Below are 41424 nucleotides of genomic sequence, written 5' to 3' on the forward strand. Positions count from 1 at the left end.
GGTAAGGGCGTCCAGCGGAGAATACACAATTTCGACGCGTGCCCCCTGGGCTTGGGCGTGCTTGAGGCTGCGGCCGCCTGGGCCGGGAACCCGCAGCAGGTCGCCAAACGTAGCTATAATAACATTATCGCGCCCTGCAAGATCAAGAAAGGCGGCCACTTCCGCGTCATGCGTAACACAGACGGGACAGCCCGGGCCGGAAAGATGGGCTACCGTATCGGGCAGCAGGGAGCGCAGGCCGCTTTGAAAAATGGCAACCGTATGCGTGCCGCACACTTCCATAAAGCGCATGGAGCGCCCGTCCAGCGCCCTGTTGAGGCGGTCCAGCAGGCTGCGGCAGAGCTGGGGATCCTGAAAGGCTTGTTCCAGTTGCATGATGCTCCCTTTATTACGGTGTGCGTTAGGCTTTAAACAGTGTCGTTTCGAGGGGCTTTCCAATCGTTTTTGAGGCAAGTTTCATCTTTTATTCTGGTTGCGTGTCAAAAGAGCACGCAATCAGAATAAACATTTCATTTTTCATGCTATAACAAGGAAGTCCATCTCGAAACGGCACTCTCAAAACGGCATTGTCTAGGGCAGAGGGGCCAGCATATCCAGCCCCGTACCCACGGGCAGGCCACACATCAGGTTGGCATTGGCCAGAGCCTGTCCGGAAGCGCCGCGGCACAGGTTGTCAATGGCTGACAAAATGGTGAGCCTGCCTGTACGCGGGTCTACCACAAGACCAAGGTCGCAGAACATGCTGCCGCGCACATAGCGTGTTTCGGGCAACGATCCCTTGGGCAGCACACGTATCCAGGGGCTGTGCGCCCATGTGGCCATGAAGGCCTCGCGTACCTGGTCCAGTGTGGCGGCAGGATTTTTCAGCCTTGTATAAATGGTGGATAAAATGCCCCGGTTGAGCGGCAAAATATGGGTGTTGAAAGAAAGGCGCACGTCGTGCCCGGCCAGGAGAGATATTTCCTGCTCGATTTCCGGCGTGTGTCTGTGCGTGGGCAGGCCGTACGCGCGGAAATTATCCGACACTTCGCAAAAGAGTGTTCCCACGGCGGCTTTGCGGCCTGCACCTGTGGCTCCGGACTTGGCGTCCACCACAATGTCGTCCGTTTCAACAAGACCATTCTTTATTGCCGCATACAGGCCCAGAATCACCGATGTGGGATAGCAGCCGGGGTTGGCAATAAGGCTGGCGCGTGAAACTTCCGCAGCATAGAGTTCCGGCAGGCCATAGACGGCTCTGGGCAGGATGTCTTTGTGCGTGTGTTCGTGTCTGTACCATTCGGTGTAGACTTCGGGGTCACGCAGGCGAAAATCGGCGGAAAGGTCCACAACTTTGGTTCCGGCCTTCAGCAGGGGCGCAGCCATATCCATAGCAGTGCCCGCGGGCACGGCAAGAAAAACCACGTCGCATTCTTTGGCTGCCTGTTCTGGATCAAAGACGCTTATGACAACATCCGAACCGGGCATGTGCTCCAGAAATGGGTAGTATTCGCCAAGGCGTTTGCCAGCCTCGGCCCGCGAACAGGCCATGCTGAGACGCATAGACGGGTGGCTGACCAGAAGCCGCGCCAGTTCCATGCCCGCATACCCCGTAATACCCACCAGACCCGCTTTGAATGTCTTCATGCCCCAATCCTTCTTGCTCGCCGTCAAGGCATCTGAAAATTGTACACAACGCCTGCCACATGTTGAGCAGGCGCGCCTTTGGGTTACATATTCGCTGCCAGCGCCCATGAGACGCCTGCGCGAAATTTACGCTGGTTTCTGATCCTTGCCGGACAGGCATTCACAGTTGGGCCCGCATTTCATGACGAATTTCATGCGCAGCTCAAACAGGATGCTTTCAAGCAACTTGCGCTCCTGATCGTCAAGGCAGTTCTGTGTTTTCATGTGCAGCATCTCAAGCACGTCAATGCTGTGCTTGGCCAGAGGCAGGCTGGTTTCCATACTTCCGGTTTCCGGGTTGGGAACTTCGCCCAAGTGTACCAGAGCGGAAGAAGCAAGAGAAAGAATAAACGTAGAAAACGTCACTTCAGGCATAGGCCCGGATGAGCATCCGCAGGAATTCTGGCTCATGGTGACCTCGTGGCGCGTAGCGCCTGGCTTGTCAGGCACGGCAGGCCGCGCCAGGTAAGTGGTAAGGGCAAGTTACAGAGCATCCCACACCTGAAATGCTTTGGGCATTTGTCCTCAAATCGTTGCCGCAAACCAGGCGCAAGCTGTCTTGCCCAACGTTAAGCAACGTATTTTGCAGCGCTGCTCCAGAGCAGATTGACGTTGAAAAGTTGTACATTTCAACAGGTCATTTCTTCTGAAAATACAATTTCAGAAGAATCCACTCTTGCTACTATGCGCTACACTTTTGTGCAGCACCAGAGCATGCAAACTTTTTAAAGTTAAATGCCCTAACTGTTGTATACCAGAGGCAGAGGCTCGCCCGGTTCCCCCGCAAGAGCGGCGCGGTAGGCGGCCAAACCCTGTTCAAGATAATCACGCGAGCCGCAATATCCACCCACGGCACAGAGGCAGTCATTAAGCGCATAAATACCTGCTACGACGTCAGCCCAGTCTACCCAACCCATGTGCCCAACGCGCGCCATGCGGCCCTTGAAGTGATCCTGCCCGCCAGCCATAGATACGCCGTGCTTTTCCTGCGCCATGCGCAGAACTTCAACGCCGTCAACGCCGTCAGGCAGCATCACGCTGGTGATGCCCCAGGCAAAGTCTTTCTTGGCAAAAAGTTCCAGCCCCATAGCTGTAAGACTGGCGCGGGTCAGCATGGTCAGCGCCCATTGTTTGGCATAAAGGGTCCTGAGGCCGTTCTCAAGCAGCATGTCCAGGCTTTCCTTGAGTCCAAGAATAAGCCCCACAGGAGAAGTAAAGAGCGTCTGCCCTTTGTGAACGTACTCCCGTTCCTTGATCAGGTTGAAATAGAAACAGCCCGGCGTCTGCTTTTCGGCGCATGCCCATGCCCTTTCGGACAGAGCCAGCAGGGCAAGGCCAGGGGGCAGCATAAGGCCTTTTTGCGAACCGGTGAGCAGACAGTCCACGCCCCAGGCATCCATAGGGCAAGGGGAAAGTCCCACTGCTGATATGCCGTCCACCAGCAACAAGGTTTCGGTGTTGCGCGTGATGCGGGCCACTTCTTCCACAGGATGCAGTACGCCCGTAGATGTTTCAGAAAGCTGGATAAGCACACCCGCGATGGACGGATCAGCCTTCAGGGCTGCTTCCACAGCTTGCGGTGAGACAGCCTCGCCCCAGGGCACAACGATGGATTCTACCTCAAGACCGTGGGAAAGAGCAATTTCACGCCAACGCTGGCCGAACTTGCCGCCCTCAATAACCAGTACTTTCTGGCCGGGAGCAAAGAGATTGTATACAGCCGCCGTCATTGCGCCCGTGCCGGAACAGGAAAGGGGCAACACCGTGCTGGTCGTGCCAAAAAGTGTTTTCAGGCTTACCTGTACCTGCGCCATGATCTCTTTGAACTCGCCCTTGCGGTGATGGATCATGTCCCTGGCCAGAACCAGACGCACACGCTCCGGCAGAGGCGTGGGGCCGGGGGTGAGCAGGCGAAACTTGTTGAGCATGTGGCTGTTCCTCGTGGTTTATGCGCCGGATGATGCGTGGTCCTGCGCTCCGTAGTCTACGGTTGCCGTTCCATTCATCTGGGCATGACATCAAAATATTGCAGGCATGCAGTTTGCGCCCGTGAGCCTCCGGCGTCAAGTTTTTACGGGCGTATACGTCGGTTTTGCGGCGTCTGGCATGCAGGCTTCAAAAGATGCTTAAAACTCGTTTATCACCTTGCGGCGGCGTTTTTCAGCCGCCGCAAGGTGTGGCACTACATCCTACTGCTGCGTGTTTATGGCCCGCACAGTTTCAAATGGCAGCCGCAGGCTTTCCATCTGTTCCGTGAGGCTGCGGTCTCCCTGCTTTGCAGTGAAGGTAAGCAACATGCCGGGATTGTCCAGCATGGCAATAAGGTCAAGCACAAGAACCGTGCGCCCTGGCGTGCTTTGAATATCAAGGTTGCCCGGTTTGGCCGCAAAAGCTTGCAGACTCTGGCGAATGGCCTTGTTTTGCGGGGTGTCCTTGATGCCGGGCAAAGCGGCAAGGGATTCAAGCGTGGCCACAGCCTGGGGCACGCTGGGAGAAATGTTCAGCCCCAGCCATGCGGTAGCGCCTTCATCCTTGTAGTTCAGGTTAAAGTCACTGAAGCTTTGCGTAAGAAGGTCTTCTGCCATACGAGCGCCGGGCTTTTCACTCATGTTCAGGGAGCAGTCAAGTTGTCCCATACCTACAGATTGTACCGTGGCTTTTTTGTGGTTGATGGTGCCCTTGGTTTGGGACTCAAAAGCCATATCCATGTTGAGCGGAGGCAGGGTCAGCTCCAGCAGCGCATACAAAAGGCTGGAGGGAGCGGTCAGGCCAGTAATGCTGCTGCGGGTGTGCGAAGGCGCATTGGAAAGCCATTCAAACTGGGCATCCTTGACCTGCACGGAGCTTGTTTCCACGGCAAAGCTCATGTCTGTAGCCTGGAACTTGCGCAGCAAAGGCGGTTCTGCGTTCAACATGGCTTCCACAAGCGGCATCAGCTGCTGCTGGGCTTCCTGTGATTCAGGATCTTCACTGAGGATCACAAGCTGGCGCATGAGATTTTCTTCAGGCAGAAAGATGCCTTCCTGGCGAATATGTCCGACAGCCAAACCCTGTGCGCCGCCAACCCGGATGGCAAGGTCATCTATGGCAAGGCTTGCAATGGCGTGTTCCTGCCAGCCAGCCATGTGCATTTCTTTGAAGCTTACCTTGATTGAACCGTTGGCGTCGATAATATCTGCACTGACAAAGTAGGCGCGGGTATTGTCCGCCCCCATGCTGTACGTTGCGGTAACCATGTCGATGGGCTCGTTTCTGTCAAGAGCCTGGGCCACCACAAAAGGCTTGGCGCGAATAACGTCGATTTCTTCCCGCTGCACAGTGACCCTGCTGTTGGGAGTGGTCATAGCGACATTACGTACAACCACATTTTCGGCTATATCCACAAGGTTATTGCCGTCAAGAACCAGGCCGCGCAGGGGGGTGAGGGCCAGCAACATGCGCACTGGCAACCGGAATGAAGCTTCGGAAACGAGCCATGTCTCAGGGCCCCTTGCCTGTTCGCCGCGTAGCGACAGGCCCCGGATGGAAACCTCACGCGTGAAAGGCGAAAAATCCACCTGGTCTGCGGTGGCTGTGTAGGCCTTGCCCTGCGGGTCAATGGACATATTGCCAAGCCCGCTAAGAAGCTGTTCTTTTATGGATGAGCGCAGTCCGAAACCCAGCGCTGTCAGACCAACAGCAATAATAACTGCCAGTAGGATCAGTGTTTTCAGCAGTTTTTTCATTACAGGTTTTTTCCTTCGTTGGTTGATATGGCGTGCGGTGTGCCGCATGTCTTGTACTGGGCAAGTATGCCAGAAATGGCCCACTGCGGGCAGGTCATCCTCAATCTACCCGGTGGTGGCAGCCCAGGCTGGTGTGGTTACGCATGGCTGCCTGAGTAATGACATAGGCGGTCTGCGAACCGTGGAAAAGGTCCACCAGGCGGCGAGAAATGCGTGTATGTTTATAAAAATCGTGGATATGCCGCACGAGGTCGCGCATGTCTTCAAAGGCCCTGCGCAGGCGGGCCTCAGTGCGTGAGATGCCTACGTAGTTCCACATGGTGTTGCGGATATTGGCCCAGTCCTGTGCAACCAGGGCCGGGTCATCGCGGCGCTCGTCACCTTCATGCAGCCAGTCAGGGATGGAGGCTATGAGATTCTGGGGCAGTCCGTCTTCGGAATTAAGGCGTAGGGCAAGGTCTTTGCCGCAGCTGACGCCCCACACCAAGGCTTCCAGCAGGGACGTGCTGGCAAGGCGGTTGGCCCCGTGCAGCCCCGTGCAGGCGCATTCGCCAATGGCATAAAGCCCGCGCATGGACGTGCGTCCGTGTACGTCTGTAAGGACACCGCCGCAAAAGTAATGAGCGGCAGGCACTACGGGGATGGGCTCCCGGCGTATATCAATGCCTGCTTCAAGGCATTTCTGGAAAACAGTGGGAAAGCGCGTGGGCAGATCCTGCTGCACTCCGCTTACGTCCAGAAAAAGGCAGGGCGCGCCATTGTGCAGCATTTCGTCCATCATGGCCTGTGAAACCACGTCTCGCGGGGCCAGGTCGGCGCGCGGGTCGTAGTCTTTCATGAAGGCCTGCCCCTTGTGGTTGAGCAGGCGCGCGCCCTCGCCGCGCATAGCTTCGGTAATGAGGGAGCGGCGGGTGCTGCGTTCCTCATACAGGGCGGTGGGGTGAAACTGCATGAATTCAAGGTTGGCCAGGGATACGCCAGCGCGAAAGGCCATCGACACGCCTGTGCCCACGCAGCCCGGAGCATTGGTGGAATGCAGAAACACCTGCCCCACGCCGCCAGTAGCCAGCACTGTCCAGTCGGCCAGAATCGTTTCCGGTTCACCGCTTTCTTCGTTGAGCACGTATGCACCAAGGCAGCGGTTGTCCACTTCGTAGCGGAGTTGCGAACCCTTGGCGTGGTGATGGCTGGTAAGGAGGTCAATTGCGGCGCGCCGGTGCAGGCGCGTGATGCGTGGGTGTTCCAGAACCTGGGCAGTCAGGCCGTCCATCATGGCCCGCCCCGAGTAGTCACGGCAATGCAGGATGCGCGGGGCAGAGTGCCCGCCTTCGCGGGTAAGATTGAAACTGCCGTCATCATTGCGGTCAAAGGGCACTTTGGCGCGCTCTATGAGCACGTTGTCAACGCACTTTGGCCCCTGATCACACAGAAAGCGCACTGCTTTGCCATAGTTGTAGTTGTGGCCTGCTACAAATATATCTTTTTCAAGGGCCTGAGCATCATCGTTCGGCTCGGCCTCGTGTGCGCCAGAGCCATTAGTACCTTCATTGGCGGCAGGGTCGGCACGGTAAATGATGCCTCCTTGCGCCAGTTCGGAATTGCCGTCAGCCAGTTGGCTTCCGGCATTGATAAGAAGCACTTCATAACCGGCGTCGGCCAGAGTCAGGGCGGCGGTGCATCCGGCAATGCCCGAACCGATAATCAATACGGGCACATGACGGCGACTGACATTCACAGTGCTAACCTCACTGGCCGCATACTTCCAGCATGCGGGTTAACGAGAGACGGGCGGGGGGGCAGAGTTCCTCCTCGATCGCCAGAGGGGTGGCTTTTTGCGAAACAATTTCAGTAAGTATAGTCCAAAGTTTCTTTTCCGTCACCTTGGCCATGTTGCCGCAAATGGCGTGTCCCAATGGGATGATGCGGCATTGGTCCTTGAAGCGGTCGGCAAGGCGATGCACAAGGTGGTTCTCTGTCCCCACAATAAGGGTGGAACCCGGAGCTTCGGCGGCCACGCGCGCCGCGTCCTTGATGAGGAAGGATGTGGAACCTGCTCCGTCACAGACGGAAATGACTTCTTCACGGCATTCTGGATGGGCAATGACGCGGCAGCCGGGATGGGCGGCGCGCATTTCGCGTACATCATCCGGATCGAAGCGGGCATGGATGGCGCAGCAGCCCGGCCAGAGCAGCAGTTTTTTGTCCAGAGGCTGGCTTTCAGGATCAACCAGACCCTTGGAGCCAATGCGCAGCACGTGGCGGTCTTGGGGAGGAATGCCCAGAGCCGTCGCCGTGTTGTTGCCGAGGTGCCTGTCTGGCAGAAAAAGCACGCCGTCACCCTGCTTCATGGCCCATTGCAGCATGACGCCCGCATTGGCCGAGGTACAGACGGCTCCGCCGTATTCTCCCACCACAGCCTTGAGGGCCAGATCCGTATTGACGTAGGCTAAAGGAATAACCTTGCGCCCACGCTCGTAAAGCTGTTCCAGCACCTTGCGGGCCAGAGGTGCGGGCGTCATTTGCGACATAAGGCAGTCTGCATCCATACTTGGCAGATAGACGGCCTGCCCCGGCTTGGCCAGCAGGGCGGCAGACTCACCCATAAAGTAAACACCGCAGAATACGATGTAGTCTGCGTTTACCTGCGGCACACGGCGAGCCAGTTCAAGCGAATCTCCTGCGATGTCGCAGTGCTGCACCACGGCATCATTCTGGTAGTGGTGCCCCATAATGCAGAGTTTGTCGCCTAATTGTCGCTTGATGGCCTGAATTTCGGCACTGATATTTTGCATGGTCTTGTTCCCTGTACTGAAAAGATACTGACGCTGGCGGTCTCAGGCCGGCAGCAGGGTCATGCTGAAGTCTGCCGCAACGGCAGAGTGGGTAAGCCGCCCCACAGAAATGAAATCAGGCCTGCGTGGAGCGGTAAGAGCGAGTTCACGGATGTTTTCCAGCCGTACGCCGCCGCTTACTTCGGTTTCAAAGCCTGCTGGCACCAGAGCCAGAGCCTGGCTCAGAAGCGGCCCGTCCATATTGTCCATCATGATGCGGTCGGCACCTGCGGCAATGGCTTCACGCACATGATCAAGGGTGCGGCATTCCACTTCAATGGGCGGGCAGGGGGTGTAGCGGGCGCGCAAGGCCGCCACGGCAGCGGTGATGGAACCTGCGGCGTCGATGTGGTTGTCTTTGAGCATGAGCATTTCCGCAAGGTTTTTGCGGTGATTGCAGGCTCCGCCTGCCTGTACGGCGTATTTTTCGGGCCAGCGCATACCGGGGGTGGTTTTACGCGTGTCGAGCAGGCGCACTCCCGTGCCTTCCAGTTCGCGCACATAGCATGCCGTGAGGTTGGCTATGCCCGAAAGGTGGGTTATAAAATTGAGGATAACGCGCTCGGCTTTGAGCATGGCCACGGCGGGCGCTGCGATGCGGGCCACCTCTGTCATGGCAGGCACTTGAGCGGCTTCGGCGGCCAGAGCCTGCCACTTGAAGGGCGAGCCCAAAGCCCGGAACACCGGGCCAATAACGGGAAGACCCACCACCAGAGTGTCCTGTTTGGCGCGTATGGCGGCATTCAGGTACGCGTCGGGAGTAAAAAGGCCCAAGGCGGTCAGTTCTGGGCCGTCTTCTTCCAGGGCGAGATCGATGCATTTTTGAAGAAGCCGCTGTCCTTCCGGTGAAAAAAAAGCGGCCCAGGGCGTATACATTGCGCTTGTCCCCATTTCTTACGCATGCTAAGTGAAAGGGCGCCCGCCGTGGCCAGACGCCACGTGCGGCGTGATGGCCCTCACACGGCGGATTGCGCCGTTGTGCGGGTTATTTGAAGTAGATAGAATGCCCAGTGCGTCGCGTCAAGCCGCGTGAACCTAGAGAGCATTTTCACATATGCGCCTTACCGTCTGAAAGGCGCAATTTCCGGCATTATTGCTCCTTCGGGATGTATTTTTTTGGATGAAAGGCGCGCTATGGCAGATTACAAAGACAAGCAGCACACTGGAGCCGAAGAGGGCATGAAGCGGGAAGAAACCCGTGGAATTCAGCCTGCTGTTTCACTAACGGACCCGCATTCGAGCGCGTCCGCAAAGTCCGCGACCGTGAATTCCGCCCCTGGCAAGAATGAACGGGCCGGAGCTGCAAGCACGGGCAGCGGTTACACTGAAGATTACGCCGACGCCGGTTCTGATGCCGATGCGGCGCCTTCCGTGTCCGATGCTGCAAAAGCCGGAACTTCTTCGGTTCATCCCGCTTCCAATCCTCCTGATTCCATTGACGAGGAATATGATCCCGAATTTTTGGATCAGGAGTTCATTCACCCGGCCGACATGGCCGACCATCTTGAAAATATGAGCCTTGAAAGGCAGGTGAGCACCCTTGTTCGCATGCCCAAGGAAGATGCCGCAGAGGCGCTGGCAGAACTTGACGGAAATATGGCCGTCGACGTGCTGGAAAATCTGGATACGGACGTTGCCGCCCAGATTATTGCCGAGATGTCCCCTGACGACGCCGCCGACGTGCTGGATGAGCTGGACGAGGACCACCGCGATGCCCTGCTGGAAAAACTGACCCGCGAAGATTCCGACGAATTGCGCAGCCTGCTCAATTTCGATCCGGATTCCGCTGGCGGTGTCATGAACACCGAGCTCATCCTGCTGGAAGGCAACCAGACCGTGGATGAGGCCATTGCGCATATTCGCGCGGAAATGTCTGAAAAAGAAAGCCCTTATTACGGCTACGTGGTGGATTCGCACGACGTGCTTGTGGGCGTGCTTTCCTTGCGCGACCTCATGCTGGCCCGCCCCGGTACCATTGTGGGCGACGCGGTCTCCGGGCAAAGCGTTATCAGCGTTACCTACGATACCGACAGGCGCGAAGTGGCCAGCCTGCTTTCACACTATAACTTCATGGCCATGCCTGTTGTGGATAATGACGGGCATATCATGGGTGTTATCACCTATGACGATATTATGGACATCATGCACGAAGAGGCCAGCGCTGACATGCTGGGCATGGTGGGCGCCGACCCGGAAGAAAGCGTGGACACGCCCTGGAAAGAAAGCGTGCGCAAGCGCCTGCCCTGGCTCTTTGTAAACATGTTCAACTCGGCCCTGTCAGCCTCGGTCGTGTATATGTTCGAAGGCAGCATAGCCGAAATGGCCGTGCTGGCCGTACTTATGCCTATGGTGGCCAATCAGGCGGGCAATACGGGGCAGCAGGCCCTGGCCGTTATGATTCGTCAGTTGGCCACAGACCGCTTTGACCAGAAAAAAGCCTGGATGGCCGTTGTGCGCGAAGGCAAGATTGGCCTTGTCACCGGTGTTGTTATGGCTTTTACTGCTTTTATCGGCGCGTGGATGTTTACGGGTGTAGCTGCCATTGGTGCTGTAATGGGCGGAGCGCTTATGTGCGATATGCTGCTGGGGGCCATTTCTGGCGGTTCAATACCCCTTATTTTTCGAGCTCTTGGGCGTGACCCCGCGCATGCTTCCAGTATTTTTCTCACTACAATCACAGACGGCGCGGGCTTTTTCATTTTTCTCGGGCTGGCATCACTCTTTTTGTTGTAGCTCTGCACAACCTGAATCGTCCGGTTCAGACCGCCTGCCTCTGTGGAGGCAAGCGGTAGTTACGAAGCCGGGAGACTGGACAGGCATATGGCACAGGCGCAAAATGAAATTTGCCGCATTTTGCTGGTAGATGACCACAAACTGCTGATGGAAGGCGTGCGCAGCCTGCTGGCTCCTTACGCCCATTTGCGGGTAGTGGGTATGGCGCTTTCAGGCGGAGAAGCCGTGGCCCTGGCCGCATCTTTGGGCCCGCACCTTGTGGTGCTGGACTTGGGCATGCCCGGCATGAACGGTGTCGAAACGGCTCGCGCCGTGCTGGAAGTACGCCCCGGAACACGTATTCTTATTTACACCGGGCATGAGGATCAGCGCTGGCTGCCGGAACTTCTCGATATCGGCATCATGGGCCATGTGCGCAAGTCTGAACAACCGGGCGTGCTTTTGCGCGCCATTGAAAGTGTGCGACAGGGTGAAATATTTCTGAGTTTTTCCGATCCGGGGGGCCGTCTGGCAGCGCTGTTGCGGGAACGCCGTCAGGCTGCGGATGATTCTGGCGGCGAGGGAGCTGGCGACCTGAGTGCTCTTTCGCCTCGGGAAAAGGAAATATTCCGCCTTCTGGCTGACGGGCAGAGCATCAAGGCCATTGCTGGCGATTTGCACATAAGCCCCAAAACTGTTGAAACCCACAAGTATAACCTGCTCACCAAGCTACAGGCCGGATCTGTGGGGGATCTGGTCAAGATTGCCATCCGCCACGGCCTGCTCAAGGTCTGACGTATTTTTAGCTGGACTACTCTAGGCAGTGCCGACTCAAGAGCCTTTCCAGTCCTTTCTCCGCTAAACTTCTCCCTTTATTCCGGTTGAGTTCATACCCTGCATAGAAGTCCAGTTCTCAGTGAAATAACAAGGCAATTCATGTCGTGACGGCACTACCCGGAATCCGCAAGGCGTTGTAGCGAACAGGCCGATTTACCCTGACTTGGTTTCTACCTTCAATAAAGGCAAAAGGCGTAGTTGTCGTCAAACTATCCTCTCCGTTATTCCTTCATTTTCCTGTCTTTCAGGCACGCCTGCAATCATTGTTATCTTCCTGGGGAAAATCCTTAGAACTTTCTTTCACAAATCAGGATTCTCCCGATGGTGTGGGTGAGCTGCCCAGCCTAGTCTTGCCCTAACCGAAAAAACAAATGCGTCGGTCAAGGGCGCAAGGGGGAGACAATGGCCTGTGTTTTTCGTGAATACCTCAAAAGAGGCGCAAGGGACTATGCGGCAAAGCTCGTGCTGTTGCCCGTCATGCTTTTTCTGCTTTTAGCCGCACCAATGGCGGCCTTGGCCCAAGATGGGGATCAGGCCCAACCCGTTGCGCAGAGTTCGGCTCCCGCTTCCAGTTCCGCTGATGCCGTGGCCTCTGCCACAGCTGCTCCGGCGGATGCGGCAGCTCTACAGACCGCGCAGTCCACTGCACAGACTTCCGTTCAGACTGCCGACATGGCCCCGGTGGATAATCATCCCTGGTGGTTCTGGCCCCTTGCCTTGCTAGGGTTCTGTTTCATTCTTGGCATAATCGCCGTTATGGCCGGGGTAGGCGGCGGCGTGCTTTTCGTGCCGCTGGTCAGCGGCTTCTTCCCCTTCCATCTCGACTTCGTGCGTGGTGCTGGTCTGCTGGTTGCTTTGGCAGGCGCATTGGCTGCCGGTCCCGGTTTGCTGCGCCGTAATTTCGCCAACCTGCGCCTGGCTCTCCCCGTGGCGCTGATAGCTTCTGCCTGCGCCATTGTGGGTGCCATGCTGGGGTTGGCCCTGCCCACGCACATCATTCAGACCTGCCTTGGCGGTACCATTCTAGCCATCGCCGTGCTCCTGCTGCTTTCCAAAAACTCCGTCCGTCCTGTGGTGAACAAGCAGGATGCCATTAGTATGGCCCTGGGCATGGATGGCGTATTTCTTGAGCCCAGCACTGGTGAAGTGGTGGAATGGAAAACCCACCGCACGCTGGCGGGCCTTTTGCTCTTTATTGTAATAGGCATTATGGCGGGCATGTTCGGCCTTGGAGCCGGATGGGCCAACGTGCCGGTGCTTAATCTGCTCATGGGCGCCCCGCTCAAGGTAAGCGTGGGCACATCCAAATTCCTTCTTTCCATTACGGATACTTCCGCTGCCTGGGTTTATCTTAACCAGGGCTGCGTTATTCCCCTTATGGCAATTCCCTCCATTGTGGGGCTCATGCTCGGTTCCGTGGTCGGTGTGCGCCTGCTTGCCGTGGCCAAGCCCAAATTCATCCGCTACATGGTGATTTTTGTGCTTCTTTTCTCCGGCGTCAAAGCCCTCATGAAGGGCCTGGGCTGGTAGTTTTCGCCCGGACTGGACTTTTTGGGAGGATAGTATGAATACTATGGATGTTAAGAACGAAATCAAGGCTTCACCGGCGCAGCTGCGTTATGCTGATACGCTGTTCTACGGTTCACTCATCGGTTTTGTGACTATGCTGATCACGTATGCGCTCTATGTGTTTGGCGTACTTGAACCGCAGATTCCCCTTGATGAGATGCCACGCCTGTGGACGCACAGCGCTGCCGCCTACCGTGCTGCCGGAAATATTCCTCAGGGCTGGGGCTGGCTTGCTCTCGTGGGCAAGGGCGATATATGCAACTTTTTGGGCATAGCCTTTCTTGCGGCTCTGACGATCTTCTGCTTTGTGCAGCTTGCCTGGAGCTTGGCCCGGCGCAAGCAATGGCTCATGATGTGTATTGCCATTGCTGAAGTGCTGGTTCTGAGTCTGGCTGCGTCCGGCGTTCTGGTAGCTGGAGCGCACTAGCCTGTTCGCCAAGGTCTGCGCTGCGGAAACGCACGTCTGAAGCACCTCAGTGCGCTTTGTGGCGCAGACCTCGGAGGAAACATGTTTGCCGTCATAAAAAACACGTTCGCTCACCTGCTGGAAGTGCCCGAGGCCGTATCCCCGGCCCGGTACCGCTCTCTCCGGCGGCTTATGACCATGCTTATGGTGGTGGTGTCTGTAACGCCGCTGCTTTTGCTCTCGGGCATAAGCCATGTGCAGTATACCAGAACTCTGGAACGCGAGATGGAAAGCCCCATCTATGCGTTGGCCCGCAAGTCGCAAGCGGCGCTGGAGCTTTATCTGGGCGAACGTGAATCCACAGTAAGCTTTATCGCTCATGCCTATACATTCAAAGATCTGGCGGATGAGCGCACTCTTAACAGGGTGTTTCTGTCACTGAGAAGTGAATTTCAGGGCTTTGTGGATATGGGGCTGGTAAACTCCGAGGGCATGCAGATTTCCTACATAGGGCCGTACAAGCTCAAGGGCGTGGATTATGCGGGCAAGCCCTGGCTGCGTGAAACAGAGATCAAGAGCCGTTATCTGAGCAATGTTTTTCTGGGGTATCGCGGCTATCCGCATATGGTCATAGCCGTTCACAGAATGGAAGAAAGCGGTCTTTCGTGGACCTTGCGGGTGGCGGTCGATACTCTGCGCCTGCAACAGGTGCTTTCGGCTGTGGGGCCGGAACAGGATACCGACGTTTTTCTTGTAGACAGAGAGGGAGTCTTGCAGACAGACTCCCACCTTTACGGCAAAGCTCTGGAACCCTGCCCTCTGCCAGTACCACAGGCTACCGCTGAAACCGTTGTGCGCACCGTGACCGAACCGTCCGGGCGTAAGCTTATGGTTGCCTCATGCGGGCTGGCTGGTACGGATTTTACGCTGCTGGCGGTCAAACCTGTGGCTGATGCCTTCCGTCCCTGGACGGCTTTGCGCACCGAGTTGCTGCTTGTTCTTTGCGGTGGTGTGGCTCTTATCGTTCTGGTGTCGCAACTGCTCATGAAGCAACTCGTCAATAGGCTGCAGGCCAGTGACGAGCGCCGTGTGGCAGTTTTCGCCCAGATGGAACACAACCAAAAGCTTTCTTCCATTGGCAGACTGGCGGCCGGGGTGGCCCACGAGGTAAACAACCCGTTGGCGGTTATTTATGAAAAGGCAGGCCTGGCGCGAGATCTCATCAACATGGGCAAGGTGTGCGAAGAGAGCAAGGACAAGGAAAGGCTTAATTCGCTGCTGGAAGGCATTGAAAGTACAGTGGAAAGGGCGCGCGGCATTACTCATCGGCTGCTGGGCTTCGCCCGGCGTATGGAGGCCAACAGGCAGAGTCTGCACATTGAAGAAGTCATTACTGAAACGCTGTCTTTTCTTGAGCGTGAAGCCAAAAACAGGGGCGTAAAGCTGGAGATGGATCTGGCCGCCAACCTGCCCGAAATTGTCTCAGACCGTGGCCAATTGCAGCAGATTTTTTTGAATATAGTAGGTAACGCTCTGGATGCTGTGACGGGTTGCCCGCTTCCCAGCGACACCAAGGACGTACAGCAACGCTTTGTGAAGGTGCAGTGTGTTACGGCGGGAGAATGCGCGCTTGAAGTGACCGTGCGCGATAATGGCAAAGGCATGCCTCAGGAAGTGTTGCGACATATCTTTGAGCCGTTCTATTCTACCAAAAAAGATAAGGGCACGGGACTTGGCATGTTTATCACCTACGGCATTGTGCGTCGGCTTGGCGGAGAAATCTTCGTTGAGAGCGAAGAAGGCCGTGGCAGCACAGTACGTGTAACCCTGCCCCTGACCCCGCCTGACGGCTCTGTGGAGGTATAGAAATGGCGCTGCGCATACTTCTTGCTGATGATGAAAAAGATTTTGTGGAAACACTGGCGGAAAGACTTGAGCTGCGCGGACACAGCGTGCGTGTGGTTTTTGATGGTATTGCCGCCCTGAATGCCGCCGCTGAAGAAACGCCCGACGTGGTGGTGCTTGATCTGCTTATGCCCGGTCTGCCTGGCGATGAAGTGTTGCGCCGTCTAAAAAACGTCCAACCCGGTCTGCCCATCATACTGCTGACCGGGCATGAAGTTGTGGACGATACGGGAGTTTCGCCAGCTTGCCAGGCCTATGCATGTCTTACCAAACCGCTGAGTTTCAATGTGTTTCTTGAAACTTTGGAAACCGCTGTTCGTGAAGGCCGCGAGGCCGTGTCCCGCGCAGGAGGCCGTTCATGAATACCAGTCAATGCACGGCACGCCTTTTGGCCTCGGCAGTACACGATATGCGCAACGTGCTTGCGGTGATTCGCGAATCTGCCGGGCTTGCGCAAGATCTGGCCGCGCTGGCAGACGCTTCTGGCAGCGGAAAAACCGGAGGCGGCAACAGTGATGCAGCCGCTGGCCAGCAAAGGCTTGGATCAGCTCTGGCTGAAGTGCAGCGTTCAGTGGGGCAGGGAGCAGCCTTGGCGGAAGCTATGGACTACCTTGCCCAATCTGGCGGCGCGGAAAGCGGCGAGCATGGCGGCCCCTGCGATCTTGTTCGCGTTAACCGCAGTTTTTGCCTGTTGGCCGCGCGGCAGGCCCGCGCGGCCCAGATAAACCTTGTAAGCGGCGAAAGCGCAGAACCTGTTTGGGCGGCGGTGCCCCCGATGGATGTACTGCGCGCCCTGCTTGAAATTTTCGACCTTTGTGCCTCGGTGGGCGGTCAGGTGCAACTGCGCTTCACCGCCGGGCGACGGCAGAAGGAAGAAGGCATTGTGGTGGAAGTGCTGGAAGGGGCCAATCGAGAGCTGGCCCTGGCTGCTATGACAGGCAGCCCCATGCTCAGCGGTATGCGCCCCGGCTGGCGGGCAGCGCTCATGCCGTGGCGTGAACAGGGACCGCGCTTCTTTCTTTCACTTTCCGCCTGCGATTCAGATGCAGCATAACCTGCTCCGGCATGTGCCTGGGCCTTCAAGGAGAACTCCATGACCAAGGAAGACATCAAGATCCTGCTGGTGGACGATGAAAAACAATTCGTGGACACACTGGCCGAGCGTCTTGCCATGCGCGGTTTTGCCGCCAGAGTGGCTTACGATGGGCCTGAAGCTCTGAGCGCTGTTGAACAGCCCACGGACGTTATCGTACTTGACCTGCGCATGCCCGGCATGGACGGTTTTGAAGTGCTGCGCAATGTGAAGAAAAGTAATCCGCAGGTGCAGGTCATCATCCTGACCGGGCATGGCGGCGACGCTGAAGAGCAGACTGCCTACCGCATGGGCGCGTACAATTTCCTGCGCAAACCTATGGACATTGACGAACTGCTCAGCAGCATCCGTATGGCTTACCGGGACAAGCTGGAAAACGCTATGGTGGCAGTGTCATTGGCTGAAGGCGGCGACTTTGATTCCGCCCGCGATGTGCTGAACGAAAAGGATCTTCTTCAGGATCACGAAAAGTAGGCAAATAGCGGCGGCCTGATGGGGCTGCTTTATCGGAGCGTCCATGCGCGTGTTAATTGTTGATGACGAACTGGCTTTTGCCGGGCCTTTGGCCCAGCGCCTGGGTCTGCGTGGCATGGAAACGCGCACGGCCCACGATGCCAGCGAAGCTTTGAATATCTTGCATGCGTGGCCTGCTGAACTTGTCTTTCTTGACGTGGGCCTGCCCGGCATGGATGGTGTGGCCCTGCTCAAAGTCATACGCGAAAAGCATCCGCAAACTGATGTGGTCATGCTTTCCGGCGCGGCAGATATGGGCAAGGCCGTGCAGGCCATGCGGCGAGGGGCTTTCAACTGGCTTTCCAAACCTGTGGATATAGAGCAGGTGCTGGAGGAGTGCCGCAAGGCGCGTGAGCGGGCAGCCGTAAGGCAGGAAGCTGCCCGCCTGGCAGAAGCCGCGCGCTGGCGTAGTCTGGGACGCGTTGCGGAAGGTGTCGCCCACGAAGTGAATAATCCGTTGAATATCGTGGTGCAAGCCGCAGGTCTAATACGGGACTGTCTGGAAGAGCCAGAGGCTGAGGCTCTGCCGGATATCGATGAACTGCGCGGAGCCGTTAATACCATCCGTACCCAAAGCCTGCGCGTGCGCGAAATTACCCGCAAACTGCTCATGGTTGGGCATGGGCTGGATGCGCGTACTGGCCCTCTGGACGTTGCGGCGATCATTGAGGAAGTTATAGATCTGCTGCGGCACAGATCTGAGGCAGCAGGACTGCATTATCAGGTGGATCTTTCAGGTGCTCGCCTGCCAGAAGGAGACGCTACGGCAGATGATCTGGTTGTTGAAGACTCTTGGCGACCTTGGGGATCAGCACCAGAGTTGCGGCAGATATTCCTTCATCTGTTTGAAAATGCTCTGGATGCCATGCCTGAGGGTGGATTTGTACAGGTGACTGCCAGGGTAAGGCGTGACGGCCAGGGCAGGAGCTGGTACGATATGCTTGTGGCTGACAGCGGCCCTGGTATTGCGCCGGACATAATGCCCCACATTTTTGAGCCATTTTTTAGTTCGCGTGCCCTTCAAAGCGGATGCGGCGGTCATGTCCAATACCATGACGGTCACAACGGCAGCACCATGCGCCCCGGTTCTGCCACACAATCCCACATGGGCCGCTATGCGGGTCTCGGTCTTGCCGTGGCCCGCTCGCTGGCGCACGCGCGCGGTGGTGAACTCTCCGCCGCTAATCGCCAGGAAGGCGGAGCTGTATTCTGTCTCAGCCTTCCTCTGGCACAAATGCCCTCAACCACCGGTCAGGTTGTGGGCGACCTTCCCCCGGGCGGCGGCCTTTGATGGCCGCCCCCGGCGGCGTTTTAACGATACGCCAATAAACAAAGATCCCGGCTTTCACCGGGATCTTTGCGTAATATCAGGGATTCAAAATGCTGGCTGAAGGGCAGTGCAGGGGGGCTATTTAACTGCCGAAGCTGTTTTCAAGGCGGTGCTCAGTTAGCAAACAACGTTACTCAGCACTTTCAGCAAGGCTGTTAAGCCATTGTGCCATGCGCGCGGTCTGTTCCAGGTGCCACAGCGAGGCGATAAGCGGAGAAAGCGTTCCCCCGTCAGGGTCATACATGGCCGCTGAACCATGCTTGCGCAAGGCTTCCCAGGCAGTGACAGCCTCATGCAGAGACTTGCTTCTTTCTTCTCCCAGCACAGGAGTCAGCGCAACCTGCCTGAAAGAAATGATTTTTTCCAGCCGTCCCTGTTCGGCATTGATACAATCCTGCATTTCTGTGGTCACTCCGGCCGCGCTGTCCATACATATCTGGTATTCAGTGCTGTACAGGCTTTCAGCCTGAACTGGAGAAATCTCGTCTTGCTCTTTGTCCGGTGCCGTGTCTGCCTTTACGGCGGCGGACGTATCACTGGCAGGAGCTTCCTGACCATGAGCGGTAGTAGAAGTTCCGGCGGTGGCGGCAACAGAGTGAACGCTATTGCGGTTTTCCGCGCTGATAGCGGGCAAAGCAAAAGACAGCAGAGCCAGAATGGTAAAAACAGGCAAAGTTACGCGAAAAAAAGCCAAACAATTTCGCAGCATTCTGCACTCCTTAGTGGAAATAACAATGATGCCTTCATTGTACGCGCACGGCCAGAGGGGCGCAAGGGGCTCAAAGGCATAACCTGATTTAATCAGAAGGATATGTTTCTGCGCAAGCTCTTAGCGGTATTCTCTTCCTGACCAGAGCACTCTGCCGATAACCCTGAACTGGTCGGCTATATCGCCGCGTAAATCAAGACTGACGGGTGGGTAGGCCGGATTGACGCTGTGCAGTATGATTTTTCCAGGCACCTTGTCTATACGCTTGATATAAATGGCGTCCTCAAAACCAACCGCATACAGGCGGCCAGGGCTGATTTCCGTCTGTCCCTTGTCCAGCAGCACCAGGTCATTATCAAAGATTTCAGGCACCATGCTGTCCCCGGATACGCGCATCAAAACCATGCGCCTGGGGTTGCCTTTGCGGCGTAAAAAATCTCCCCTGAAGGCGTAGCTGTCATCACTGCGCTCGCTGACTTCAAGGCTGCCCGTGCCCGCAGAAAGACGGGCTTCAGCCAGGGGAACATGAATAAGATCTGTTTCGCAGTCGGCGGGGGTAGCTGGCAATTCACCGTCTGCCGCTTCAGGAAGACGCATGGGGCCGCTGCCGAAAAACAGCCAGTGGGCGTTTGCCCCGGTTTCTGCCGAGCAGGTCTGAATCCAGGCTGGCGGCACTTCTCCGCGTTTGCGCGCGCCGCTGATGGATTGCGGTGTGATACCGAGGGCGCGTGCCAACTCTGCATCGGTGGAGGCGTTCAAAGCCAGCATAAGCCTTTGCAAGGTTGTTTCAAACTCACTTTTATCAGTCATAACTGTCTCACAAGCCGCGTCAACCGTGCCTTCAAACTGGGCATGCCGCGCGGCGGGCTTGGGTCAGCCACATAAAGGCGGGCTGAAAAGTTTTTTGCGGTGGGTACAGCGACTGTCCTGCATGGCTGTAATGCCTGCGAAAACAGATGTATTAGATTCAGGTTAACAATCTTGTTGGTGGCTGGCAAGGTTTTTATCAACTAAAAGTTTACACGTGCTTTTGATTGTAATATATAAAGGGTAAATGACAGATTTTAATTGTTATTATTTCAGTCGGCTAAGTGGTTTTATATGTTTTTACTTATGATTTCGTCTGCGCTCTATCAACCGAAGAATCATGTTGGATATAAGAACGCCACCGCAAGCCAGTATGGTATCAAGCAGCCGCCAACTCAGCAAAGAAATGTCGCCTCCTGCATTTAGCATGGCCAAGTCAATGAGCAGCAGTACAATGAAGGTGATGATGAAGCTGAACAGCATGTAATGCCCGGCTTGAGCGTAAGGAATAAAAAGAGCCGCCAGGCCAATAGTTATGGCAAGAGGCAGGGGGATGGTTATACTGAAAACAACAGGAGCCGCTGCTATGACGCCCAGCACTGTGCCCAGGGCGCGGTCACGGATGCGGCGCAGTTCCGTCGCGCCGTTACTGTGCATGACAAAAAGCACGGTCAGGCCAACCCATGCGGGGTGGCTGAAGTTCAGGAATCGCGCGGCCAGAGTACAGATAAGAACCGTCAGCGGCACTGCCATGCCGAAGAGGTAGCCGTTCATGGCTCCGCTTTTGAACGCCTTGAACTCTTCAAAGGGGCTTGCTCCATCGCCTTGCCCGCTGCCAAACTGAATGCCAAGCACGCTGAGCAGTGCGCCAAAGGCCAGACCTGCCATAAAAAGCTCTGCTGCTGCCAGAGAGTTGGCCATGCCAAAATGGGTAAGCAGGGCGGCCGCGGCCATATTTTTGACTACAAGGCTGAGGTAGGCCTGGTCGGGACGAGGCAGGGCTGCAAGCCAACTGAACAGTATCAGGGGAATAAGGGCAAGGTCGTTATTTCCTTGAGTCAAAACACCCACAGAAGCGGCTGAGCATACGAGCAGGCCGCCTGCGCCTATGCATAATACGCGTGGCAGGGGGCTGTATCGTGGTGCGATAAACAGGGCGAACAGCGCTCCCAGTGCGCCAAGCAAAGCAATTTCCGGTTTGTTCAAGGCCTGACTGACAATAATGGGAACGCACATGGCCAGCATGTAAAGAACGCCTCGGACCATGAAGTTACGGTGCTGAGAAGAGATGGGCATGCAGGCTCCGGATAAATCTGTAAAAGCAGGTTATATAGTTTGTTACTGATAATTATTGATGATATGATACAGTAGCGTGTTATCAAAGGTCAAATACGAACTTGCAAATATAATACAGGCAGATAAACTGAAGTAAGCACTGTATTGTATATTTTTTTATTCAGTTATCTTTATATGAATATATCTAATTTTAAATTAAATGCTATTTATATAGCATGGCTGATAAGCGATTCGGAACAGGATTTATTTATTTTGTACAAAGAGTGAAACAAAAATTTCACGATATCTTCACATAAAATAGATAATAGAGCTGTCAAGTGGGTATTTTTTTAACAAAATTACCAATTACTTTTTGCAACGCTCTTAAGGAATAAGATATCCGGGCGATTATCATAATGTGATGATTTGTCTTTGGAGAATAGCGAACTGCCCCGAACGCGAAGGAAGCTGCCTGAGATTGCCTGCACGGTGAAAGCAGGTAGAGGAGGAACTGCACATGACAATTAAGGCCAGGATTATATTGGGTTTTCTGCTGACAATCATTGTTATGGCTGGCAGCACCATTCCCTATGTCACCAGTAAAATGCGTGACAACGCCGAGCAGGCCTATATGGAAGCTTCCCACGAGCAATTACAGATTATGGGGAGCTATATTGAAGGCTTTATTGGCGAGGCTGAGCGCAGTCTTGCAGTTCTGGCTGCTGACGAGGTTCTCATTAATGCAGAAGGGCTTTTTCCCATCTACGTAAACAACCCCAGTGAAACTGCCTACAAGCGGTCCGCTCTTGATTCAGAGGCAGCCAAAGCTGCCATGCTCATCGCGCGCGTGGCTGAGGCCAACCCGGCCTATGCGGAAGTTTATGCGGGATACCCTGACGGCAGTTACGGAACCTCAATGAAGGAAGGCCCGGTCCCCGCCGGATATAACTCTTCCAAACGTCCCTGGTATGTGGAGCGGATGAATTCCGGTAAACCTTCAGGGCTTGCCAACAGCTACCTGTCCATTTCAGGCGAAATGGTACTGGCTGTTACACACCTTCTTCGCAGCGACACGGGTGTGAGCAAGGGCGTGTTGGGTGTGGATGTTTCACTCAACGGGCTTTCAGAAAAATTTACTTCACTGAATTTCGGGCGCACCGGTTATTTCATGCTCATTGAAAATACGGGGCGCATCCTCTGTGACCCAAGAGATAAAGACCTCACTGGCAAGGTTATTGGCACGGAAGTCAAGGACCCCGGTCTGGAACAGTTGTTCAGCACGCAGAGTGGCCTTGTGCTCACCCGCATAAAAGGTGTGTCTGTTCGGGCCAACGTTTTTACAACCAGCTTTGGCTGGAAGATTGTTGTCATTCAGGACGAGAGCGAAATTTTTGCCAGCGCCAACGAAGCCATACGCTCCGTGTCAATCATTTACGGCATCGTGACTCTCATCATGCTGGCAGTAGCTTGGTATATTGTGAGGTCCATCAATCGGCCCCTGCACCTCATCGTTGCGGAAGCAGACAAGATCTCCCAGGGTAACCTTGATGTGCACCTGGAGATGCGTGATTTTTACGGAGAACTGGCAGAACTTCGCCATTCGTTGCTCAACATGGTCACCAACCTACAAAATATGATTAAGACCGCGCATCAAAAGAGTAATGAAGCCGAAGAGCAAACCTTGCTGGCCAAGGCAGCAACAGAGCAGGCTGAAGCCGCCCGTCAGCAGGCCGAGAACGCGAGGCGTGACGGCATGCTGGTCGCGGCAGGTCAGCTGGAAGAAGTGGTGTTGGTCATCTCCTCCGCGTCCAATCAGCTCTCGGCCCGTATTGCGCAGTCGGATCATATTTCTGAGGAATCGGCAGCGCGCCTCAGTGAGGCCGCCACAGCGATGAACCAGATGAACGCAACCGTGCGCGAAGTTGCGGGCAATGCTTCTGCCGCTTCGTCCATGTCAGATGAAACCCGGGGAAATGCCGAAAACGGTGCGCAGATCGTGCGGCAGGCTCTGGAGAGCATTGACCACGTGCACAGTGTTTCTATGGAACTCAAGGGTGATATGTCTCAGCTGAATGAACATGCCCTGGCGATTAACCGTATTATGGGTGTCATTTCTGATATTGCCGACCAGACCAACCTGCTTGCCCTAAACGCTGCCATTGAGGCTGCACGTGCTGGTGATGCGGGACGCGGTTTTGCGGTAGTGGCCGACGAAGTACGCAAACTGGCTGAAAAGACTATGGCTTCCACCCAGGACGTGGGCAATGCCATCAAGGCCATTCAGGAAAGTACGGCCAAAAGCGTGAGCGGTATGGACAAGGCCCTTACGGAAGTTGAAATCGCCACCGACTTTGCCCGACAATCCGGCGAGGCTCTTCGTCAGATTGTCAGCAATGTGGAAGCTACGGCAGATCAGGTGCGGGCCATTGCCACGGCAAGCGAAGAACAGTCTGCCGCCAGCGAGGAAATCAACCAGTCTATTGTGCAGGTCAACGATATGTCCGGGCAGACTGCTCAGGCCATGAGCGAGGCCGCTCAAGCCGTTGCTGAACTTGCCCAGCAGGCCCATCGGCTGAGCGCGCTTATCAGCAATATGAAGAAAGCCTAGGCAGTGGTTTTGCGAGCGTTTTTTCAGTGGGCTTTGCGTTGAGCTTCAGCGTTTATTCCGGTCGAGTATCATACGCATACTCCCTGTATAAAAGACTCATTCTTCAACAATAAAACGCAGTTCGTCATTACATTGCCAGCTAGCACCAAACTAAAGCCCCCGGCGCCGTTATTGCGCCGGGGGTTTTCTATTGCATTAAAGCATCGCATTCATTGACTAGCGGTGCTGCGGGTACGGCAGCTTATTTTTTCAGCCAGGCTTCCACCAGTTCCGGGTGTTCCGTCATGAACCTGCGGGCGTTTTTCATCGGATCTGCGCCTTTTTCCTGGTTCCAGGCCATAAGTTGCTGCAACTGACCTGCGTCTGCAAAGGCGAACTTGGACAAAAAGGCATGCGCATCAGGGTGGTCCGTTTTCAGGTCTTTACGGCCAACATTATAGATGGCTTCTTCGCTGCCAAGGCTGCCCTTGGGGTCTTCAAGATAGTGCATGTTCCAACGGCCAAAAAGCCAGTGGGGCGACCATGCGGTGATCACAATCCACTCTTTGTTGCGGATAGCCTCGGCCAGGCTGGATGTCATGATGGCATCGCTGCCTTCCATCAACTCCATATTATCTATGCCATAATCCTTCACAAGATTTTCGGTAAGACGCATGATGGCTGCGCCGGGATCAATGCCAATGATCTGCCCCTTGAACTTGCCTGCGTTGGCTTTCAGCTCTTCCACGGAGTGCAGGGGGACATAATCGGGTACGGCAAGGCCAAGCCGCGCGCCGTCCGTAAGTTTGCCCAACACTTCCAGCTTGTCCTTGTACTTGTTGTACATGTCTTTATTGGTATTGGGCAGCCATGCTGTCACCATAGCGTCGGCATCGCCAGTGGCCAGACTGGTCCAGAGGATGGGAAGCGTAACCGGCAGCAGCTCCACCTTATAGCCAAGCTTGTCTTCAAGAACGGCCTTGGCCAGATGGCTTGACGCATTGGCGCAGTCCCACTCCACATAGACCAGTTTGAGGTTCTTGTTTTCATTTATATCCTTGGCTGTTGCGCCAACGGCGAACAGCATCACTATGGTCAGGGCAAGGCCCAATATACTAGATTTCATTGGTATTCCTTATATGAAATATTGTTGCACTATCAGTAATCGTGCGGTTTTTCGGTCAGAGCTTTTTTATTTTAAATGCCCTGCGGCTGCATGAGCAGGCAGACGTTGCGGAGGCGCTATTTATTGCTCGAAAACGCCGCACCGCGTGTGCTTAAATTTTGAGGTATATATCTCGAAATTATTCTGCTCTAGGCGCACTTGCCTGAACTTCTGTGGGCCAGAGCGCGGAACAGCCGGTCAAGAGTGATGGCCACAATGACAATGCCAAGCCCGGCCTCAAACCCCATACCTATATTAAGGCGCTGAATAGCCTTCCAGACTTCACCGCCCAAGCCGCGCGCACCAATCATCGCCGCAATGACAGCCATAGAGAGGGCCAACATGATGGTCTGGTTAACGCCTGCCACAATGGTAGGGGTGGCCAGAGGCAGCTCCAGCTTGTAAAGGCGCTGCATGCGCGTGGCCCCAAAAGCTTCAGAGCATTCAACAAGATCCTGTGGTACTTGTTGGATGCCCAGGCATGTCAGGCGGATGGCTGGTGGCACTGAAAAGATGACAGTGGCTACCACGGCGCTGACCTTGCCAATGCCGAAAAAGGGAATGGCCGGGATAAGGTAGACAAATGCCGGCATGGTTTGCATGACGTCCAGCACAGGCATGACTATCTTCCGCACTGCCGGGTACATTGCAGCCATAATACCGCAGGGCACACCTATAAGAACGGAAAGCAGGGTGGCGGAAAGCACCAGCGCCAGGGTGCTGATGGCAGGAACCCAGAGGCCCAGATTCCAAAGCAGACCGAACCCCAGAACGACGAACACCGACAGCCCGGGCCTGCGCGTCACCCACCAGGCAAAACCTGCCAGCAACAGGATGAAAAGCCACGGCGGCGGTAAAAGGAGCATCTGCTCGAAATTGTCCAGCAGGCCCAGCATGAATTTTGATCCGGCGCGGGTAAAGCCGGAAACATGTTCGACCAAAAACTCCACAAGGTTGTCCACATAGCTGGCTAATGGCAATCTAGGCAGCATTTGCGCCTCCCTTGCTGTGCTCCACAAGGGAACCAAGCAACAGGCCACGAACTATAACGCCCTGAAGGCGTTGGCGTTCATCCACCACTGCCAGGGGGTATGGCAGTTCGGCCATAAGAGGCACAATTTCAGTGACCGGAGTGTCGGGGCTGACGGTGACAATATCCGTGCTGGTAATTTCTGTGAGGTCGGATCGCCCTTCAGTAATCATCTGTTTTGCGTCAGCGGCATTTATGATGCCAACGAAGCGGCGATGCCTGTCCAGCACGAAAAGCGATGCGATGGAATAGGCCCGCATTTTACGCAAGGCAGCGCGAGGCCCGTCCAGCCCCAGCACCGCGACATCCTCAGAGCGCTTCATGACGCTGGCTGCTGTAAGCACCTGCGATGCGTCTGCCGAGGCCACAAAACGGGCCACGTAATCATTGGCAGGAGCCTGCAGGATATTCTCAGGAGTACCAGTCTGGACGACAGTTCCGTCCTGTAACAGGACGATGCGGTCACCAAGCTTGAAGGCTTCGTTCAGATCATGTGTAATGAAGACAATGGTCTTCTGTATGTCTTCCTGAAGCGCGAGCAGTTCATCCTGCATTTCCTGTCTGATGAGAGGGTCAAGAGCGCTGAAAGCTTCGTCCATAAGCAGAACTTCCGGTTCCAGGGCAAGGGCGCGGGCAAGACCAACACGCTGCTTCATGCCGCCGGAAAGCTGGCCGGGAGAAGAATTTTTCCACTGCGCCAGTCCCACCCGTTCAAGCATTTCTTCGCTTTTTTTCAGACGGTCGGCTTTGGATACCCCCATAACCTCAAGGCCGAAGGCAGTGTTCTGCAATACCGTTCTATGGGGAAAGAGCGCAAAGTTCTGAAAGACCATGCCAAAGCAGCGATGCCGCACACGACGCAATTTTTGATCGTTCATCGTGGTGATATCTTCGCCGTCCACAAGAATGCGTCCGGTCGTCGGCATGATAAGGCCATTGAGGCAACGCAACAGTGTTGATTTGCCACTGCCGGAAAGGCCCATGATGACAAGAAGCTCACTGTCTGTGATGTCTAAAGATATGTCGAACAGGGCAACTGTGGTGCGGGTTTTGCGCAGAATATCAGCCCGCGAGACGCCTTTGGCTGCAAGCTCAAGTGCCTGTTTGGGATGTGGACCAAAGACCTTAGAAACGTTTTGGATAGAAATTTTTGCCATATACCCTCCTTCTGCCGAGGCATTTGCATGCCGCGGGTGTAGCCCGTAAACGGACGAGTATATGGAAGGACGACCAACGGGTGACCGTCAAAACGAACTTGCTGGAGTCATCAGCGTTGAGGGCACCAGCAGATGAACGCCTCCTCGGTATAAACCGAACTTCCATAAAATGTTAAAAATAATTGTGATCAAGACAAACATATCCACTAGCCGAAAATTTGGTCTGGGTATTTCTTCTTTTTGCTCCTCCAAGACGCACAGAAATATAGCGGTTGCATATGAGCCGACAGGGTCAGCTCAGAAGGTAAAATTTTGAGAGGGTTTAGATTGCTGAAATGTCTCTGAGTTGTTGTGATGTGGATGATCGTTATTGTGTATAGTGCAATTGTATTGCATTTTAATGATGAATTTTAGTATTATTTATTTATGATGATTATATTTAAGTAATCGTACATGTCAGTTATGTGAAAGTTTTGCCAATAAGATGTTAACATGCAAAAATTAAAAGTTTTTATGTGAACATTTTGGACTATAAGATATAATAATATACAAATCAAGGTTAGATTTTATTCCTCAGATTGTCAGCCTTGGCAAACATACTGTTGGGCAATTTGTGCGTTCTGGGCGGGCGTTTAACCGCTAGGGCGAAAACGTTTGGCAGAGCAGTTAACCCCTGAAACGGCGCTTAACGGCAGGTAAGGTTTGCATGTACCTGTTTGGCGGAAAGAGTTTAAACTCAAATTTTTGATAGTATTTCAGATATGAAGTGTTCTCATGAAAGGCAACCGGATAGGTTACCTCACCCAAATAAAGCAGCAGCGCCATAACCTACATAGTGGCGCTGCTGCTTCATGGCTAATTTACTTTGATATCTTGCGGTTTAGTGCAGATTTGCTGTGAAAAAGTGTTTTGTCTTGGGGTGTTACTTATGAAACATCGCCATCAAATTGGGCGCTCTTCAGTAATTTGCTGAAATAAACGTAAGGCGTTTAGGGAAAAACGGTAAAAACCCCTTTTGCAAAAGGGGTTTTTACCACAAAGTAATGTATAGTAAGTATTTTTTGGCGGTTGCAGCGAAGTTTCAACTGTAATGCTTCTCGTTTTGCACCATGTGAAAAGTCTCTACACGCTGCGTGTGGGCAGTACAAAGCTGTGGCGGCCCATAAGGGCCGAAGCGGCGATAGCCAGCACGGCAAGAGCTACCAGCGCAGGATGCCCTGCACCTATTGTTACAGCCAGCAGACATGCAAAAGCTGCCCCGTCAAGTACGGTTGCTGTACCGAGATTTCTGCGTTGCAGAGTGCTGGAGCCGTCGCGCATGGCCGGGCGCAAATGGAGCTGGAGCAGCAGCATGTCGATAATCAGCATCACCAGCATGGCAGGGAAAAGCTTGTGCAGGCCATTGGTGACGTGTACGGCCATACCCAGCCCGGTAAACAGTGCGCAGCCAAGCAGTATGCCACCATTGGTCAGGTAGGCTGAAAACCAGCGTGCCTTGCGCCATACTGGCCTTGATGTGGCAGAAAAAAGTACGCCTTTGTAGCAGAGCCCGGCGGCGGCGCAAATGATGCCAAGGGCTATGAAGGTCACCAGTGTGTTTACTGCCGCATCTGAATCAAGAAAGGCCATAACACTGGCAGCGCATGCCTGGGGCAGCAGTTCAAATCCGGTCATAAGGCCCATAGAGCCCCAAAGGGCCGGAATAAGAATGGTCACCGACGACAAGGTCAATGCCCATACGCCTACCCACATGGGCGAGGTAGGGCGAAACGTGCGCAGCATGTGGTGAAAACGGCGCGGGTCGCCAAGGTCGGCCACAAGCATGAGCAGGTCGGCAACAAGAAGCAGCCAGGCCAGCACAAACGCCGGTTGGGCCAGAATGCCGAAAGTCACGGGGCGCAGCAGCAGGGCGCAAGCCGTTACAATGTATAATCCTAAAGCCGCGTTGTTGAGCCAGACGTCAATGACTGTCATGACTCCCCACGGCGGAAGGTGCGGGATGACGTCTCCTGAATAGTCCTGGCTGTAGGCCGGGCAGGCATTCTGCTGGGTGTTTTTTTGCATGGTTTTGGCTGTCTCCATTACAGATACCCTCCAAAAACTACGGATGCGCCTATAATTGCCATACCCGCCAAAACTCCGGCAATGGCCCGCGTGTAATCACCTTTGAGGCGTCGGGCCGGATGTATGGGGTCTTCCGGCAATCCATATTTTGCAGGATTGTCCAACAACAGAAAGATATTATGCAGAGAAGAGTAATGTTCTGTGGGGTCCAGCCCGTAAAGACGGGCATTGGTCACTCCCTGGGCTTGCAACTGAGTCAGGCGATTGCGGGCTGCATTGCGCATGTCTTCAAGTTTGCCAAAACGTATGGAGGCCGCCGGGCAGGTCTTGGCGCAGGCCGGATGCAGGCCGTCTCTCACACGGTCAAGGCAGAAGGTGCACTTGTGCGAATGGCCTGTTTCTTCACTTCTGGCTATGACGCCGAAAGGACAGGCCGCCACGCATGAGGCGCAGCCGTTGCAGATGTCGGATTGCGGGTATACTCCGCCCACCTCGGTGCGGATAAGCGCGCCCGTGGGGCAGGCCCGCAAGCAGGGGGCGTCTTCACAATGTTTGCAACTGTCGCTGGCCAGCAGCCAGCGCAGTCCCTGACGATTGTTGGCTGGCACGTCCGGAGTGATGACTTCCGCAAATTTGACATGTCTCCACGTTTTTGCTGACAGCTCAAGCGTGTTGTCGTAGCTGCGGCCTGAAAGACGCGGCTCAAGGCCGGGCAGCATGTTCCAGTGTTTGCAGCCCACCTGACAGGCTTTGCAGCCGATGCAGACGGACGTATCCGTAAAAAAGCCCACGGCTTCCTGCTGCTCCGGCTGCGCGCCCCGCTGGAAGGGATAGATCACCCGTTGCAGAAAACCATGCGGTTTCTGCGGAAGATGCTGCGTATCAGTTGTCATAATCCAACCTTCCTTCGGGCTTGCAAATCCAGGGCACGTTTTTCATCGGGGCATCAGGCAGGGGCGTGTATGCGTCGCGGAAGTCGTCCTTATGCTCGCTGCGGGGAGTGAGCCTGCCCGGTCTGATGCGGCAGGCGATGGATTTGACGCTGGCAATGTCCGAATTGGGGCCAAGGGACAGGGCTGTGAGCACGTTGACAGAGTCGCCGGTCACTTCGCCCTTGAACCCAAAATGCATGGGCACGCCAACGACATGTACCTTGCTGCCGCAGACCATAAGGGGGGCCATTCGCGGTGTAACCAGCACCCGGCCTTCAATGGAGCCTCGTTTGCTTTCTGCAATAACCCAGTCCAAAGTACGCAGGTTGAGGCTTTCAGCCAGTTCCGGGTCCATTTCAAAAAACAGGCTGGGTTGCAGTTCGTTGATCCAGCTTGAGCGCCGTGTCATAACCCCGGCCACAAACTGTTCCGTTACCCTGTAACTCGTAAGGATAATAGGGTAGCGCGGGTCACCCTGAACTGCGATGGCATTGCGCGAATCTTCAATAAGCGTGGTGGAAGGCGATATTTGCTGTGCTGCCATCGTATTGCGCACAGGGGTTTCCAGCGCTTCATAGTGCACTGGCATGGGGCCGTCCGACAGGCCAAAGGGTGCAAAAAGCCAGCCCAGCCCGTCAAAATGTACCGTGAAGGGCGCGTTGCCCGGTATGGCGTCCATCCCTCTGCTTTCCGGGGTGGGGCGGTAGTCCGGGGCCTTGTCCAACACATAATTGGGCACGTCTGCTCCGGTCCAGCGTTTGGCGTTGGAGTCCCAGTGAATGATAGCCTTGCGCTCTGACCAGGGCTTGCCCTCGGGGTCGGCAGATGCGCGGTTGTAAAGAATGCGCGAGTTGCCGGGCCATGCCCATGCCCAGTTGGGATAAAAGTTTTCATCGTCGTTGATAGTGCCGCGCCTTTTGGCAAGGTTCTGGTCTGATGCCGGGTAAACCCCGCAATAGAGGCGGCAGCCGCATGCCGTGGAGCCGTCGGCAGCAAGCTGGCCCGTGCTTTTGAGGTGTTCGCCCGTGACGGTGTTGAAACCGTTCATCTCGCGCAGCACAAGCTCGGGATCCGGCTCGTCGTCTCCCGGCTTGCAGTAGTCCCAGGTAAGCTGTTGCAGCGCCTTGTCACGCTCCAGAGTGGAGCCAGCATACAGGGTCTTGAGCCGTTTGCCCAACTGATAGACGTACCAGAGGTCAGATTTGCTGTCGCCGTGCGCTTCCAGTACGGGTTCGTGCCATTGCACCAGCCGTTCGGTATTGGAGACAGAACCGCCTTTTTCCATTGCCAGTGAGGCTGGCAGCAGAAAAACCTCAGTGCCCACAGTTTCGGGACCGGGGCCGTTGGGGTCGGCATACCAGACGGCGGCGCTTTCTGTTTCAAACGCGTCCACAACTACCAGCCAGTCCAGCCTGCGCATGGCTTCGCGGTGAAAGCCGGAGTTGGGGGAGCTGACTGCGGGGTTCTGCCCAAAAACAAACATGCCCCGTACAATGCCTTGCAAGGTCTCCTTGAAGAATATCTGTTCGGATTCGTCCTTCTGCATCTTGGGCAGGTTTTGGTAGCAATATTCATTTTCTGCTGTGGCGGCATCGCCGTACCAGGCCTTGAGCAGGCTGACCATATAAGAGGGCATGGCTGCCCATGCGCCCTTGATGCCTTCCTGACGCCACAGGCCCCTTTCGCCCTTGCCCCTGCGTGCGCTCAGGCCGTGCCCGTATTCAAGCAGACTTTTGAGCGTGGCGTGCTCGGGTATGGCTTTGGGCTGTGGAATATAGTTGGGCAGGTTGTTGAACAGGGTGGGAATGTCTGTTGCGCCCTGCACGTTGGCATGTCCCCGCAAGGCTACGATGCCGCTGCCGGGGCGGCCAATGTTGCCCAGAAGCAACTGGATGATGCCCGCGGCCTTGATGATTTGCGTACCGCTTGTGTGCTGGGTCCAGCCAAGGGCATAGGCCATAACCGAAGTGCGGTCAGTGCCCGAGTTGGCCATAAGCAGGTCGGCCACCAGTTCAACGTCTTCTGGGGAACATCCGCATGTTTCCGCAGCCTTTTCCGGGGTGTAGCTTTCAAAATGTTTTTCAAGCACGCGAAACACGCACCGGGGATGTTGCAGCGTGGGATCTGTTACGGGCATGCCCTGGGCATCCAGCTCATAGTCCCAGGCATCCGGTTCCTGATCATAAGAGCGTGTGACAGGATCAAAACCCACAAAAAGCCCGGTATTTTCATCAAAGGAAAACTTTTCGCTTACAAGGGTTGAGGCGTTGGTGTACTGGCTGACAAAATCGGCGAAGTAACCTTTTTTCTTGATAATAAGGTTAATAAGAGCGCCAAGAAAGGCCAGGTCTGAATCTGGCCTGATGCGCACATGATGGTCGGCCACAGCCGAGGTCCGCGTGAAGCGCGGGTCCACGTGGATGAGCGTTGCGCCCCGTTCCTTGGCTTCCATTACCCACTGAAAGCCTACAGGGTGAGACTCCGCCATATTGGAGCCCATAATAAGGATGCAGTCGCTGTTGCGCATGTCGCGCGGGAAGTTGGTGCAGGCACCGAAACCGAATGATGCGCCCAGACCGGGCACAGATGCGGAGTGTCAGAGCCGGGCCTGATTTTCCACGTCGAGCATGCCGAGCCCGCCCGTGAAAAGTTTTTTCATAAGGTAATTTTCTTCATTGTCGCTGGCGGAACCGCCAAGAGAAGCAATGCTGTGGCACGTATTGACCGTCATGCCCGCCGCGTTTTTTTCCTGAAATCCCGCTTCGCGGGAAACCTGCATGAGCTTGGCAATGCGGTCCATTGCCCAGTCCATCGGGCGGTCTTCCCACTGGCTTGAATAGGGCGCGCGATAGCGCACTGTTGCCACACGATGGGGGCTACGCACTACCTGCAGGGTGTTGGAACCTTTGGGGCACAGGCGTCCACGGTTCACCGGGCTTTCATCATCGCCTTCAATGCCGACAACGTCACCCTTATATTTGTAAATATTGAGACTACAGCCGATGGCACAATACAGACAGACGCTATGGTGTTTTTCAGCATCGCGGTATCTGCTGTGGCACACAGCTGTACGCGGGCTGAAAGGCTCTTTGTGGTGGGACATGATTTGGCTCGCAGTGTTAAGGCAACGGGAAATTGGCGGAGCGCAGTACGCCGTTAATTTCTTCACGCTTTTTCTATAAGTAGGTATATGGTAACGCCTATTTATGTGGCGTGCAATAGTAATGTTTATTACTATCTGATATGCATATGATTTTTGGGTTCAAGGAAATTGCATGATCATTTTACAGGAAGTAGCAGATCGGGCGCCAGTGTGGGGCGTCGCCTAAGTCAGAATGACGTCCACTTCCATACCGCGCCGCAAGGGGGGGCATCCCGCCGGGATGTCCACAAAGCAGTTGCAGTCATCCCACAGTGCTGGCTGCCCGATACTTTCATTCTCAGGCCGCATATAGACCTCTGTTCCTTCAAGCCTCGCCATCATAAAGCGTCGCGCGTCTTTTCGGCAGGAGCCGAAATCGTTGCGCATTATACCGCGCTGCCGTTGTAACCCGTAGCGCGCCCGCCCGGAAATTTTACGGATAAGAGGCCGGGCCAGCAGTTCAAATGCCGCCGCAGCCGCCACGGGGTTGCCTGAAAGGCCAAGCAGAACACTGCCGCCCACAGCTGCACCCAAGGTCATAGCCCCGGGCTTCATGTGCAAGCCGCGGAACAGCATATGGCCGCCGTGTCGGGCCGCCAGTTCTTCCGCCAGGCGTGAAATGAGGTCACGCGGTCCCCAGGATACGCCGCCTGTGGTGATGACCAGATGGCTTTGCCCCAGCATGGTTTCAACGTTACGCCGCAATTTGTCGTAGTTGTCGGGGCAGGTGCTCATGCTCTGGATGCGGGCGCCAAGATTTTGCAAACGCACGCCCAGCAGCGTTCCGCTGATATTATATATACCGCCTCGGGGCAGCGGGTGGCCCGGCGGGCACAGTTCATCTCCCGTAGAAAGCATGCTGACCGTGGGGCAGCTGTATACGTATGCATGTGTGTGCCCCTGCCCGGCCAGCAGGCCGAGTGTTCCGCTGTGCAGAACATCGCCGCGCCGTACCAGAGACCGCCCCACAGCCACGTCATGCCCGCAGGGGTGACAGTTGCGGCCTGGGGACAGTTTGTGACGTATGGTGACGCCACAGCCGTCAACCGTCGTATCTTCCTGCCACATGACGCAATCCGCCCCCTGAGGCATCATGGCTCCGGTAGTTATACGGGCCGCCTGTCCGGGCAGAAGAGGATCGCCTGGGCCACCGCCCGCATACAGGTATTGAACCACTGGCAACGTGACGGGAAAATCTGGATTGGCCAGGGTAATGTCTGCGCTGCGCAGGGCATAGCCGTCTACCTGGGCGCGGTCAAAAGGGGGCTGCGGCAGGCTGGCGCAAATGTCGGCTGCGCTCACGCGCCCGCAGGCTTCGAGAAGTGGCAGGTGCTCGGTCTTTTCTGTCGGGCGGGCACAGGCAAGAAGGGCGGCCAGCGCTTTTTCCAGAGGCAGGATGTCCTTCTTTTCTGACATATGCGGGGATGCATAGGGAGGGCAAAAAGACATATCAGACTATCCTGTGCGGGCAGGTATAGATGTTGATATTGTCTTTGCGCACAAAACCCAGAAGGCTTATCTGCCTGGTTTCAGCCAGCTCTACTGAGGCCAGGGACGGCGCGCCCGGGGCCATAAGCAGGCGAACACCGCTGACAACGGCTTTTTCCAGCATATCCACGGCCAGACGCCCGCTGAATATCATAAGCTTGCCCTGCGGCGACACCCCTTGAAGCTGCATGGCTCCAATAAGCTTGTCCAAGGCGTTGTGGCGGGCAATGTCTTCATAAAACATCAGGATGCCCTTTTCGGTAGCCAGAGCGCAACTGTGGGCAGCCCCTGTTTGACGGAAGAGCACGCAGCGCTCTTCAAATTCCGCCTGAAGCTTGTGTACCTGGGCAGCTGTAAGCCGCACCTCTGCTTTTTTTGCGGGGTTGTCGGATGAAGGTTCAGAAGTTGTGGCTATCCGTATGCTTCCGGCAATGCGCGGCCCTTCAATGCTTTGCCCGTGTTGCAGAATTGTTGTGGCGCATGCCGCACCCTCTGCACTGTGTATTTTTTTGGCGTGGGTAGCAGCAATGCTATGGGCCGCGGCGCTGTCGGCCGAGGTGAATTGATTTGCGGCATCCTGATCTGGAAGATCTTTGTCAGAAGCAGCATGGGCCGCGTGTTCTGAAATTTCAGCGTTCTGTGCCTGGGGATGATGGATGTGCAAGGACGCTATCTGGCTGGCACTCCGCAGCATGCCCAAGGTAAAAAGGCGGCCTACCGCCAGTTCCTCAAGGTGTGTGGGCATGCAGTGCATGCGGGTTACAGTTTTGTCATTACAGATAAGGTCGTAAGCCTCTTCGCGCAGCAATATATCCTCCACCTTGTGTCTGCCCGTACTGTTGATACGGGTGATGGCGCGCAAAACACAGGCTGGTGGCAGTGAAAACGTGGGCATGGCGGGGAAGAATTCTCCTGCGGGAAGGGTTAGGGGCGAACTGGTTGGCCTTCTGACCGAAAGCTATCCGTAGCAGGATGTGTGGTTATCCTGATTCGTCAGCAATATATTTTTCATTTTTGATTAAAATGCTCTGAAAAACAAGAGCACTGAACAGGGCGCATTCACTCTGCTTTTTCCGGTTTGACCGCACGACGTCGAAAGTGCCGCAGCGCCGCCCTGAATGCCTGGGAGCATGCCGAAAAAAGATGCTTTCCAATACCAGTTTACTCACATATATATAAACAAGCGGTATCTTACGACGTTACTTTTGACACCCCGAAATCTTTGAAAAAGGAGACATTGCCATGAAAAAACTGCTGCTCTGCCTTTTTCTTCTGCTTCTGGCCGTTCCGGCGGATGCGGACGGCGGCGATCTGGTCTGGAAAGATTTTGAGTCCAGATGGATGAAAGCTTTTACCCCCGGTTCTGTTACTGTGCAGGATCAGGGTCAGGTAAAGATATGCACTCTGGACGAGGGAGTGACGGCAACTTTTTTTCTGAATGCTGACAGTAAAGTGGAGCGTGCTGTGGTGGTTAATACGGCCGCATCCTCTGCCCGGTATTTTGAGGGCGTAGCTCAGACCATCAAGGTTCTTGCGGGCCAAATTCCTCAGGCAGAGGCCGTCAGCGCCGCTTTTGCCACAGTGCAGCCTGCCACTCTCTGGCGCGCGGTTGGAGATTTTTGCTTTGAGCGCGTGCAGGATTCAGATGCAGGCTGGTTTTTTTATGCCAGCCGCAATGAGCAGTGCCCTACTGAGGTCAGATAGGCCATAGCGTAGGGAGCTGACGAGCGAGATCTGTATTTTATGGAGAGAATTCCATTTCACGATCTTGAAGGGCATAAAGGCTGGCAGCAGGCAGCCCTGCATTCTGGACAGGCCGATCCTTTTTGCTGCCTGCCTGCGTGGCAGCTTTCCTTCCATGAGGTTTTTGCGCCGGAACGCCGTCTTCTTGTGTGGCACGAATCGCAGCATACTACGCACAGTATGGTGGTGCTGGCAGAGCAGGTGTTTGCGGCAGACTCGGTTCTGCTGACGCCAATTGATACCTTGTGGTTTTTCAGTTCTCCCCTGCTTGGCCTTCATGCCGTGGATATGCTGGCACACGTGATGGACGAACTTGCAGCCCGTTACGCTCCTTTCTTTCCCCGTATCGTTCTCAGCGGTTTGCAATCGGGCAGTTTGTTGCCGCAGCGGCTGCTGCGGACCTTTTCACACCGTTTTGATTTCTTCATGCACTCTGAATCCGTACAATGTGCTGCCTCCCTTGGGGGCGGGCTGGACGGCTTTTTGTCTCGAAGGTCAGCCAACCATCGGGCAAAACTGTCCAAAGGGCGACGGCGTGCGCAACAACGCGGCATTGAGTACGAACGGCACATTCCTGCCACTGAAGCTGAGGCTCAGGCTGTTTTCGCGCGCATGCTGACTGTGGAAAACAAGAGCTGGAAGGGCGTGGGGCAGTGCGGCATGGCAGAAGAACCCGCCAGAAGTTTTTATGACGCCATGCTGCGGCGTCTTGCCCCCGCGCGTGGCGCACGCATCATGTTTGCCACGTACGAGGGGCGAGATGTGGGATTTATTTTTGGCGGTATGGCGGGTGATGTGTATCGGGGGCAGCAGTTCAGTTATGATCTGGAATGGAAGGACGCGGGCATAGGGAACCTCCTGCAACTAGAGCAGGTGGCGTGGCTGTGCGAGCAAGAGGCAAGCCGCTACGATATGGGGCCGCTTACCGGCCCGCGCATGGGTTATAAGGCTCATTGGACTGAAAGACAGCTGCCCATACAAACGTGGCTGATGGTTAAAAAACAGCGAGACTGACTTTGTTTCTGGTTTTGTACGGCAGACTCAAGAACTTGCGAGTCTGTAACGTGCCGGATTCTCCACTCTTCCGGTGGCCTGATTTTTTCGGGCTTATGCTGGGCATCCGCTTTTTCAAAGGTTTTTATCAGTTCTTCATACTCCGCCTGAGGGATGATTTGCCGCCGCAATGGCGGCGTCTGCCGTATTTTCACTCAATACCCGTGCAACGGGACCTGCCGAAACTCCGGGCGTCTGTTCCAGCAATCCTGCCAGATAGTCAATTTCGCTGTTGATGTCGCACAAGAAGCTGCCGTTGCGCGTATCGTGCGCGTAGGGGCATGCACTTTGCTCGGGGGCGTGCTTTTCATGCGCCAGATTTTCCATCCGCCCGGCGAGAGTTTCCACTTGTGCCGGATCTGGCATGGCATCTCCCAATATTCGGCCAGAACTAAAGGCCGTAATGCAGTCGCACAGGCGTTCAGCCGCGGCAATTATTGGCAGCCACGCCGCAGCCCGGATTCCTGCCGGGGGCGGTTCCGCCATATGTTTCTGTAGTTGCGAGCGGATGTTGGACAGATCTCTGTACGCCAGATGACGGGCGTCAAAAATGTGTTGCCGCTGCACGTTGTGCAATCTGGCGTCATCCTGGTCTTGAGCGCAGGTTGCGCGCAGGTAGTTGGCGGCATCCGTAAGGGCCATGATAAAGGAATTGCCCAGCTGCTGTGTGTCCACCTTGGGCCAGAAGGCATAGCCAAAGACAATAACAATAAGCCCACCAATGGCAGTGTCCTCAAAGCGCTGCAATGCGTAGTCAATGGTTCCTGCCCCGGGGATGATCACGTCTACCAGAACCAGCACGAGAGGGGCCAGTATAACAGCCTGCATGGCATACGAGCGTGCCTTGCCCCAGGAGAGCAGGCCAGCCAATAGAGCGATGGCAAGGACCAAGGGCTGACCTTTTGGTATGTAGGCCAGCATCAGGGCTGCGATGACAACGCCACCAGCAGTGCCAAGGGTACGCAATACGGCGCGCGCGAAAACAGAGCCGAAGTCTGGCTTCATAACCAGGGCCACAGTAAGAGGAACCCAAAACCAGTGGCTGCCGTCAATTACATACTTGCTGGCAAAGGCCACTCCCATACATAGAGCGAAAACAGAGGCATTAAAAATGGCGTCGCGCCCGATGGTCAGTTTGGCGCGCAAAAGCAAAGTCCTATGATCAGCCCGGCCATTCTGGGGCAGAGGTTTGGTCTTTGGTGCGTGATGCACGCCCATATCAGTAGTGTGGTCAGGGGGCGTGCGGTCTGGCTGACCCTGCTCTTGTTCGGCGTGGGCCGTATCCACGTAGGTGAGACGGCCCTTATACCAAATAGCATCCACAAGTTGCTGCAAGCTGCGGATCAAATGGCTCTGGTGGTTCTGGGCAATAAGGGCATCTGGCAGGGGCGGTGGAGGGCTGCGGTGGATCAGTGCGTCAGCTAATGTGTTGAGCCACAAGGCTACCGCATGCAGGCTCTGAGTTTCGGTCTTTGGGGTCGCAGTTATAATGGAAAAAATATTGTCTGCCGCTTTGATTACAGCAGCCTTCTGCGCGATATCTGGCGAAGGCCCCTGATTGCTGCGGTAGCCTTCGGCCATCAGGGCCGCATACAGAGGATCAAAGCTGTCTGTAACTTTTCTGCGGGCCTGTTCGGTGAAGTCTTCTTTTTTTGAAGCATCGTCATCATCAGCCTTTTGATCGGCAAAAGCCGCCAGCGCGCGAATATGCGTTGCCAGAATAATCCGTTGTGGACGGTGTCTGTCCATGAGGATTTCCAAGCCTAACAGTAATATATAAAAGACCGCCCCCACGAGAAAGAGCAGAGCTGGCATCCAGAAATTGCCAATAAAGGGCAATCCTACGGCTATGCAGGCTGTGAGCATGGCCTGCATGCTTCCTACGGAAAAAACCGTACCGTAGCTGCTTATAATTGCCGCAGCAAAGGAAATGACTGTCATAGCCGCCAGTGTGGCGGGATAGGGCAGGAGCGTCAGATAGCCCGCCAGATAGCCCGCCGCCCCAATGGGCACGCAGATGAGGGTTTGCCGGATAAGCGAGCGGTATGTTGAAGTTCCGCTTTCGCCGGAGCAGAGCAGCAGGGTGCCCATCGATATCCACAGGCCAGCCATAATGTCGCCTGCAATAATGCCAATGGACAAAGGCAGGCCAACACAAAGAGCTGCTCGAAGGGAAATATCCCAGCGAAGGTGGGCGGGATGCTGCCGTACCAGTTCGCAAAGCCAGCCTGCAGGTTCATTGTGGCGCAGAGGGGGCATGATTTCTCCTTGGTGTACAGCATAGCGAAAAGGCAAAGTGTAATGGCGGCATACCTGATACTTTTACGCGCTCACGGCAAAGCCTGGCTGGAGCAAGCCTTTCCCACAGTGTAGGAAATCACAGGCTTCATGTACATCCTGCTTTGACACCACGGGCACAGGTAACGGGGTCTGCTATAATTGATGGAGCATTCGAGTGTAATCATATTATCAGCTTGAGCATTTTACACTTGAAATAGTCGTATTACGGCGAGCAAAGCTCGCCTGTGCTTATTCCGTGGCAAGAATTTGCACACAAATTTTTACAGAACAATTAACTAATTTCATTCGTAACTTGCTCTAGTAATGCGTAATATTTTTGTTGGATCAAAGGTAAGGTTTTGCCTGTTGCGATGACGCCGGATTCGTACAGAAAAGAAATTGTCAGTATCCGCATATCCTTGAGCAGCGCAGATATGGTAGGAAAAATATAGAAAATTTATTGACATTTTCTAATGATTATCCCAAATTTAAGGCTGCCCTCGTAAAAATCTGAGGGAAAGTACTAGGAGGACTGTCATGAAACGTTTTATAGTTGCTATGGCGCTTGCTCTTTCGCTTGCGCTGCCGGGCTTGGCCGCTGCCGAGGGCACCGGCATGTATTTGGCCCCCAAGTTTCTCATGAGCATGCAGAACACCGGACAGATGGAACGCAGCAGCGGTCTGGCCGGCAGCGGCGTGGACAGCTACAGCCAGTTCACCCTTGGTGGCGCTCTGGCTTTGGGTTACGACTTCTGGCCCCAGCAGATGCTGCCCATTCGCGCTGAAATTGAATTCGCCCTGCGTGGCAACAGCGAAAAAAGCTGGAGCGACGGCGGTGCCAACCTGCGTGACGTCAAGGGCGTGTGGAACAACTCCACTCTCTTTGCCAACCTGTTCTGGGATTTCCGTAACGACAGCGCCTTCACCCCCTATGTAGGCGGTGGTCTTGGTCTGGCGTTCAACTACACGGGCTACACCCTCCGGGGCAACGATGGCAGCAAGTTTGAGGCTGATGACCGTTTCACCAACTTTGCCTGGAATCTGGGCGCTGGTGTTGCCTACAACATTAACGAAAACTTCACCGTTGACGCTTCTTACCGCTTCGTGGGCCTTGGCTACAATGAAGTCAGCGCCAACGTCGGTGGCGTTAAGTATGAAATCGGCAACCGCCCCTACAACAACGAATTCATGCTTGGCCTGCGCTACGGTTTCTAAACCGTAAAAGAACAACAAGGATTTTTGCTTAGTGCTGCCCGCTTCAATGGAGGCTGCAGCAACGTTTTAAGTTGATCCTTACTGCCCAAGCTGTCGTTTTATATACCCACCGCTTGGCAGCACGCCACAGGCTTTGAAAGCTCCCCAGAATATCTGGGGAGCTTTTGTCGTTATAAGATAATCGTTATTGA

33 protein-coding genes and 1 pseudogene are annotated in these 41424 nt (G+C 55.0%); 13 read left to right on the top strand and 21 right to left on the bottom strand.

All coding sequences use genetic code 11. The features are described from left to right. The 8 genes and pseudogenes from QM579_RS11175 to nadC all read right to left on the bottom strand — a co-directional run. Window positions 1–375 (bottom strand): annotated as a pseudogene (locus tag QM579_RS11175) (hydrogenase formation protein HypD); the annotation flags it as partial. A gap of 195 nt (window positions 376–570) precedes the next feature. Next, the gene (argC, locus tag QM579_RS11180; RefSeq protein ID WP_414999223.1) at window positions 571–1626 is read right to left on the bottom strand and encodes an N-acetyl-gamma-glutamyl-phosphate reductase; all 1056 of its coding nucleotides are present in this window, start codon (window positions 1624–1626) and stop codon (window positions 571–573) included. 126 nt (window positions 1627–1752) lie between these two features. After that, window positions 1753–2076: a DUF1844 domain-containing protein gene (locus tag QM579_RS11185; RefSeq protein WP_414999253.1), complete on the bottom strand. Its 324-nt coding sequence runs from the start codon at window positions 2074–2076 to the stop codon at window positions 1753–1755. Window positions 2077–2405: 329 nt separating this feature from the next. Continuing rightward, entirely contained in the window at window positions 2406–3593 is a 1188-nt protein-coding gene (locus tag QM579_RS11190; RefSeq protein WP_414999224.1) for a pyridoxal-phosphate-dependent aminotransferase family protein, read from the bottom strand. 261 nt (window positions 3594–3854) lie between these two features. Beyond that, window positions 3855–5390, bottom strand: coding sequence for a hypothetical protein (locus tag QM579_RS11195; protein WP_414999254.1), 1536 nt, complete (start codon window positions 5388–5390; stop codon window positions 3855–3857). A 100-nt stretch (window positions 5391–5490) separates the two neighbouring features. Continuing rightward, the gene (nadB, locus tag QM579_RS11200) at window positions 5491–7125 is read right to left on the bottom strand and encodes an L-aspartate oxidase (protein ID WP_414999225.1); all 1635 of its coding nucleotides are present in this window, start codon (window positions 7123–7125) and stop codon (window positions 5491–5493) included. Between the two features lie 10 nt (window positions 7126–7135). Beyond that, window positions 7136–8182: a quinolinate synthase NadA gene (nadA, locus tag QM579_RS11205; RefSeq protein WP_414999226.1), complete on the bottom strand. Its 1047-nt coding sequence runs from the start codon at window positions 8180–8182 to the stop codon at window positions 7136–7138. A gap of 42 nt (window positions 8183–8224) precedes the next feature. Then, window positions 8225–9097: a carboxylating nicotinate-nucleotide diphosphorylase gene (gene nadC, locus QM579_RS11210; protein WP_414999227.1), complete on the bottom strand. Its 873-nt coding sequence runs from the start codon at window positions 9095–9097 to the stop codon at window positions 8225–8227. A 258-nt stretch (window positions 9098–9355) separates the two neighbouring features. Between nadC and mgtE the strand changes: the two genes are divergently transcribed. From mgtE to QM579_RS11255, 9 genes are all read left to right on the top strand, one after another. Continuing rightward, window positions 9356–10954, top strand: a complete 1599-nt coding sequence (mgtE, locus tag QM579_RS11215; RefSeq protein WP_414999228.1) for a magnesium transporter — start codon at window positions 9356–9358, stop codon at window positions 10952–10954. Between the two features lie 87 nt (window positions 10955–11041). After that, window positions 11042–11728: a response regulator gene (locus QM579_RS11220; protein ID WP_414999229.1), complete on the top strand. Its 687-nt coding sequence runs from the start codon at window positions 11042–11044 to the stop codon at window positions 11726–11728. 444 nt (window positions 11729–12172) lie between these two features. Further along, window positions 12173–13300 (top strand): sulfite exporter TauE/SafE family protein, encoded by a 1128-nt coding sequence (locus QM579_RS11225; protein WP_414999230.1) that lies wholly within the window; start codon window positions 12173–12175, stop codon window positions 13298–13300. 34 nt (window positions 13301–13334) lie between these two features. Next, window positions 13335–13766: a DUF1634 domain-containing protein gene (locus tag QM579_RS11230; RefSeq protein ID WP_183717684.1), complete on the top strand. Its 432-nt coding sequence runs from the start codon at window positions 13335–13337 to the stop codon at window positions 13764–13766. An 81-nt stretch (window positions 13767–13847) separates the two neighbouring features. After that, window positions 13848–15611 carry a sensor histidine kinase gene (locus QM579_RS11235; protein ID WP_414999231.1) on the top strand — a complete coding sequence of 588 codons (1764 nt, stop codon included), beginning with the start codon at window positions 13848–13850 and terminating at the stop codon, window positions 15609–15611. Between the two features lie 2 nt (window positions 15612–15613). After that, window positions 15614–16012, top strand: a complete 399-nt coding sequence (locus tag QM579_RS11240; RefSeq protein ID WP_414999232.1) for a response regulator transcription factor — start codon at window positions 15614–15616, stop codon at window positions 16010–16012. Then, window positions 16009–16704: a sensor histidine kinase gene (locus QM579_RS11245; protein WP_414999233.1), complete on the top strand. Its 696-nt coding sequence runs from the start codon at window positions 16009–16011 to the stop codon at window positions 16702–16704. The genes QM579_RS11240 and QM579_RS11245 overlap by 4 nt, the downstream gene beginning before the upstream one ends. A gap of 39 nt (window positions 16705–16743) precedes the next feature. Continuing rightward, a complete protein-coding gene (locus QM579_RS11250) occupies window positions 16744–17217 on the top strand; it encodes a response regulator (protein WP_414999234.1) in 474 nt (157 codons plus the stop codon). Window positions 17218–17260: 43 nt separating this feature from the next. Further along, window positions 17261–18547 carry a response regulator gene (locus QM579_RS11255; RefSeq protein ID WP_414999235.1) on the top strand — a complete coding sequence of 429 codons (1287 nt, stop codon included), beginning with the start codon at window positions 17261–17263 and terminating at the stop codon, window positions 18545–18547. A gap of 169 nt (window positions 18548–18716) precedes the next feature. Here QM579_RS11255 and QM579_RS11260 read toward each other — a convergent pair whose 3' ends face one another. The 3 genes from QM579_RS11260 to QM579_RS11270 form a co-directional block, all read right to left on the bottom strand. Continuing rightward, the gene (locus QM579_RS11260; RefSeq protein WP_414999236.1) at window positions 18717–19295 is read right to left on the bottom strand and encodes a lysozyme inhibitor LprI family protein; all 579 of its coding nucleotides are present in this window, start codon (window positions 19293–19295) and stop codon (window positions 18717–18719) included. Between the two features lie 120 nt (window positions 19296–19415). Continuing rightward, complete coding sequence (locus QM579_RS11265) at window positions 19416–20105, bottom strand: LexA family transcriptional regulator (RefSeq protein ID WP_414999237.1); 690 nt, start codon at window positions 20103–20105, stop codon at window positions 19416–19418. 297 nt (window positions 20106–20402) lie between these two features. After that, window positions 20403–21398 (bottom strand): FUSC family protein, encoded by a 996-nt coding sequence (locus QM579_RS11270; RefSeq protein WP_414999238.1) that lies wholly within the window; start codon window positions 21396–21398, stop codon window positions 20403–20405. 496 nt (window positions 21399–21894) lie between these two features. Between QM579_RS11270 and QM579_RS11275 the strand changes: the two genes are divergently transcribed. Next, a complete protein-coding gene (locus QM579_RS11275; RefSeq protein ID WP_414999239.1) occupies window positions 21895–23985 on the top strand; it encodes a methyl-accepting chemotaxis protein in 2091 nt (696 codons plus the stop codon). Between the two features lie 241 nt (window positions 23986–24226). On the opposite strand, the gene QM579_RS11280 is transcribed toward QM579_RS11275, so the two are convergent. From QM579_RS11280 to QM579_RS11320, 9 genes are all read right to left on the bottom strand, one after another. After that, entirely contained in the window at window positions 24227–25090 is an 864-nt protein-coding gene (locus tag QM579_RS11280; protein ID WP_414999240.1) for a glycine betaine ABC transporter substrate-binding protein, read from the bottom strand. Window positions 25091–25278: 188 nt separating this feature from the next. Further along, window positions 25279–26121, bottom strand: a complete 843-nt coding sequence (locus QM579_RS11285; RefSeq protein ID WP_414999241.1) for an ABC transporter permease — start codon at window positions 26119–26121, stop codon at window positions 25279–25281. Then, a complete protein-coding gene (locus tag QM579_RS11290) occupies window positions 26111–27316 on the bottom strand; it encodes a quaternary amine ABC transporter ATP-binding protein (RefSeq protein ID WP_414999242.1) in 1206 nt (401 codons plus the stop codon). The genes QM579_RS11285 and QM579_RS11290 overlap by 11 nt, the downstream gene beginning before the upstream one ends. Window positions 27317–28438: 1122 nt before the next feature. Then, window positions 28439–29398 (bottom strand): NrfD/PsrC family molybdoenzyme membrane anchor subunit, encoded by a 960-nt coding sequence (nrfD, locus tag QM579_RS11295; protein ID WP_414999243.1) that lies wholly within the window; start codon window positions 29396–29398, stop codon window positions 28439–28441. Continuing rightward, window positions 29398–30273: a 4Fe-4S dicluster domain-containing protein gene (locus QM579_RS11300; protein ID WP_414999244.1), complete on the bottom strand. Its 876-nt coding sequence runs from the start codon at window positions 30271–30273 to the stop codon at window positions 29398–29400. Before QM579_RS11300 ends, nrfD begins: the two co-directional genes overlap by 1 nt. Next, window positions 30263–32839: a molybdopterin-dependent oxidoreductase gene (locus tag QM579_RS11305; RefSeq protein ID WP_414999245.1), complete on the bottom strand. Its 2577-nt coding sequence runs from the start codon at window positions 32837–32839 to the stop codon at window positions 30263–30265. The genes QM579_RS11300 and QM579_RS11305 overlap by 11 nt, the downstream gene beginning before the upstream one ends. Window positions 32840–32908: 69 nt before the next feature. Then, window positions 32909–33415: a hypothetical protein gene (locus QM579_RS11310; RefSeq protein WP_414999246.1), complete on the bottom strand. Its 507-nt coding sequence runs from the start codon at window positions 33413–33415 to the stop codon at window positions 32909–32911. A gap of 222 nt (window positions 33416–33637) precedes the next feature. After that, entirely contained in the window at window positions 33638–34870 is a 1233-nt protein-coding gene (locus QM579_RS11315) for a molybdopterin molybdotransferase MoeA (protein ID WP_414999247.1), read from the bottom strand. A gap of 34 nt (window positions 34871–34904) precedes the next feature. Next, window positions 34905–35837 (bottom strand): formate dehydrogenase accessory sulfurtransferase FdhD, encoded by a 933-nt coding sequence (locus tag QM579_RS11320; protein ID WP_414999248.1) that lies wholly within the window; start codon window positions 35835–35837, stop codon window positions 34905–34907. 347 nt (window positions 35838–36184) lie between these two features. Between QM579_RS11320 and QM579_RS11325 the strand changes: the two genes are divergently transcribed. Then, on the top strand, window positions 36185–36646 hold the full coding sequence (locus QM579_RS11325) for a hypothetical protein (protein WP_414999249.1): 462 nt from the start codon (window positions 36185–36187) through the stop codon (window positions 36644–36646). 39 nt (window positions 36647–36685) lie between these two features. Continuing rightward, on the top strand, window positions 36686–37699 hold the full coding sequence (locus tag QM579_RS11330) for a GNAT family N-acetyltransferase (protein WP_414999250.1): 1014 nt from the start codon (window positions 36686–36688) through the stop codon (window positions 37697–37699). A 135-nt stretch (window positions 37700–37834) separates the two neighbouring features. On the opposite strand, the gene QM579_RS11335 is transcribed toward QM579_RS11330, so the two are convergent. Continuing rightward, on the bottom strand, window positions 37835–39997 hold the full coding sequence (locus QM579_RS11335) for an FUSC family protein (protein ID WP_414999251.1): 2163 nt from the start codon (window positions 39995–39997) through the stop codon (window positions 37835–37837). 558 nt (window positions 39998–40555) lie between these two features. On the opposite strand from QM579_RS11335, the gene QM579_RS11340 reads away from it, so the two are divergent. Then, window positions 40556–41233 carry an outer membrane protein gene (locus tag QM579_RS11340; protein ID WP_414999252.1) on the top strand — a complete coding sequence of 226 codons (678 nt, stop codon included), beginning with the start codon at window positions 40556–40558 and terminating at the stop codon, window positions 41231–41233. The last annotated feature ends 191 nt before the right edge of the window (window positions 41234–41424 follow it).

It is taken from the genome of Desulfovibrio sp. (genome assembly GCF_047607245.1).
In the GTDB taxonomy this organism is placed as follows: domain Bacteria; phylum Desulfobacterota; class Desulfovibrionia; order Desulfovibrionales; family Desulfovibrionaceae; genus Desulfovibrio.

Excerpts from the sequence above, each read along its gene's own strand:
- argC (WP_414999223.1), bottom strand. The coding sequence starts at position 1,626 with ATGAAGACATTCAAAGCGGGTCTGGTGGGTATTACGGGGTATGCGGGC.
- QM579_RS11185 (WP_414999253.1), bottom strand. The coding sequence starts at position 2,076 with ATGAGCCAGAATTCCTGCGGATGCTCATCCGGGCCTATGCCTGAAGTG.
- QM579_RS11190 (WP_414999224.1), bottom strand. The coding sequence starts at position 3,593 with ATGCTCAACAAGTTTCGCCTGCTCACCCCCGGCCCCACGCCTCTGCCG.
- QM579_RS11195 (WP_414999254.1), bottom strand. The coding sequence starts at position 5,390 with ATGAAAAAACTGCTGAAAACACTGATCCTACTGGCAGTTATTATTGCT.
- nadA (WP_414999226.1), bottom strand. The coding sequence starts at position 8,182 with ATGCAAAATATCAGTGCCGAAATTCAGGCCATCAAGCGACAATTAGGC.
- nadC (WP_414999227.1), bottom strand. The coding sequence starts at position 9,097 with ATGTATACGCCCTGGGCCGCTTTTTTTTCACCGGAAGGACAGCGGCTT.
- mgtE (WP_414999228.1), top strand. The coding sequence starts at position 9,356 with ATGGCAGATTACAAAGACAAGCAGCACACTGGAGCCGAAGAGGGCATG.
- QM579_RS11220 (WP_414999229.1), top strand. The coding sequence starts at position 11,042 with ATGGCACAGGCGCAAAATGAAATTTGCCGCATTTTGCTGGTAGATGAC.
- QM579_RS11225 (WP_414999230.1), top strand. The coding sequence starts at position 12,173 with ATGGCCTGTGTTTTTCGTGAATACCTCAAAAGAGGCGCAAGGGACTAT.
- QM579_RS11230 (WP_183717684.1), top strand. The coding sequence starts at position 13,335 with ATGAATACTATGGATGTTAAGAACGAAATCAAGGCTTCACCGGCGCAG.
- QM579_RS11235 (WP_414999231.1), top strand. The coding sequence starts at position 13,848 with ATGTTTGCCGTCATAAAAAACACGTTCGCTCACCTGCTGGAAGTGCCC.
- QM579_RS11240 (WP_414999232.1), top strand. The coding sequence starts at position 15,614 with ATGGCGCTGCGCATACTTCTTGCTGATGATGAAAAAGATTTTGTGGAA.
- QM579_RS11245 (WP_414999233.1), top strand. The coding sequence starts at position 16,009 with ATGAATACCAGTCAATGCACGGCACGCCTTTTGGCCTCGGCAGTACAC.
- QM579_RS11250 (WP_414999234.1), top strand. The coding sequence starts at position 16,744 with ATGACCAAGGAAGACATCAAGATCCTGCTGGTGGACGATGAAAAACAA.
- QM579_RS11255 (WP_414999235.1), top strand. The coding sequence starts at position 17,261 with ATGCGCGTGTTAATTGTTGATGACGAACTGGCTTTTGCCGGGCCTTTG.
- QM579_RS11260 (WP_414999236.1), bottom strand. The coding sequence starts at position 19,295 with ATGCTGCGAAATTGTTTGGCTTTTTTTCGCGTAACTTTGCCTGTTTTT.
- QM579_RS11265 (WP_414999237.1), bottom strand. The coding sequence starts at position 20,105 with ATGACTGATAAAAGTGAGTTTGAAACAACCTTGCAAAGGCTTATGCTG.
- QM579_RS11270 (WP_414999238.1), bottom strand. The coding sequence starts at position 21,398 with ATGCCCATCTCTTCTCAGCACCGTAACTTCATGGTCCGAGGCGTTCTT.
- QM579_RS11275 (WP_414999239.1), top strand. The coding sequence starts at position 21,895 with ATGACAATTAAGGCCAGGATTATATTGGGTTTTCTGCTGACAATCATT.
- QM579_RS11280 (WP_414999240.1), bottom strand. The coding sequence starts at position 25,090 with ATGAAATCTAGTATATTGGGCCTTGCCCTGACCATAGTGATGCTGTTC.
- QM579_RS11285 (WP_414999241.1), bottom strand. The coding sequence starts at position 26,121 with ATGCTGCCTAGATTGCCATTAGCCAGCTATGTGGACAACCTTGTGGAG.
- QM579_RS11290 (WP_414999242.1), bottom strand. The coding sequence starts at position 27,316 with ATGGCAAAAATTTCTATCCAAAACGTTTCTAAGGTCTTTGGTCCACAT.
- nrfD (WP_414999243.1), bottom strand. The coding sequence starts at position 29,398 with ATGGAGACAGCCAAAACCATGCAAAAAAACACCCAGCAGAATGCCTGC.
- QM579_RS11300 (WP_414999244.1), bottom strand. The coding sequence starts at position 30,273 with ATGACAACTGATACGCAGCATCTTCCGCAGAAACCGCATGGTTTTCTG.
- QM579_RS11305 (WP_414999245.1), bottom strand. The coding sequence starts at position 32,839 with ATGCGCAACAGCGACTGCATCCTTATTATGGGCTCCAATATGGCGGAG.
- QM579_RS11310 (WP_414999246.1), bottom strand. The coding sequence starts at position 33,415 with ATGTCCCACCACAAAGAGCCTTTCAGCCCGCGTACAGCTGTGTGCCAC.
- QM579_RS11315 (WP_414999247.1), bottom strand. The coding sequence starts at position 34,870 with ATGTCAGAAAAGAAGGACATCCTGCCTCTGGAAAAAGCGCTGGCCGCC.
- QM579_RS11320 (WP_414999248.1), bottom strand. The coding sequence starts at position 35,837 with ATGCCCACGTTTTCACTGCCACCAGCCTGTGTTTTGCGCGCCATCACC.
- QM579_RS11325 (WP_414999249.1), top strand. The coding sequence starts at position 36,185 with ATGAAAAAACTGCTGCTCTGCCTTTTTCTTCTGCTTCTGGCCGTTCCG.
- QM579_RS11330 (WP_414999250.1), top strand. The coding sequence starts at position 36,686 with ATGGAGAGAATTCCATTTCACGATCTTGAAGGGCATAAAGGCTGGCAG.
- QM579_RS11335 (WP_414999251.1), bottom strand. The coding sequence starts at position 39,997 with ATGCCCCCTCTGCGCCACAATGAACCTGCAGGCTGGCTTTGCGAACTG.
- QM579_RS11340 (WP_414999252.1), top strand. The coding sequence starts at position 40,556 with ATGAAACGTTTTATAGTTGCTATGGCGCTTGCTCTTTCGCTTGCGCTG.